This is a genomic window from Streptomyces sp. NPDC002104 (assembly GCF_053593795.1).
The window spans coordinates 1-57,671 of the sequence record NZ_JBSFDF010000047.1 but is presented as its reverse complement, the minus strand read 5'-3'; the positions used below and the strand labels follow the sequence as shown (position 1 = coordinate 57,671).

Genomic DNA, 57,671 nt, shown 5'->3' with positions numbered 1-57,671 from the left:
TACTCGGTGGACTGGTTGAGGGGGCTGAAGGTGGCGCCGGGCAGCTTCTTGAGGGGTTCGGCGGTGGCCGGGGTCATCCGCTGCGCCCCCTGGGTGCTCTGCACCAGGTAGTCGGCGAGGATGTCGTGGTTGGTCGCGCTGTCGAGGTACTGGGTGGCGGAGGCGCCGAGCACGGACAGGCCCGAGGCCAGCGCGAGGGCGATGGCGAGCGCCGAGGCGGTGGCGCCGGTACGCCGGGGGTCGCGCACCGTGTTGCGGGCGGCGAGGTCGCCGTGCACCGGGCTGAAGCGGACCACGACCGGACGGACCAGGGCGGTGAACGGCTGGGACAGGAGCGGGATGAGGACGATCGTGCCCGTCAGGGCGAGGGCCGCGCCGAGGCCGATGACCGCCCGGGCGTCCTCGCCGGTGGTGAGGCCTCCGTACAGGGCCGCGATCACTCCGGTGAGCGCCATCGCGGCGCCGATTCCGGTGCGCAGGGAGCCGATGCGGGCGGGCCCGGCGTGCTCGGCGGCGCCGAGGGCGGCGACGGGCGGGATGGCCATGGCGCGGCGCACCGGCATCCAGGCGGCGAGCACGGGCAGGACGGTGCCGATCGCGAGCGCGATGACCACCGTGGACGGGGCGAGGACCAGGGGGGCGTCCGTGCTGTCGGCGGAGGGGAAGAGGATCTGGAGCAGGGCGGCGACCCCGGTGCCGGCCAGGATGCCGGCCACGGAGGCGATCAGGCCGACGAGGACGGACTCGGTCAGCAGGATCCGGCGGACCTGCTTGCGGGTGGCGCCGATGGCCCGCATCAGGGCCAGCTCCCGGGTGCGCCGGGCGACCAGCATGGTGAAGGTGTTGGAGATGAGGAAGGTGGCCACGAACAGGGCGACCGCCGCGAACCCCAGCATGATCTGGCTCATGGTGTCGCTGTCGCCGGAGGCCATGTTCGCCTGGAGCCGGGCGAGTTGTGCGCCGGTCACCGCGGTGGAGTCCTTGGGGATCACCGCTTCGACCTTGCTGAGGAGCTGCGTCAGGTCGGTGCCGGGTACGGCGGTGATCTCGATGGCGGAGTAGTGGCCGGGCTGGAGGTACAGCTGCTGGGCGGTGGCGTTGTCGAACAGGACGAGACTGCCGCCGGGAGGGAGCTTCGAGGCGTCGGTGCGGAAGATGCCGCTGAGCTGGTAGGGCTCGGCGCCCGTGCTCGTGCCGACGCGCACGGTGTCACCGATGCGGTAGCCGCTCTTGGCCGCGGAGCCCTCGTCGAGGGCGACGGCCTTGGCGCCGACGGGGCCGGATCCCTCCTTGAAGGAGTAGGCCGGGTCCGATCCGTCCTTGCCCGGGGCGAAGTTGCGGCCCTTGCGGAAGGCGCTGTCGCCGAGCAGCCGGCCCTCGCGGTCGGTGACGGCGGCGAAGCCGTCGACCCGGCCCGCGGCGGCGGCGACGCCGGGCACCTCGGCCAGGGCGGTCGCGGTGCGGGCGTCGAGGGTGGCGGGCGGGGCTCCGGACGCGCCGCCGTTGGGCGAGACTTCGAGGGAGATGCGGTCGTAGCCGGCGCTCGCCCGGTCGGTGTTGGCCTGCTTCTGGCTGTCGCCGTAGACGAGGCTGCCGGTGACGAAGGTGACGCCGAGCATGACCGCGAACACGGTCATCAGCAGGCGGGCCTTGTGCGCGAGAACGTTGCGCAGGGCGGTACGGAACATGGGGATGCGGATCCTGGGAGGCGGGCCCGGGGGGAGCGGGCGGACGGCTGGTGCGGTGCGGGAGCGCGGCGGGTCGGCTCGCGGCGGGGTCAGCTCGTACTGCGGAAACGGGCGTCGAAGGCCTTCATCCGGTCCAGGACCCGGTCCGCGGTGGGCTGTTGCATCTCGTCGACCAGGCGTCCGTCGGCGAGGAAGACCACGCGGTCGGCGTAGCCGGCGGCGACCGGGTCGTGGGTGACCATGACCACGGTCTGGCCCAGCTCGCGCACGGAGCTGCGCAGGAAGCCCAGGACTTCGGCCCCGGCACGGGAGTCGAGGTTTCCGGTGGGCTCGTCGCCGAAGATGATCGCGGGGCGGGAGACCAGGGCCCGGGCCACCGCCACGCGCTGCTGCTGCCCGCCGGAGAGCTGCCCGGGACGGTGGCCGAGGCGGTCGGAGAGTCCGGTCATCGACACCACGTGGTCCAGCCACTGCTGGTCGGGCTTGCGGCCGGCGATGGTCAGCGGCAGCGTGATGTTCTCCAGCGCGGTCAGCGTCGGCAGCAGGTTGAACGCCTGGAAGATGAAGCCGATCCGGTCGCGGCGCAGCCGGGTGAGCTGCTCGTCGTTCAGGGAGCCCAGTTCGGTGGTGCCGATGCGCACGGAGCCGGAGGAGAAGGAGTCGAGGCCGGCGGCGCAGTGCATCAGGGTGGACTTGCCGCAGCCCGAGGGGCCCATGATCGCGGTGAACTCGCCCTCGCGGAAGGAGATGTCGATCCCGTCCAGGGCGACGACCCGGGTGTCACCGCTGCCGTAGACCTTGGAGAGGCCGGTGGCGGCGGCCGCGATGCCGGTCGGCGCGTGGTGCGGGTGCGGGGCAAGGGGGGCGGCGGTCACGGGGACTCCTCTTCGGGTGCGGGTACGGCACTCCGAAGGGTGTCGGGGGGAGGTATCGGGGGCCCGGGCCACCGGGTATCGGGGGCCGCTCCGGTGTGTATCGGTCCTGTAGCCGAGGGGCCGCCGTGCGGTCAGGCCGGCAGGCGCAGGGTGGCCACGGCGCCGCCGTCCGGGGCGTTGGCGAAGCGGAGTTCGGCGCCGAGGACGCGGGCCTGGCCCACCGCGATGGTCAGGCCCAGGCCGTGGCCCGCACCGCGCTCCGCCGCACCCGTCTGGAAGCGGCGCGGGCCGTCGCGCAGCAGGTGCGGGGGGAATCCGGGGCCGTGGTCGCGTACGACGACGGTGCGGTCCTCGACGGTGACCCGTACCGGGCCCTTCCCGTGCCGGTGGGCGTTGACGACGAGGTTGCCGACGATCCGTTCGAGGCGGCGCGGGTCGGTCTCCACGCTGCCGCCCTGCCCGGTGACGTCGATCTCGGTGGCCAGTCCGGTGCGCGTCACGGTGTCGGCGACGACCGCACCGAGCGGGACCCGGGCGCGGACCGCCCGTTCGGCGCCCGCGTCGAGCCGGGAGATCTCCAGCAGGTCCTCGACGAGGCCGCGCAGATCGCGGACCCGTGCCCGGAGCAGGTCCTCGGTCTCTCCCGGCGGAAGCAGGTCGGCGGTGACGAGCAGGCCTCCGACGGGCGTGCGCAGTTCGTGGGCCACGTCGGCGGTGAACCGGCGCTCGTCGCGCAGGCGCCGGCTGAGGGTGTCGGCCATGAGGTCGACGGTGGCGGCGATGTCGGACACCTCGTCGTGGCCCCGCGTGGGACCGGTACGGGCGTCCAGGTCGCCGGCGGAGATCCGGACCGCGGTCTCGGAGACCCGGCTCAGCCGGCGGGCGAGCACCCCGGCCCCGAAGGCCGCCAGGGGGGTGATGACCGTGAGGGCGATCAGTGAGGCCACCGCCATGGTCAGGTCGAGCCGGTACAGCTCGTGGAACTCGGTGTGGATGGTGACCTGGACCGCCAGCACGGGGCTGCCGGGACCGCCGACCCGCTGGGCGCCCCAGACGGTGGGGTCCATGGTTCCGGGGACGTTCCCGCCGTAGGACACCTTCGCCCTGCCGTCGGCCGGCTTCTGCAGGGCGTAGGGCAGATCGACCGGATCGAGCTGGGCGTCGCTCGTGAGGGTTCCTGTACGCCGGTACACGTCCATGGCCGAGGTCACGCTGTTGAAGGCTTGCCGTTCGGCCCGGTGCCGGATGTCGCCCGCGGTCCACGAGTGGACCAGGAGGCCCACGACCACCGCCACCAGGACGGCCGTGGCGGCGGCCAACGCGGCGATCTTCCAGCGCAGGGTCACCCGGGGCCGGGGCTGCTGATCGAAGGAGGTCACCGCGCTCAGCGCCTGAGCTTGTAGCCGAAACCGCGGACCGTTTCGATCCGGTCCCGGCCGAGCTTGCCGCGCAGCCGCTGCACGCACAGGTCCACGACCCGGCTGTCGCCGTCCCAGCCGTAGTCCCAGACGTTGCGCAGCAGGGTGTGCCGCTCCAGCACGATCCCCGGGTGCGCGGCGAACTCCAGCAGCAGCTTCAGCTCGGTCGGGGTCAGCGCCACCGGGGTTCCGCCGACGGCCACGTCGAGGCCGCCGGTGTGGATGGTCAGGTCCCCGAAGGCCAGCAGTTCGCCCTCGGCCGGTCCCGCCGGGTCGGCCGCGGGCTGTCCGGCCGCCGCCGGGGCGGGGGCGTAGGTGGCGCGCCGCAGCAGCGAGCGGATGCGGGCCACGAGCACGTTGGTGTCCACGGGCTTGACCACGTAGTCGTCCGCCCCGGCCTCCAGGCCTGCGACGATGTCCAGTCCGTCGCCGCGCGCCGACATCATCAGGACGGGGACCAGGCTGGTCTCCCGGACCTTGCGGCACAGGCCGATCCCGTCGAGGCCGGGCAGCATCACGTCGAGGATGAGCAGGTCGAAGTCCTCGTCGCGGAAGGATTCGAGGCCGGTGAGTCCGTCGGCGGCGGCCCGCACGGTGTACCCGTAGCGCTCCAGGGAGACGGTGAACGAGCGCCGCATCAGCTCGTCGTCCTCCACCAGCAGCACGCGGACGGGCCGCGGGGCGGCGTGAGCCGGGGTGGGGGAGGACACGGGGACGACTCCGTTTCGGCGGGCGGGACGGGTACCGGTAAGGAACGATAGGGCCGCGGAAGCCGTGGTTCCCTTCATCGCGGCCCCGCGCACCGATCGGATGGGGAATCAAGCGCTCTCCGATACCCGCCCGATACGAAGGGCCGGGCCCCGGGGCCGCTGTCTACGGCTGGGCCAGGATCTGCCTGGCCGCCGCGCGCCCGGTCGCGACGCAGGCGGCGACGCCCACGCCCTCGTACGCCGCTCCGCACAGGGCGAGGCCGGGGAGCTTCCCGGCGGCCTCGCGGATGCGGGCGACGCGCTCGCGGTGCCCGACGCCGTACTGGGGCAGGCCCCGGTCCCAGCGGGTGACGCGGGTGGCCAGCGGTTCACCCATCGGGCCCACCGCGTGGTGGAGCTCGGCGATGGCCGAGCGGACCAGGTGGCGGTCGGGGCGGCCGAGGAGCTCGTCCTCGCCGATGCGGCCGATGGAGGCGCGCAGCACGAAGGTCTCGGGGGCCGCGTCGTGCAGCCAGGACCACTTGTTGGAGAGGAAGGAGGCGGCCTTCAGGGTGTGGCCGTCGACCGGCGGCACGAGGAAGCCGTTGCCCTGGGGGAGGAAGTGGGCCTGGGCGCGGGAGAAGGCCATGGTGATGACGGCGGTCGAGGCGTGCGGGATCGAGGAGAGTTCGGCCTCGGCGAGCGGGGAGTGCGGGCGCAGCAGTTCAGCCGCCGCGAAGGCGGGCAGGGCCAGGACGACCGCGTCGGCCTCCATCGTCAGCGCGCCGTCGCCGGTCATGGCCTGGACGCGCCAGCGCTCGCCCGCGATCCGCTGGAGGGAGCGGGCCGTCGTCCCGGTGAGGATGCGTGCCCCGCAGGCTTCCGCGACGGCCGCGGGGAAGCGCCCGGTGCCGCCGACGACGCCCTGGACGGCCACGGCTCCCGAGCGGGGGGCGCCCGCCGCGCGCATCCGGCGCAGGGCCGGGAGGAGCGGGGTGCCCTGTTCCGCGAGGGCCGCGATGCGGGGCATGGCCGCACGCAGCGAGAGCCGGTCGGCGAGGCCGGCGTAGACCCCGCCCAGCATGGGTTCGATCAGCCGGTCCACGGCCTCCTGGCCGAAGCGGCCGGCCAGGTACTCGGTGACCGAGCAGTCCCCGGTGAGCGCGGTCGCCGGGAGGGTCTCCTCGGCGGCGACGCGTGCCACGCCCTCGGGGGAGAGCAGTCCGGTGCCGATGAGCGCGGAGGGGTCGGTGGGGACGCCCATCACGTGTCCGGCGGGCAGCGGGCGCAGGGCGCCGTTGGTCCAGATGGTGGTGGGGGCCTTCGCGGGATCGCAGAGGGCCTCGCCGAGGCCGACGGCGGCGGCAAGTTCCACGGCCTCCGGGCGCAGGGCCATGAGGGACTCGGCGCCCTCGTCGACGGTGATGCCGGCGATGGTGCCGGTCCGGAGCTTTCCGCCGACCTTGGCGTGGCTCTCCAGGACGGTCACGTCGGCCTGGCCGCGCAACTGCCACGCGGCGGCCAGACCGCTGATCCCGCCACCGATGACGATCACTGAACGCATTGTGTTCTCCCGTGGCCGAGGCCGTGGTCGATATGTTCCCACATGAAACTTATGTGAGCGGAGGGGTTCAGCGCCTCGTGCTTTCGGCCAGAGCCCTGATGTCCTCCGGATACGGGAAGCTGCCGGGCTCGTACGCGCAGTACGGGTCGGCCTCCAGTACGTCGCGCGTGAAGCCGTACGCCCGGGAGCGCGACCCCCCGCACACCGTCTTGAACTCGCACGCCCCGCACTTTCCGCGCAGCAGCGAGGGGTCGCGGAGCTTGGTGAAGAGCGCCGAGCCCCGGTAGATCGCGGTCAGCGGGTGGTTCTTCACGTTCCCCGCCGACAGCGGCAGGAAGCCGCTGGGGTGCACCTCGCCGGTGTGCGAGATGAAGACGAAGCCGCGGCCCGAGGAGACGTCCATGGGCGGCCGGCGCACCGCCCGGTGCTCCCCGTCGAAGACGCCCAGCGCGCGGGCGCGGGCCGAGAGGTGCTCGTACAGCGGGCCCAGGACGGGCTTCTCGCCGCGCGCGTCCAGGACGGTGCGCTGCAGGACGACCCGCCGGAAGTGGTGGCCCTCCGTGGTCTTGGTGGCCATCACCGCCCCGCAGTCGTACAGGAAGTGCAGGACGTCCTCGATCTCGGCGGCGGTCAGCGCGTCCAACTGCTCCCCGCGCCCGGTCGGGACCAGGACGAATCCCGACCAGAGCATCGCGCCCTCGCGTTTGACCAGCGCCGCGATGTCGGCCAGGTCCTCCAGGCTGTCGCGGGTGACCGTGGTGTTGATCTGCACCTTGAGCCCGAGCTCCCGGGCGGCCCGCCAGCCCTCCAGCGTCCAGTCGTAGACCCCGGGCACCCCGCGGAAGGCGTCGTGCCGCCCGGCCGTCGAACCGTCCAGGGACAGCGAGAGCGCGACGGCCCCCGCCTCCCGCACCGCCACGAGGTTCTCCCGGGTCAGCGTCGGCGTACCCGACGGGGACACCGCGACGCGCAGGCCCAGCGAGGTCCCGTACGCGACGAGGTCGGTGAGGTCGGCGCGCTGGAAGGGGTCCCCGCCGGTGATCACGAAGAGCGGGCTTGGCCGGCCGAAGGCGGCGATCTGGTCCATCACCCGGCGGGCGTCGGCCCCGTCGAGCTCCTCGCGGTGGCGCAGGGTCTGCGCCTCGGCCCGGCAGTGCAGACAGGCCAGCGGGCAGGCGCGGGTGGCCTCCCAGATGACGATGAAGGGCCGGTCGCCGACCGCGTGGCGGGGGCTGCGGACGACGGCGTGGGCGGGGCGGCGGTTCGCCTCGGGGGGAGTCACGAGACCCGCTCCCAGCCGCGCTTGCTCGGGCGGTTGGCGAGCTGCTTCGGGTCCCGCTTGCGGTAGACCACGTACGGCCGGAACAGGTACTTCACCGGCACGGAGAACATGTGCACCAGGCGCGAGTACGGGATCAGAGCGAACAGGACGAAGCCGAAGATGATGTGGATCTTGAAGGCGAGCGGGGCCGCCGCCATCAGGTGGTAGTCCGGGGTGAAGGTGAACAGGCTGCGGAACCAGAGCGAGATGCCGTCGCGGTAGTTGTACCCGTCCATCATCCCGGCCGAGTTGAGCATCGTGGCCGTCAGACCGAGGACCATCGCGCCGAGCAGGAACGAGTACATCAGGTGGTCGCTGCGCAGCGTCGCACGGCGCACGGCCGGGACCTTGAAGCGCCGGTGGACGAGGATGCCGATGCCCGCGGCGGCCGCGACGCCCGCGAGCGTGCCGGTGCCCAGCGCGATCAGGTGGTAGGCGTGGTCGCTCACGCCCACGGCGTCGGTCCAGCTCTTCGGGATGAGCAGACCCACGACGTGGCCCAGGACCACGAAGAGCATGCCGAAGTGGAAGAGCGGCGAGCCGATGCGCAGCAGCCGCGACTCGTGCAGCTGCGAGGAGTGCGTGGTCCAGCCGAACTTGTCGAACCGGCCCCGCCACACCGTGCCCGCGATCAGCAGGGCGATCGAGACGTACGGGAAAACGCCCCACAGGAGGAGGTCCATCAGGCGGGCATCCTTTCGGCCGTCGTGGGCCAGGGAAGGTCGGTCGGAGCCGAGAGCGGCAGGTCGCAGGGCATGTCGAGGCCCGGCCCGAAGGGTTCGAGTGCCGAGCCCGCGCCCACCAGCTCCTGCGGCGGCCCGTTCCTCGCGAGGGCCTTCGCCTCGGCCTTGGTTTCGGGGGAGGGGCCCGGCAGCGTCGCGCAGACGGCCTCAAGGACCCCGGCGTACGGGGACCCCGACTCGGTGAGGGCCAGGCGCAGCAGCTCCAGCCCGGCCCGGTGCTCCTGCAGCAGTTCGGTGCCGGCCTCCTCCTCGCGGGCGGCGAACTCGAGGGCCACCGGCAGGAAGTCGGGCAGCTCCTCGCCCGCGAACTCCAGCCCGAAGTCCCGGTAGATCCGCTTCAGCCGGACCAGGGACAGCCCGCGCCGGCGGGTGTCCCCGTCGACCCACCAGGTGAGGTAGAGGCAGCGCCGGTTGCGGGTGTCGAAGGTCGAGGTGTACTGGGAGCACAGCTCGATCGGGGTCTGCCCCTCGGCCTCGTCGAGGAACGCCCCGAGGAGTCGGGCCGGTTCGGCGGGCGCCCCGGCGAGGGCCGCACGGAGCCGCGGGAGTTCGTCGTGGAAGTGGTCGCCGGGGTACTGCAGTGCGCAGCCCGCGATCAGCCGCACCAGTGCATCGCCGCTCATCGGTTTCCGGATCACGGCCGCCTCCTGGTGTCCCCGAGATTGAGCATCACCCGGGGCTCGGGCAGCGCGCCGACGGGGCAGCCCTGCTCCGTGTCGTTCAGCGGGTGGGAGTCGGCGAGGGCGTCGGCGTCCGCGCGGGCGGCGCTGGGGATCACGAAGCGGTCCTCGATCTTGGCGATGGCGAGGAGGCGGAACATGTCCTCCATCTCCTGCCCGGACAGCCCGACGGCCCGCGCGATCGACTCGTCGCGCTCCTCGCCCAGGTTGACGCGGCGCATGTAGGCGCGCATCGCGGCCATCCGGCGCAGCACCGCCTCCACGGGCACGGTGTCGCCTGCGGTGAGCACCGCGGCGAGGTACTCGACGGGGATGCGCATCGCGTCGATGGCGCCGAACAGGTTCCCGGCGTCCTCGCCGTCGCTGCCGGTGGCGGCGACCGCCTCGACGACCGGGGAGAGCGGCGGGACGTACCAGACCATCGGCATCGTCCGGTACTCCGGGTGGAGCGGCAGGGCGACCTGGTAGGTGGCGATCAGGTCGTAGACCGGGGAGTTGCGGGCCGCGTCGAGCCACTCGTCGGTGATGCCGGCCGCGCGGGCGGCGGCGATCACGGCCGGGTCCGCGGGGTCGAGGAAGCACTCCACCTGGGAGGGGTAAAGATCGTGCTCGTCCTCGACGGCGGCGGCCTCGGCCACCTTGTCGGCGTCGTAGAGCATCACGCCGAGGTAGCGCATCCGGCCCACGCAGGTCTCCGAGCACACCGTCGGCATGCCGACCTCGATGCGCGGGAAGCAGAAGGTGCACTTCTCGGCCTTGCCGGTCTGGTGGTTGAAGTACACCTTCTTGTACGGGCATCCGGTCACGCACATCCGCCAGCCGCGGCACTGGTCCTGGTCGACCAGGACGATGCCGTCCTCCTCGCGCTTGTACATCGCGCCCGAGGGGCAGGAGGAGACGCACGCGGGGTTGAGGCAGTGCTCGCAGACGCGCGGCAGGTAGAACATGAAGCTCTGCTCGAACTCGAAGCGGATCTTCTCGCCGACCTCGTCGCGGATCTTCTCGATCATCGGGTCCTGCGGGGCGTGCGTGGGAGCGCCGCCGAGGTTGTCGTCCCAGTTCGGACCCCACTCGATCTTGTCGATGGGCTCGCCGGTGACCTGGGAGACGGGCCGGGCGGTGGGCATGTCGTCGCCCGCCGGAGCCTCGGTGAGGTTCTTGTACTCGTAGGTCCACGGCTGGTAGTAGTCGCCGATCTCCGGCAGGTCCGGGTTCGCGAAGATCTTGCCCAGCTTGGCGAGGCGGCCGCCCGCCCTGAGGCGGAGCTTGCCGGAGCGGGTGCGCTCCCAGCCGCCCTTCCACTTCTCCTGGTCCTCCCAGCGGCGCGGGTAACCCTGGCCGGGGAGGGTTTCGACGTTGTTGAACCAGACGTACTCGGTGCCCTGCCGGTTGGTCCACGCCTGCTTGCAGGTGACCGAGCAGGTGTGGCAGCCGATGCACTTGTCCAGGTTCATGACCATCGCGACCTGTGCCATGACGCGCATCTGTTAGAACTCCACCTTCTGGTCGCGGCGGCGGATGACCGTCACCTCGTCGCGCTGGTTGCCGGTCGGGCCGAGGTAGTTGAAGGCCCAGGTCAGCTGGGCGTAACCGCCGATGAGGTGGGTGGGCTTGAGCATCACCCGGGTCAGCGAGTTGTGGATGCCGCCGCGGCGGCCGGTCTTCTCCGTCTTGGGGACGCCGACCGTGCGCTCCTGCGCGTGGTTCATGTAGACCGTGCCGGGCGGCATCTTGTGGGAGACGATCGCGCGGGCGGTGATCACGCCGTTGCGGTTGACCGCCTCGATCCAGTCGTTGTCGGCGACCCCGATCGCGTCGGCGTCCTGCGGGGACATCCACACCGTCTGGCCGCCGCGGCCCAGGGTCATCATGTAGAGGTTGTCCTGGTACTGGCTGTGGATCGCCCACTTGTTGTGCGGGGTCAGGTACCGGACGGCCACCGACTTCGCCTTCTCGTCCACGGTGCCGAGCTCGGGCTCCCCGTACAGGGTGTGCATGTTCAGCGGCGGCTTGTAGACGGGGAGGGACTCCCCGACCTCGTGCAGCCAGTCGTGGTCGATGAAGAAGTGCTGGCGGCCGGTGAGGGTGTGCCAGGGCTTGAGGTGCTCGGTGTTGATCGTGAAGGCCGTGTACCGGCGCCCGCCGGACTCCGAGCCCGACCACTCGGGCGAGGTGATCACCGGGACCGGGCGGGCCTGGGTGTCGGCGAAGGTGATCCGCTTGCCCTCGGCCTCGGCGGCCAGGTGGGCCATGTGCGTGCCGACCTTCTTCTCCAGGGTCTCGAACCCCTGCGTGGCCAGCCGGCCGTTGCTGGTGCCGGACAGCGAGAGGATCGCCTCGCAGGCCTGCTGGGCGGTCTCCAGGCGCGGACGGCCGTCGGCGACCCCGCCGCGGACCGTGCCGTTCTTCGCACCGAGGTAGGTGATCTCCTCGGCCACGTCGAAGGTGACCGCCTTGGTGGTCACGCCCAGCGTGTCGACGAGCGGGCCGAGCGCGGCGAACTTCTCTCCGACCGCCCCGTAGTCCCGCTCCACGACCGCCAGGTTGTACATGGTCCGGCCCGGTACGGGCTCGCACTCGCCCTTCGACCAGTCCAGCGCGACCCCGCCGGGCTGCGCCATCTCACCGCCCGGGGTGTCGTGCTGCAGGGCGGTGGCGACCAGGTCCTTGCGCACGCCCAGGTGGGTCCCGGCGAGCTCGCCGAACCGCTCGGCCAGCCCCTTGAAGGCGTCGTAATCGGACCTGGCCTGCCACGGCGGGTCCACGGCCGGGGTGAAGGCGTGCAGGAAGGGGTGCATGTCCGTGGAGGACAGGTCGTGCTTCTCGTACCAGGTGGCCGCCGGGAACACCACGTCGGACAGCAGCGTCGTGGACGTCATCCGGAAGTCCATGGACATGAGCAGGTCGAGCTTGCCCTCCACGTCCTCCTCCCGGTACGTCACGTCCTTCGGCGTGCAGCGCGGCCCGTCCTCGGGCAGGTTGGAGTGGGTGCCCAGGAGGTGCTTGAGGAAGTACTCGTTGCCCTTGGAGCTGGAGCCCAGCAGGTTGGCCCGCCATACGTTGAGCACGCGCGGCCAGTTGTGCGGGGCGTCCGGGTCCTCGCCGGCGAAACCGAGCGCGCCGCTCTTGAGCTGCTCGACGGCGGAGGCCACCGGGTCCTCGGCCTCGCCCAGCTCCAGCGGGTTGCGGTCGAAGGTCGGGTACGAGGGCATCCAGCCCATCCGAGTGCTCGCCGCCAGGCAGTCCGAGCCCGTCATGCCCTCGAAGGCGCCCTTGGCCAGCGGGGAGGCGAGTGCCTCCGCCGGCAGGGTGTCGTAGCGCCACTGGTCGGTGTGCAGGTAGAACCAGGCCGCGCCGATCATCTGGCGCGGCGGGCGCGACCAGTCGGAGGCCGCGGCCAGCGTCGCCCAGCCGGTGACCGGGCGGCACTTCTCCTGGCCGACGTAATGGCCCCAGCCGCCGCCGTTGCGGCCCTGGCAGCCGGTGAGGGTGAGCAGCGCCAGGAAGGAGCGGTAGATGGTCTCGGAGTGGAACCAGTGGTTGGTGCCCGCGCCCATCAGGATCATGCAGCGTCCGCGGGACTGCTCGGCGGTCTGCGCGAACTCCCGGGCCACGCGCGCCGCCTGGGCCGCCGGGACCGAGGTCAGCGACTCCTGCCAGCCGGGGGTGCCCGGGGCGCTCGCGTCCTCGTAGCCGGTGGGCCACACGCCGGGCAGGCCCTCGCGGCCGACCCCGTACTGGGCGAGCATCAGGTCGAAGACGGTCGTGACCAGCTTGCCGCCCAGCCGCTTCGCGGGCACGCCGCGGCGGATCGTGCCGCCCCGCTCGTCGTCCTCGAAGCGGGGGAGGACGATCTCCACGCTCTCGTCGGCGGTGCCGTGGAAGGTCAGCCGGGGAACGGTGTCACCGAGGTCGAGGTTCCACTCGGGCTTCTCGTCGCTGCCCCAGCGGTGGCCGAGCGACCCGTTCGGAACGACGGGCTCGCCGGTCGCGTCGTCGACCAGCACGGTCTTCCACTGCGCGTTCTCCGTCTCCTGGCCGAGATCGGCGGCGGTGACGAATTTCCCCGGAACCAGGCCCTGTCCGGTCTCGGTGAGGGACACCAGGAAAGGCAGGTCCGTGTACTGGCGGACGTAATCCGTGAAGAAGGGGGTCTGCTTTTCGACGAAGAATTCCTTGAGGATGACATGGCCCATCGCGAGGGCCAGCGCACCGTCCGTACCGGGGTGCGGATGCATCCATTCGTCGGCGAATTTGGTGTTGTCCGCGTAGTCCGGGGACACCGTGACGACCTTCTGGCCGCGATAACGGGCCTCGGCCATCCAGTGGGCGTCCGGGGTGCGCGTGACGGGGACGTTCGAGCCCCACATCATCAGGTACGCGGCGTCCCACCAGTCACCCGACTCCGGGACGTCCGTCTGGTCCCCGAACACCTGCGGGGAGGCGACCGGGAGATCGGCGTACCAGTCGTAGAAGGACAGCATCGGCGCGCCGATGAGCGAGTGGAAACGGGCGCCGGCCGCGTGCGAGGCCATCGACATCGCCGGGATCGGCGAGAAGCCGGCGACCCGGTCCGGGCCGTGCTCCTTGATCGTGTGCACGTGCGCGGCGGCGACGATCTCCGTCGCCTCCTCCCACGTCGCCCGCACCAGCCCGCCCTTGCCGCGCGCCTGCTGGTACCTACGCCGGCGGACCGGGTCGGACTGGATGTCGGCCCAGGCCTCGACCGGGTCGCCCAGGCGCGCCTTGGCCTCGCGGTACATCTCCAGCAGGGCGCCGCGCACGTACGGGTGGCGCACCCGGGTGGGGGAGTAGGAGTACCAGGAGAACGAGGCGCCGCGCGGGCAGCCGCGGGGCTCGTACTCGGGGCTGTCGGGGCCCACGGAGGGGTAGTCGGTGGACTGGGTCTCCCAGGTGATGATCCCGTCCTTGACGTAGACCTTCCACCGGCAGGAGCCGGTGCAGTTCACGCCGTGGGTGGAGTACACGACCTTGTCGTGGCTCCACCGGTCGCGGTAGAAGGCCTCCGCGGCGCGGCCGCCGGTGTGGTGGACGGTCCGCAGGTCGTCCGAGACCTCCGCGGTCCTGAAGAAGCTGCCCGCCTTGATCAGCGATTCGGCGGCGTCCTGATACCGGTCCTGGTGCCGGTCGCGTCCGTCGCGTACGTGGCGCTCGTTCAAGGCGACCCTCCAGGCCGGAAATAAAAGGCGGTGCGGGGATCCGGACAAGAGGACCCAGACACGACGCTACGCCCGGCGCGGAGGCGAATCCGATGACAAAGGTCCCGTACGGGCGTGACCTAATTCCGGTCTTTCACAGGCCGAGTGGATGCCACGCTGGACGGGTCCAACTCCTTTGCGCGGCCGGAAAATTACGCGTCCGCATACCAATTACCGGAAGGCTGGGGAGCGTGCCGCCGAAGAAGGCCTCCTGGATCCCGGACCAGCACGGGGCGTGGGCGATGCTCACGGTGCCCTTCCTCGCGGGCACGTTCCTCTCGCCGCGGCCCGGATGGCAGCACGCCCTGCTCCTGGCGGCCTGGCTCCTCGGCTACGCCGCGGTCTTCCACGCCCAGCAGTGGCTGCGCCTGCGCCGGGTCGCCGCGCGGCGCCCGGCGGTGGCCCGGCGGCACGTCCGCCCGGCGCTCGTGCTCGGCGCGGCGACCGCCCTGGCGGGGATCCCGCTCGCGGTGCTCCACCCCTGGCTGCTGCTCGCGGGCGCGGCGGCGGCGCCCTTCGTGGCGGTGAACTCCTGGTACGCGCGGAACAACCGCGAGCGGGCCCTGGCCAACGGGCTGGCCGCGGTGGTCCCGGCGTGCGGAATGCTGCTGGTGGCCGCACGGCTGGGCGGGGGCGGGCTGCCGTGGCCGCCGGCCGCCGCCTGCCTGCTGTACTTCGCGGGCACGGTCCCGTACGTGAAGACGATGATCAGGGAGCGGAACTCCCGTACGTACTACCGCGGTTCGGTGACCTACCACGCGGCGGCCACCATGCTGGCGGCCTGCCTGTCCCCGTGGCTGGCGCTGCCCTTCGCGGGCTACCTGGCCCGCGCGGCCGTGCTTCCCGGGCGCGGGCTGAAGGTGGCGCTGGTCGGCGCCGTCGAGATCGTGGGATCGGCGGCGCTGCTGGGCTCGCTGCTGCTGGTGTTCTGAGAGGACTCCGGGCGGCGGGGCTTCAGAGGGGGAGGGAGCGGAACTCGTCCAGGATCGCGAAGCCCGTGCGGTCGTACAGGCTCATCGCCACCTCGTTGCCGCCGAAGACGTTGAACATCATCGCCTCGTCGCCGCCCTGCCGGGTGGCCCACTCGCCGACGGCCATCGCGGCCCGGCCGTAGCCCTTGCCGCGGTGCTCCTCGTACACCTCCAGCGAGAAGCCGAAGGTGACGCCCGGCAGGAAGCCGTGGTTCACCCAGCCCGTGCCGATCACCTGCCCGCCGGCCTCCATCGCGTAGAAGGCGTGCCCGGGGGTCTCGTAGCCCTGCGGGAGGTGGCGGGCGAAGTCCTCGTCGGACTTGGCCTTGGCCTGCTCCGGGGTCAGGGCCCCGGCCCGGACGATGTCCGCGATGTACGCGGCCTCCTCGCCGGCGTACCAGTGCGGGTACTCCCGCGCGGTGAGGGGGCGGACCGTGAGGCCCGGCGGCAGCGCGGGGCGCTCGGCGGCGGCCCGCAGCCGGGTCTGGCCCCGCACGGGATAGCCGGCGAAGAGCGCACCCGAGCCGCCGGCGCCGCCGGCGAGGCGGACCTCCACCCGTCCGGCGCCCCGGCCGGCGCACCAGCGCTCGGCCCACTCGCGGGCCGCCTCCGCGGCCGGTCCCGGCTCCGCCGTCAGATCGTGGATCCGGCCCACGGCGGCCCCGTTGTCCTCGGACACCCCGACGGCGATCCAGCCGGCGCCGTCCGTGGCCACCGTCCAGCCGTCGACGCCCTTCAGCGCCCGCTCCAGCAGGGCCCGGGAGAGGGGCTCCGAGCACCCCGCCGCCCGGTACCCGGCGAGCACCCGCTCCTCGAAGCCGGCCCGCCACCGGCCCTGCTCGGGCACCACCCGTATCGCGTTCATCCGGCCACCCTAGGCAGGGCCGCCGGCGTACTCCAGGGGATTTAGATGGCTTCCTTGCGCGTCAGGAAGTTGAAGGAGATCCACCCCGGAAGCACCGGCAGCCAGAACGTCATCAGCCGGAACATCAGCACCGCGGTGCCCGCCACCTGGCCGTCCAGTCCCGCCGCGATCAGGCCCAGCGTCAGCGTGGCCTCCACCGCTCCGATGCCGCCCGGCGTGGGCGCCGCCGAGCCCAGGGCGTTGCCGGCCAGGAAGACCACCGCGATGCTCGCGTAGCTGATGTCCTCGCCGCCCCCGAAGGCGCGGATCGAGGCGTCCAGGCACATCACGAAGCAGCCGGTCAGCAGCAGCATCCCGCCGATGCCGGTCAGCAGCTTCTGCGGTCGCTGGAGCACGTCCAGCATGCGCGGGACCACGCCCGCGAACAGGGCCCGCACCCGGGTCGCCACGAACTTCCGCAGGAACGGCACGGCCGTGACCACCAGCACCAGCACGGCCACCGTCAGCAGACCGGCGATCACCGTCCTCGACGGGGTCATCTCGGGGGTCTTCTCGGTCCCCGTCAGATAGCCGAAGGACAGCAGCAGCAGGATGTGGCTCGCCAGCCCGAAGAGCTGCGAGGCGCCCACGCTGGCCACCGCGAGCCCCGGCCGGATGCCCGCCCGCTGGAGGAAACGGGTGTTCAGCGCGACACCGCCGACCGCGGCCGGAGCCACCAGCTTCACGAAGGACCCGGCGACCTGGGCCAGCACGGTCCGCAGGAACGGCACCCGCTCGGGCACGAAGCCCAGCAGGCTCATCGCCGCCGCGAAATAGCTGAGCGCGGAGAAGGCGAGCGCCACCCCGACCCAGCCCCACTGCGCCTTGCCGATGACGTCCCCGAAATCGACGTGCGTGATCTGGGTCAGCAGGAAGTACGCGCCGATCGCACCCGCGATGAACGACACCAGGGTGCGCGGCCGGATCCGCTCCAGCCGGGCCGGTTCCACCGGCGCCTGCGGGCGGATCAGCAGCACCTGCTGGCGGATCTGGCTCAGCAGATCCTCCTCGCGGGCCCCGTCGAGCGCGTCGTCCAGTGCCTTCTTCTCGGCCTTCCTCTCGACCTTGTCGACGGCGGAGCGCGCCGAGGACGAGGCGGAGTCCGCCCCGCGCGCGGCCTTCGCCGCCCGCGAGGACTCCAGTACGGCCTCCCGCTCCCGGTCCGCCCGCTCCCGCGCCAGCTTGCGCAGCGTCGCCCGCGTCGAGCGGCTCAGCGCGATTGGCTGGAGCAGCGGCAGACAGTCCGCCACCGCGTCCGGGCCGAGCACCGACACCGCCGAGGCGACCGAGCGCTCGGCGCCGACCCGCAGGCCGAGGGTGGTGAGGAGCTGGGCGATGTCCATGCGCAGCACGAGGTCGCCGGCGGCGATCTCGCCGCCGCGCAGGTCGGTCAGGGTGACGGTGACCGCGGCGGGGGCGTCGCCCCCGCTCCCACCGTGGCCGTGGCCGTCGCTGCTGCCGTCGCGTTCGGCGTTGCCGTTGCCGTTGCCGGAACGATCCACCACGAGGGCGTCCCCGGTGAGCCGCCGGTGTGCGATCCGCCGGGACTGCAGGGCCCGTACCTGCTGCCACGCGTTGCGGCTCAGCTCGTCGGTGATCTCCTCGTCGGCCAGCGAGTCCAGGCTCCGGCCGCCCAGGTGCTCGTAGACGAGCATCACGGCGTCCGGACCCAGCTCGGAGGTGGCGATGAGCTTGGGCGCGTTGGCTCCGGCGGCGATGGCCGCGTACGCGAGGAGCGCCTCCTGCTCCAGCGCCTGGCGCAGCGACTGCAGACTGCGCCGGGTGGTGATCCCGCGCAGCGTGAGGCGGCGCCAGACCCGGTAGTAGAAGCCCTGGGCCTGCTGTTCCCGGTCCACGACGGTGACGTCCAGCGGCGGGCCGTCCTCCAGCGTGACGTGGTAGCGCCGCCCGCGGTCGCTGACCTCGGTGCTGTCGCCGCCCTCCGGGGATTCCGCGCGCATCGCGCTGACCGGCTGGAAGCCGACCCGGCGCAGGCCCGCGAGGAGGTTCTGCCCGGTGGGGCGGACGTTCGGCGAGCCGACCGCGTACAGGGTTCCGTACGCGACGCTCCAGCCGATCAGCACGGTCAGGATGATCGAGAAGGGGGTGGTGTAGCCGCCGACCAGCATCGCGAAGGCGTCCAGCAGCAGGACCACCCACAGCGCGACGCGCCAGCGCGGGCGCCGGGTCATCCCGACGGCCGTCATGTACGCGATCACGGGCGCGAGGTAGCCGTGCACCGGATCGGTGAGGGCCCCGCCGGCGCCGGTGGGGCGGGTGAGGGCCTCCTGGATGGTCTCGGGGGCGCCCTGGGAGACCCAGAGGTCGGTGGCGAGGGTGACCCCGTGCGCGAGGACGGCGGCGAGCACGCCGTCGGCGATGCGCAGCCCGTCGCGTTTGATCAGCCGCTCGATGGCGAAGGCGACGGGGACGAGGAGCACGGCGATGCTCGACACCAGACCGGCGACCTTGATCAGCACGTCGGGCGCCTGCCCGGTGCCGTTGCTGATGTCGGCCTCCAGACCCGCGGTGGTGCCGTGGGCGAAGGCGGCGATGGCGAGGACGACGGCGATGCCGAGGACCCCGACGAGCAGGCGTACGAGGTCCGAGGGGCGGTGCACCCGGGCGGCGAGCAGCGGCTCGTCGACCTCGACCTGGTCGGCGGCCGTGGGGGTGTGGCCGTGAGGGGCCTCCACGTCGTCGGAGGCCGGGGCCGGGGCTTCGGGGGCCGGCTCGGGCGGCGGAGACGGGGCCGGCGGCAGGTCCGCGCGCAGGGCGTCCCTGTGGAGGGCGTCCCCGTGCAGGGCGTCCCCGTGCAGGGCGTCCGCCTGCGCGGCGTCCGCGTGCGGGGCGTCCTCGCGGCCCGGTGGCGGGCCTTCGTCTGGGCGCGCGCCGTCGTTCGTCGCCGCGCCGTCCGGAGGACTCACACCCTGCTCCTTTCCCGTCACTTCCGTCTCTTCTTGATCACGTATCACGCGTCACCGCCCGGAAGATGGTGGCACGGACCGACGGCCGTGGGGGGCAGCAGGGTGCGAGCCGGTCCGGAACACGGCCTTCCGCGCGCTTGGCGCTCCCTCCTCGGTCCGGTGCGGCACCATGGGCCGAATGAGCGAAGAGCTGCCGGCGTACGCGGAGCGGGTGTTGGAGGCGGCCGAGCGGATTCCGCCCGGCCGGGTGATGACCTACGGCGACGTCGCGGAGTGGCTCGGCGAGGGCGGACCCCGCCAAGTGGGCCGCGTCATGGCCTTGTACGGGGGAGCGGTGCCCTGGTGGCGCGTGGTGCGTGCGGACGGCCGTCCGCTGCCCGGCAGCGAGCGCAGGGCGCTGGAGAACTACCGGGCCGAGGCCACCCCGCTGCGGCTCACCGGCGACGGCGAACCGCGACTCGACATGCGGCGGGCGCGCTGGGACGGGGACGGCGGGGACACAGCGCGGGACGAAGGTCACATCTGACAGCTTCGGCCATGCGCGGCCCGCGGGGGCGGTCGAAGAGACGTGCGAAGCCCCGTACGGGGGACGCGTGGGACCGGATGGCAGTGAGCACGGCGCCGCGGTCCGCCGTGCGGACGGGCATCCCGGGGAAACTGCGCCGGCCGCGCGCAGTGCCGTAGCGTTGCCTCTTCGACTCCGCACCGGGCCCCCGCCCGGGACGGCACCGCCGTCACCGCCGGAGCAGCAGGAGCAGCAGCAACCGCTGCGGCAATCACCGCCGCAACGGCAGACCCACCAGGACCGGCACCCCACGTGAACACCTCTTCCTCCGACGGCCACCGCTCCGAGCGGCGGCGTACGCGGACCCCGGACGCGTACCGCCTGGTGCGTACCGGTGCGGAGCGGGTGGATCCCCCTGTGCTGGACGCAGCGCAGCGGGCGGTGGTTGAGCACACCGGCGGCCCGCTGCTGGTCCTGGCCGGACCGGGCACCGGAAAGACGACCACGCTGGTCGAGGCGGTCGCGGCGCGCGTGGAGTCCGGGGCCGACCCCGCGCGCATCCTGATCCTCACCTTCAGCCGCAAGGCCGCCGTGGAACTGCGCGACCGCACCGCCCTGCGGCTCGGCGGGGCGCGCGCCCCGCAGGCCACCACCTTCCACTCCTTCTGCTACGGACTGGTCCGGGCCCACCAGGACGCCGAACTCTTCGCGGACCCGCTGCGCCTGCTCTCCGGCCCGGAGCAGGACGTCATGGTCCGCACCCTCCTCGAAGGCCAGCGCCGGCTCCGCTCGATCCGCTGGCCGGACGACCTGCGGGCCGCCCTCACCACGCGCGGCTTCGCGGACGAGGTCCGCGCGGTGCTCGCCCGCGCCCGGGAACTGGGCCTCGGCCCCACGGCCCTGTCCGACTTCGCGACCCGCCTCGGCCGGCCGGACTGGAAGGCGGCGGCCGCCTTCCTCGCCGAATACCTGGACGTACTGGACCTCCAGGGCACCCTGGACTACGCGGAACTCCTCCACCGCGCCGTCCTCCTGGCGGAACGCACCCCGTCGCTCGCGTCCCTGTACGACGTGATCTACGTGGACGAGTACCAGGACACGGACGCCTCGCAGCTGCGCCTGCTGCGCGCACTGGCGGGCCCCGCCGGCCGGCTGACCGCCTTCGGCGACCCCGACCAGTCGATCTACGCCTTCCGCGGCGCCGACATCAACAACATCCTCGACTTCGAGAGCTCCTTCCCCGGAGCCGAGGTCCGCGCCCTGACGACCTCCCGCCGCTCGGCGTCCGTGCTCCTCACGGCCACCCGCCACCTGACCACCCGCATGCCGGTGCCGCGCCTGCCCTCGGCGGCGGTACGGGCCCACCGCGCGCTCGCCTCGACGCGTGAGGGCGGCCGGGTCGAGGTGTTCACCTACCCCACGGCCGGCGCGGAACTGGACAACATCGCCGACGTCCTGCGCCGGGCCCACCTGGAGGAGGGCGTGCCGTGGCAGGACATGGCCGTCCTGGTCCGCGCGGGCGGCCGCACCCTGCCGCAGATGCGCCGCGCCCTGATCGCGGCGGGAGTCCCGGCCGAAACCGACGGCACGGACTCCCCCCTCCGCCACGAGCCCGCGATATCCCCCCTCCTCACGGCCCTGCGCACCCTCGCAGAATCCGCCCTGCCCCCGAACCCCCGGGCCACGGACGAGGCCTTGGGCGCCGCCGATGTCCCGGCCGCGGGCGCCGACGCGAGCGAGCCCACCGACACCACCGAGCCGGACGGCCGGTCCACCGACCCCTCCGGCGCCCCGGCGGCCGTGCCCGGCCCCGCCGGTGCCCCGGCCGGGGCCGAGCCGTCAGCCGGAGCCGAGGCCGCGTCCGGCGCCGCGGGCGGCCCCGGCGGGACGGACGCCGCCTCTGGCGCCGAAGGCGGCACCGAGCCGTCCAGCCCGTCCGCACCCGGCTCCGCCGGGGTGTCCGCCGGAGCCGGTACCGGCCTGTCCGGCGCCGCGGGCGCCGGTGTGGGCGAGCCTGCTCGCACCACCGGGGCGGGTGGGCGGGGTGCTTCCCGCGCCGCCGGAGACGGCACCGGGCTGCCCGGCTCCGCCGAGGCCGCGGCAGGCCTCCCCGGCGCCGAGGGCGCCGATGCGAGCGTGCCCACCGACCCGGACGGCCGACCCACCGACCCCTCCGGCGCCCCGGCGGCCGTGCCCGGCTCCGCCGGTGCCCCGGCCGGGGCCGAGCCGGCAGCCGGAGCCGAGGCCGCGTCCGGCGCCGCGGGTGGGACTGCCCGGGACGACTCCGGCGGCGGCGGCGTCGACCAGCCCGGTTCCGGCGAGCCCGCCGCAGGCGATCAGGGCGTCGGGGAGGGGTGGATCGGGGTCGAGGCCGCGCTCGTGCTGCTGGCCTCGCCGCTCGGCGGGATGGACGCCGCCGACCTGCGCCGCCTCGGCCGCGCGCTGCGCGACGAGGAGCGGGCCGCGGGGGTCAGGACCCCCGCGCCCTCCGACGTACTCCTCGCCCGAGCCCTCGCGGAGCCCGAGCGGCTCGTCGCCCACGACCCCGCCTACGCCCGCGGAGCGCAACGCCTCGGCCTGCTGCTGCGCAAGGCCCGCGAGCTCCTCGCCGGCGGCGGCACCGCCGAGGAGGTCCTGTGGACCCTCTGGGACGGCACCCCCTGGCCGCAGCGCCTCGAACGCGGCGCCCGCCGCGGCGGCCCCGCCGGCCGCAACGCCGACCGCGACCTCGACGCCGTCTGCGCGCTCTTCGACACCGCCGCCCGCGCGGAGGAACGTACCGGCGGCCGCGGCGCCCTCAACTTCCTCGAACAGCTCGAAGCCGAGGACATCGCCGGAGACACCCTCACCCCCCGCGCCACCCGCCGCGAAGCCGTCCGCCTCATGACCGCGCACCGCTCCAAGGGCCTGGAGTGGGGACTCGTCGTCGTCGCGGGCGTCCAGGAAGGGCTCTGGCCCGACCTGCGCCGCCGCGGCTCCCTCCTCGAAGCCGACCGCATCGGCCGCGACGGCCTCGCCGAGCCCCTCACCCCCGGCGCGCTCCTCGCCGAGGAACGCCGCCTCTTCTACGTCGCCGCCACCCGCGCCCGCGACCGCCTCGTCGTCACCGCCGTCAAGGCCCCCGCCGAGGACGGCGACCAGCCCTCCCGCCTCCTCACCGAGCTCGGCGTCCCCGTCAAGGACGTCACCGGCCGCCCCCGCCGCCCCCTCGCCGTCCCCGCGCTCGTCGCGGAACTCCGCGCCACCACCGTCGACCCCGACGCCTCGCCCGCCCTGCGCGACGCCGCCGCCCGCCGCCTCGCCCGGCTCGCCGTCCTCACCGACGACGAGGACCGCCCCCTCGTCCCCGCCGCGCACCCGCAGCGCTGGTGGGGGCTGTACGAGCCCACCCGCAGCAGCGTCCCGCTCCGCGACCGGGACCATCCCGTCGCCCTGTCCGGCTCCGCCCTGGACCAGCTCGCCAACACCTGTTCCCTCCAGTGGTTCCTGGGCCGCGAGGTCAAGGCCGACGCCCCCTCCACCGCCGCCCAGGGCTTCGGCAACGTCGTCCACGTCCTCGCCGACGAGGTCGCCTCCGGCCGCACCCCGGCCGACCTGGCCGTGCTCATGGAACGCCTCGACTCCGTCTGGGACTCGCTCGCGTTCGACGCCCCCTGGAAGTCCCGCCAGGAGAAGGACAACGCCCGCGCCGCCCTGGAACGCTTCCTGCGCTGGCACACCACCGACCGCGGGGGCCGGGCGGCCGTGGCCACCGAGCACGACTTCGACGTCACCCTCGAAGCGGGGGAGTACGCCGTGCGGGTACGCGGCTCCATGGACCGCGTCGAGGCCGACGCGCAGGGCCGTGCGTACGTCGTCGACTTCAAGACCGGCAAGTCCGCGCCGACCGCCAAGGAGGTCGAACGCCACCCGCAGCTCGCCGTGTACCAGCTCGCCGTGCGCGAGGGCGCCGTCGACGAGGTCTTCGACGGCCGGCGCCCCGCACCCGGCGGCGCCGAACTCGTCCAGCTGCGCCAGGGCGCGGCCCAGCGCGAGGGCGGCGACGCGGTGCCCAGGATCCAGGCGCAGCAGGCCCTGGAGGGCGGCGCCCCCGGCGCATGGGTCGGCGACCTCCTCGCCACCGCCGCCGGCCGCGTCCTCGACGAACGCTTCGCCCCCGCCGTGGGCAAGCACTGCGACCACTGCTCCTTCCGCGCCTCGTGCAGCGCCCGCCCGGAGGGCCGCCAGACGGTGGAGTAGGCGCCGGCGGCCGAGCGGAGCCCGGGGCCCGCGCGGCGGGGACTGTCGGTGCGGGCGGCTAGCCTTTTCAGGTGTTCGCGCGTCCGTCCGTCCCCCAGGGGCCACAGGTCCTCACCGATCCCGAGCAGCTCAAGGAGCTCCTGGGGATCCCCTTCACGCCCGAACAGATGGCCTGCGTCACCGCCCCGCCCGCCCCGCAGGTCATCGTGGCCGGAGCCGGCTCCGGCAAGACCACCGTCATGGCCGCCCGCGTGGTCTGGCTGGTCGGCACCGGCGCGGTCGCGCCCGAGCAGGTGCTCGGCCTGACCTTCACCAACAAGGCCGCCGGCGAGCTGTCCGAGCGGGTACGGACCGCCCTCGCGCGCGCCGGGATCGGCGATCCGGACCCCTCCCCGGCCGAGGCCGGCTCCGCGGGCGGCGAGCCGCGCATCTCCACGTACCACGCCTTCGCCGGACAGCTCCTCAAGGACCACGGCCTGCGCATCGGCCTGGAGCCCAGCGCCCGGCTGCTCGCCGACGCCACCCGCTTCCAGCTGGCCGCCCGGGTGCTCCGCGAGGCCCCCGGCCCCTATCCCTCCCTCACCAAGTCCGTTCCCGACCTGGTCAGTGACCTGCTCGCGCTCGACGGGGAGCTCTCCGAGCACCTCGTACCGCCGGAGCGGCTGCGCGCGTACGACACGGAACTCCTCTCCGCCCTCGCGGACGTCAAGCTCAGCAACGAGGACCTGCGCAAGGTGCCCGAGGCGGTCCGCGGCCGCCTGGAACTCCTCGAACTGGTCTCCCGCTACCGCGCCGCCAAACACTCCCGCGACCTCCTCGACTTCGGCGACCAGATAGCCCTCTCCGCGCAGCTCGCCACCACCCGGCCCGAGGTCGGCGCCCTGCTGCGCGAGGAGTTCCGCGTCGTCCTGCTCGACGAGTACCAGGACACCTCGGTCGCGCAGCGACTGCTCCTGTCCGGGCTGTTCGGCGCGGGCACCGGACACGCGGTGACCGCCGTCGGCGACCCCTGCCAGGCCATCTACGGCTGGCGCGGCGCCTCCGTGGCCAACCTCGACGACTTCCCCGAGCACTTCCCCCACGCCGACGGCCGCCCCGCCACCCGCTACTCCCTCAGCGAGAACCGGCGCAGCGGCGGCCGCCTCCTGGACCTGGCCAACGAGCTCGCCGCCCCGCTGCGCTCCCTGCACGAGGGCGTCGAGGCCCTGCGCCCCGCACCGGGCGCGGAGCGCGACGGCTCCGTCCGCTGCGCCCTGCTGGAGACCCACGCGCAGGAGCTCGACTGGATCGGCGACAGCATCGCCCACCTCGTCCGTACGGGCACGGAGCCGCGCGACATCGCCGTACTGTGCCGCTCCGGCGGCGACTTCGCACGGATCCAGGCGGCCCTCGTGGCGCGGGACGTCCCGGTCGAGGTCGTCGGCCTGTCCGGCCTGCTCCACCTCCCGGAGGTCGCGGACCTCGTCGCCGTCTGCGAGGTCCTGCAGGACCCGGGCGCCAACGCCGCGCTCGTCCGGCTGCTCATCGGGCCGCGCTGGCGCATCGGCGCCCGTGACCTGGCCCTGCTGGGCCGCCGCGCCCGCACTCTCATCTCCCGCTCGCCCTCCTCCTCGTCCGACGACGACCGCCTCGCGGCAGCCGTGGAGGGCGTGGACCCGGCGGAGATCGTCTCGCTGGCCGACGCCCTCGAATCCTTCCTGGACGGCGCGGGCCAGTCCGCCCCCGACCAGCTGCCCTTCTCCGCCGCGGCCCGGGTCCGCTTCGCGCACCTCGCGCAGGAGCTGCGCGACCTGCGCCGTTCCCTCTCGGACCCGCTGATGGACGTCCTGCACCGGGTCCTGGCGGCGACCGGCCTCGACGTGGAGCTGGCCTCCTCCCCGCACGCGCTGGCCGCCCGCCGCCGGGAGACCCTGTCGAGCTTCATGGACGTGGCGGCCGGCTTCGCCTCCCTCGACGGCGAGGCCTCCCTCCTGGCCTTCCTCGCCTTCCTGCGCACGGCGGCCCAGTACGAGAAGGGCCTGGACCACGCCCTCCCCGGCGGCGAGAACACGGTCAAGGTCCTGACGGCCCACAAGTCCAAGGGCCTGGAGTGGGACGTGGTCGTGGTCCCCGACCTCTCCGCCGGCTCCTTCCCGAAGGAGAAGGCCCCGGAGGCCTGGACCTCGTACGCGAAGGTCCTCCCGTACGCCCTGCGCGGGGACGCGCCGACCCTCCCGCCCACCCCGGAATGGACCTCGCCGGGCCTGCGCGCCTTCAAATCGGCCCTCAAGTCCCACAAGGCCGTCGAGGAGCTCCGCCTCGGCTACGTCACCTTCACCCGCCCGCGCTCGCTCCTCCTGGCCTCGGGCCACTGGTGGGGCCCGACGCAGAAGAAGCGGCGCGGCCCGTCCTCCTTCCTCTCCGCCCTGTACGACCACTGCGCCGCGGGCCACGGGGAGATCGACGCCTGGGCCGACGCCCCCGCCCCGGACGCGGAAAACCCGTCCCTGTCCACGGACTCCGCCCCGGACCTCTCCTGGCCCCTCCCGCTGGACCCCGCCTCCCTCACCCTCCGCCGCGAGGCGGCCACCCTGGTCGAGTCCTACCTCCACCCACCCCACGAGGCACCCCGAGCCCCCTCGGAGCACGGGGCCGTCCAGGGCGCCCCGGCCCACGGGAAGACCCCGGGCACCCGGGACGACGCCTACCTCTGGCCCCCGCACTGCGAGGACCCCGCCTACGACGAGGAGCCCCCGCCCCCGTGGCCGGACCCGGCCGACGAGCCGCAGGCCGCCCCGATCCCGTGGCCGGACCCGGCCGGCGGACCCGGCGACCTGTGGCCCGAGGACGAGCCCCGCCCGAGCCCCGCACCCGGCGCCGACGACCTGTGGCCCGAGGACGAGTACGGGTCCGGCCCCGAGTACGGGTCCGGCCCCGAGTACGGGTCCGGGCACGAGTACGGGTCCGGGGCCGGCGACCGGCCCGCCGCCGGGACCCGCCCGCGCCCGCCCGCGCCCGGCGGCGCCCACGACCCCTGGCCCGCGGCCGGCCCCGGCCCCGGCACCGGATCCCTCACCCCCGAGGACGCACGGGCCATCGCCTCCTGGGACCGCGACCTCGACGCCCTGGAGGGCGAGCTCCGCCGTGCCCGCGAGGCGGTCCGCGACGTGGAGCTCCCGTCCGCGCTCTCCGCCAGCCAGCTGCTCCGCCTCGCCTCCGACGAGCAGGGCTTCGTACGCGACCTCGCCCGCCCCATGCCCAAGCCCCCGCAGCCGGCCGCACGCCAGGGCACCCGGTTCCACGCGTGGGTCGAGTCCCGCTTCGACGAGCTCCCGCTGCCCCACCTCGACGTCCTCGACCCGCTCACCGACCTCCCCGGGGCGGCCGCCGGGGACGCCTCCGACCAGGACATCGCCGACGAGGCCGACCTCGACTCCCTCAAGGCGGCCTTCGAGCGGAGCCCGTACGCCGACCGGACCCCGTACCGCATGGAGGTCCCGGTCCAGCTCACCCTCGCCGGCCGGGTGATCCGCGGCCGGATCGACGCCGTCTACCGCGACGGGGACGAGGGCGGCTACGAGATCGTCGACTGGAAGACCGGCCGCACCACCGAGGCCGACCCGCTCCAGCTGGCCGTGTACCGCCTGGCCTGGGCGGAAGCCACGAACACCCCCCTGGCCCAGGTCACGGCCGTGTTCCTGCACGTCCGCAGCGGCCGCGTCATCCGCCCCCGCAACCTCCCCGACCGCGCTCGCCTTGAGCAGATCCTCCAAGGCAAAACGGACACGGAAAGCGACCGTCGAACGGACGGCTAGGCTCGTGGGCATGAGCGACACCCCGGCGGACAGCGTCGTCCGCACGTACATCGACACACACCGCGCCGCCTTCCTCGACGACCTCGCCGACTGGCTCCGCATCCCCTCCGTCTCGGCCCAGCCCGAGCACGCGGACGACGTACGGCGCAGCGCCGACTGGCTGGCCGCGAAGCTCAAGGAGACCGGTTTCCCGGTCACCGAGGTCTGGCAGACCGCCGGCGCCCCCGCCGTCTTCGCCGAATGGCCGAGCGAGGACCCCGCAGCCCCCACCGTCCTCGTCTACGGGCACCACGACGTGCAGCCCGCCGCGCTCGCCGACGGCTGGCACACCGACCCGTTCGAGCCGGTGATCAAGGACGGCCGGATGTACGGGCGCGGCGCCGCCGACGACAAGGGCCAGGTCTTCTTCCACACCCTCGGCGTCCGGGCCCACCTCGCCGCGACCGGCGCGTCCGCCCCCGCCGTGCACCTCAAGCTGATCGTCGAGGGCGAGGAGGAGTCCGGTTCCCCGCACTTCCGCGCCCTCGTGGAGCGCGAGGCGGCCCGCCTCGCCGCCGATGTCGTGATCGTCTCCGACACCGGCATGTGGTCCGAGACCACCCCCACCGTCTGCACCGGCATGCGCGGCGTCGCCGACTGCGAGATCGACCTGTTCGGCCCCGACCAGGACATCCACTCGGGTGCCTTCGGCGGCGCCGTGCCCAATCCGGCCACCGTCGCCGCCCGCCTCGTCGCGGCCCTGCACGACGCGGACGAGCGGGTCACGATCCCCGGCTTCTACGACAACATCGCCGAGCTCACGGACGCGGAGCGCGAGCTGATCGCCGAGCTCCCCTTCGACGAGGCCGAGTGGCTCCGTACGGCCAAGTCGTACGCGGCCGCGGGCGAGGCGGGCTACTCCACGCTGGAGCGCGTCTGGGCCCGACCGACCGCCGAGGTCAACGGCATCGGCGGCGGCTACCAGGGCCCCGGCGGCAAGACCATCGTGCCCGCCTCCGCGCACCTGAAGCTGTCGTTCCGCCTCGTCTCCGGGCAGGACCCGTACGCGGTCGAGACGGCCGTCACAGCCTGGGTCGACGAGCGCATCCCGGCCGGAATCCGGCATTCCATCACCTTCGGCGCCCCGACCCGTCCGTGCCTGACGCCGCTGGACCACCCGGCGCTGCAGTCCGTCGTACGGGCCATGAGCCGGGCCTTCGGCGAGAAGGTCCGCTTCACCCGCGAGGGCGGCTCGGGCCCGGCGGCCGACCTCCAGGACGTGCTGAACGCCCCCGTCCTCTTCCTCGGGATCTCCGTGCCCTCCGACGGCTGGCACTCGCCGAACGAGAAGGTCGAGCTCGACCTGCTCACCAAGGGCGTGGAGACGGCCGCCCACCTCTGGGGCGACCTGGCCGCCCACTGGAAGCCGGCGTCCGCTTGACGACGCCCCGCCGGCACGCGCACGCGCACGTGCACCCGCGCACGCCGCCCCACATGCCACCGCACACCCGTCCGTCCTGCTGAGCCTGCCTGTGTCCCACCACCGGGGGAGTTGGAAGTACCTGTGAGCACCCATACCGAGTCCGAGCGTCCGATCTCGCCGCGTCCGATCTCCCTGGCCGCGCCCGCCGGCATCGACCGCGCCGCGCACCACCGCCTCGACGAGGCGTGGCTCGCCGCGGCCTGGAGCCACCCCAGCACCCGCGTCTTCGTCGTCTCGGGCGGCCAGGTCCTGATCGACGACACCCCCGACGGCGGCACCGAGATCGTGATGACCCCGGCCTTCGAGGCCCCGGTCACCGAGACCCACCGGTACTTCCTGGGGACCGACGAGGACGGCGTACGGTACTTCGCGCTGCAGAAGGACTCGCTGCCCGGCCGCATGGACCAGTCGGCCCGCCCGGCGGGGCTGCGCGAGGCCGGAATGCTGCTCTCCGCACGGGACGCCGGGCTGATGGTGCACGCGGTGGCCCTGGAGAACTGGCAGCGCATGCACCGCTTCTGCTCCCGCTGCGGCGAGCGCACGGTGGTCGCCGCGGCCGGGCACATCCGCCGCTGCCCGGGCTGCGGGGCCGAGCACTACCCGCGCACCGACCCGGCGGTGATCATGCTCGTCACGGACGACCAGGACCGCGCGCTGCTGGGCCGCCAGGTGCACTGGCCCGAGGGCCGCTTCTCCACCCTCGCGGGGTTCGTGGAACCGGGCGAGTCGATCGAGCAGTCGGTCATCCGCGAGGTCTGGGAGGAGGCGGGCGTCAAGGTCGGCGAGGTCGACTACGTCGCCAGCCAGCCCTGGCCGTTCCCGTACAGCCTGATGCTGGGCTTCACGGCGCGCGCCGTCACCTTCGACATCGAGGTCGACGGGGACGAGATCCAGGAGGCCCGCTGGTTCTCCCGCGACGACCTGCGCACGGCGATCGAGGCCGGTGAGGTCCTGCCCCCGGCGGGCATCTCCATCGCGGCCCGCCTGGTCGAGCTCTGGTACGGAAAGCCCCTCCCGAAGCCGGCCGCGACCGCCTGACCCGCGCCGCCTCAAGGCCACGGCCCCCGCTCCGGCGGGGGCCTTCCGTGCTCCGGTCCTCCGGTCCACGGACTTCCGGTCTACGGACTTCCGGTCTACGGAGCTGCGTGCTCCGGACGTCCGTCAGGTCATGTTCAGGTAGGGCAGCGGGCCGGCCGGCTGGGCGGCGCTCACCCGGCGGATCACGGCGATCGCGAGGATCGCGCACAGGATGTTGAGGGCCTCGTCGACCGGGTTGCGGTAGTCCGTCTGGTGGAGGACCAGGAGGTGGAAGGCGACCGAGAGCGGGCCGTCGAGGAGCCAGACGAGCCACCAGGCGTTGATCAGCCAGGCGCCGCGGGGCGGGCCGCCGGCCCGGTGGATGTCGAGGGTGATGCGACGCGGCAGCCACCACATGGCGAGCGGGATGATCCAGGCGCCGAGGGCGAAGGCCGGGGAGTACGTGTGACTGCCCGGGGCGAGGACCTCGGCGTTGCAGCGGACGCGGCGGAACCAGAAGAGGAACGCGATCCAGCACGCCACCTGGAGCACGGCCGGGAACGGCACCATGTCCTCGGCTAGCCAGGGCGAGTCCTTGCCGCCGGTCGCGATGACGTAGACGTCGGTGAGGCCCGAGGTGGCGATCAGCGACTGGGCGACGAGCGCCGGTCCGGCCGGGTTGCGGAAGAGGTGGCGGGGCCCCCGTATCGCGGCTTCCCCCACGGGCAGGTTGTACTGGCTCATGCCCGCTCTCCCTGGTCGCCCGGGTCGGAGAGCCGGTCGAGACGGGCCCGCTGGGCTTCGGTCAGCCGGAGGTCCTGCGCGGCGAGGTTCTCCTCCAGATGGGCGATCCGGGAGGTGCCGGGGATCGGGAGCACGACCGGCGAGCGGCCGAGCAGCCAGGCGAGCGCGACCTGCGTGGGGGTGGCTCCGGCCTCGGCCGCGACGGCGGCGATCTCGGCGGTCGCCCCGGACTGTCCCCAGGCGACGGTGGCCCAGGGAAGGAACGCGATGCCCGCCGCCTCGCACGCGGCGAGTACCGGCTCGTGCGTCCGGTCGAGCAGGTTGTAGCGGTTCTGCACGCTCGCGATCTCGGTGATCTCCCGGGCGGCGGCGAGTTCGCCGACGGTCACCTCGGAGAGCCCGATGTGGCCGATCTTGCCCTCGGCCCGCAGGTCCCGCAGCGTGCCGATCTGGTCGGCGAGGGGCGTCCGCGGATCGATGCGGTGCAACTGGAGCAGCCCGATGCGCTCGGCCCGCAGCCGGCGCAGCGCCTGCTCGACCTGCTCGCGCAGGGCCTCCGGCCGCGCGTCCTGCGTCCACTCGCCCGACGGGACGGCCCGGGCGATGCCGACCTTGGTGGTGATGTGAACCCCGTCACGGTAGGGGTGCAGGGCCTCGGCCAGCAGCTCCTCGTTGGCGCCCCAGCCGTACATGTACGCGGTGTCGATGAGCGTGACGCCCAGCTCGACGGCCCGCCGGGCCACGGCGAGCGAATTCTCACGGTCCGGGCCCGGGGCCGTGGGCAGACGCATGGCCCCGAAACCGAGCCTGCGCACGTCCAGATCCCCGCCGACGCGGAACACGGTCGTCCTCACGTGTTGTTTCCTCCCCCTTGATCGAACCGATCAAGGGCTCACGCTAACAGGCCAGTTGGCCGGTCCCCGGACGCAGAAGCCCCCGCCGGGGCGGGGGCTTTCCGTGCGTGGCGCTCAGCACATGGGGAGGCCGGACATCAGACCGCGAGGGCCTGCTTGACCTGGGCCAGGCTCGGGTTCGTCATGACCGACTCGCTGCCCGCGGCGGAGGTGACGAGGACGGTCGGAACCGTCTGGTTGCCGCCGTTCGCCTTCTCCACGAACGCGGCGGACGCGGGGTCGAGCTCGATGTTGATCTCGGTGTACGCGATGCCCTCCCGGTCCAGCTGCTTCTTCAGCCGGTTGCAGTAGCCGCACCAGGTCGTGCTGTACATCGTGACGGTGCCCGTGTCCTGCATGCTGCGCTCTCCTCTGTGAAGGCTCGGTGGTCCGAGTACTCGAACGCACGGGACCGCGCGCCCATTCCCCGCCCCGCGTTCCGGCGCCGGTACGACTGCCGGTACGCCCTCCGGTACGACGGCCGGTACGGCCTCCGGTACGACCGGCGGGGCGGGCCTGTGGACAAGTTCCCGGCCTCCCCGGGAGACCTGGCAAGCTGGCTGGGTGACATCAGCAACGCACACCTCATCCATCACGCCCGGCGCCGACTCGGCCGACTCGGCCGACGCGGTGCTCCTGGGCCTGGACCCGGAGCAGCGCGAGGTCGCGACGACCCTGCGCGGGCCGGTGTGCGTGCTCGCGGGCGCCGGTACGGGCAAGACCCGGGCCATCACCCACCGCATCGCCTACGGGGTCCGTTCCGGCCAGCTGATGCCCGCCAGTGTGCTGGCCGTCACGTTCACCAACCGTGCCGCCGGCGAGATGCGCGGCCGCCTGCGCGAGCTGGGCGCGGGCGGGGTGCAGGCGCGGACCTTCCACTCCGCCGCCCTGCGCCAGCTCCAGTACTTCTGGCCCAAGGCGGTCGGCGGGGACGTGCCCCGGCTGCTGGAGCGCAAGATCCAGTTCGTCGCGGAGGCGGGCGCGCGCTGCCGCATCCGCCTCGACCGGGGCGAGCTGCGCGACGTCACCGGCGAGATCGAGTGGGCGAAGGTCACGCAGACCGTGCCCGCCGACTATCCGGCGGCCGCCCGCAAAGCCGGCCGCGAGGCCCCCCGCGACCTGGCCGAGATCGCCCAGATCTACGGGACGTACGAACAGCTCAAGCGCGACCGCGGCATGATCGACTTCGAGGACGTGCTGCTCCTCACCGTCGGCATCCTGCAGGACCGCCACGACATCGCCGAGCAGATCCGCACCCAGTACCAGCACTTCGTCGTCGACGAGTACCAGGACGTCAGCCCCCTCCAGCAGCGGCTGCTGGACCTGTGGCTCGGCGAGCGCGACACCCTCTGCGTGGTCGGGGACGCCAGCCAGACCATCTACTCCTTCACCGGCGCCACCCCGGACCACCTGCTGAACTTCCGCACCAAGTACCCGCAGGCCACTGTGGTCAAGCTGGTCCGCGACTACCGCTCCACCCCCCAGGTGGTCCACCTCGCCAACGGGCTCCTCGCCCAGGCCAAGGGCCGCGCCGCCGAGCACCGCCTGGAGCTGGTCTCCCAGCGCGAGACCGGCCCCGACCCGGTCTACGCCGAGTACACGGACGAGCCCGCCGAGGCCGAGGGCATCGCCCACCGGGTCCGCGACCTCGTCGCGGCCGGGGTCCCGGCGGGCGAGATCGCCGTGCTCTACCGCATCAACGCCCAGTCCGAGGTCTACGAGCAGGCCCTCGCCGACGCCGGAGTCCCCTACCAGCTGCGCGGAGCCGAGCGCTTCTTCGAGCGCGCCGAGGTCCAGAAGGCGATCCTCGCCCTGCGCGGAGCCGCCCGCTCCGGCGGCAACGACCGGCTCCTCGACGACGTCGTCGAGCTCGGGTCCCAGGTCCGGGCCGTCCTCAGCTCCACCGGCTGGAGCAGCGCACCGCCCGCCGGTTCCGGAGCCGTCCGCGACCAGTGGGAATCGCTGGCCGCACTGGTCCGCCTCGCCGAGGACTTCGCCCGCGGCCGCCCGGCCGCGACCCTGGCCGACCTCACGGTCGAACTGGACGAGCGCAAGGCCGCCCAGCACGCCCCGACCGTCCAGGGCGTCACCCTCGCCTCGCTGCACGCGGCGAAGGGCCTGGAGTGGGACGCCGTGTTCCTCGTGGGCCTGACCGACGGCATGATCCCGATCACCTATGCGAAGACCGACGAGCAGGTCGAGGAGGAGCGCCGGCTGCTCTATGTCGGCGTCACCCGTGCCCGCCACCACCTGACGCTCTCCTGGGCCCTCTCCCGGACTCCCGGCGGCCGCGGGTCGCGGCGCCCCAGCCGCTTCCTGAACGGCCTGAGACCGGGCTCCCTGGCACCGGGAAGCCGGCCGGGCGGTCCGGCCGAGCCCGGGGCCCGCAAGCGGAGCCGCCGCGGACCTGCCGTGTGCCGGGTCTGCCGCAAGACCCTGACCGACGCCGGCGAGCTCAAACTGATGCGCTGCGACGACTGCCCTTCGGACATGGACGAAGGGCTCTACGAGCGGCTGCGCGACTGGCGCGCCGTCCAGGCGAAGGCCCAGGGCATGCCCGGCTACTGCGTCTTCACGGACAAGACGCTGATGGCCATCGCGGAGGCCGCGCCCTCGCAGGAGGGAGAGCTCTCGATGATCTCCGGCGTGGGTGCCCGGAAGCTCGAGCGGTACGGAGCCGATGTGCTGGCCATCTGCGCAGGTGAGGAGCCTGGGACGGAAGATCCTGACGACGCGTAGAAACTCGTCGGAAAAATAGTTTGCACATGCCCAGCGAAGCCCCATAGGTTCTTAGCAACGGAAACGGTGGCTTCTCCGAAGCCCCTGATCCGTGCTGTACTTATCCGAATACGCATGGGACCAGGCCTCCGGGCCGAAGTCCCCGAGACGCCGAGAGGAGGCGAGACCAGTGACCAGCTTCATCACCACCACCAAAATGACCGATCGCTCGGTCGCCGCTTCCTGCACCCTCGGCTCCTCCTCGCTCCTTGCCCTCACGGGTACCGGTCTGCCGGTCACCGGTCTGTCCGCGCTGTGCGCTGACAGTGCCGTCCGGCCCGCCGCGCCGAGCGCGCTGCTGGTCCGTGACCGCAATGAGCGACCGATCCAGGCACCGGTGGCAGTAATGGCAGCAGAAGCCCAGGCGCATGGCGCCTATGCCTTTGCGGCCGCAGCCGGTGCCGGAGCCCAGACGACGCAGACGAAGAAGCAGCACCACCTGATGTGGGCCTACCGCGGGCTCGAACCCTGGAGTGATCCAGCCTGATCTGACGATCAGGCCGGCGCCTTCAGGGCCGCGGAACCCCACCCGGGATCCGCGGCCCTTCTGTTTGTCCCCGAACAGGGGACGACGGACCGAAGGGGCGAGGTACCCCAGCCGCCCCCGGCCGACCGGCCGGAACGACTAGACGAACAAGACGAGGAAGAAACCACCGTGCAACTCGAAGCGCACGCCCCGTCCGTACCGAAGACCCAGACCCTCTCCCCGCCCGCAGTAGTCCCGGAGGACTCCACCTTGACTCCCCTCACCGCGCTGACCGCGCTCGACGACGCCATCGAGAACCTCGGCGTGCCCGTTGCCTGTCGTACCTACGACCCCGAGGTCTTCTTCGCCGAGTCCCCGGCCGACGTCGAGTACGCGAAGTCCCTCTGCGGCACCTGCCCGCTGGTCGAGGCCTGCCTCGCCGGTGCGCTGGAGCGCCGCGAGCCCTGGGGTGTCTGGGGAGGCGAGCTCTTCGTCCAGGGTGTCGTCGTCGCCCGGAAGCGTCCCCGTGGCCGTCCGCGCAAGAACCCGGTTGTCGCGGCATGACCGCCCACGGAACCATCGACCGCCCCCTCACGCACGACCCCCTGAAGCAGGCCCTCATGTCCCCCCACGCCACCACGAGCGAGCAGCCGCACGGCGCCGCCACCGCAGACTTCATCACCGCCGGCGCGAACACCTCGCGTCAGAACAGGACCCGCGAAATGCAACTCATCCCAGAAGCCATGGCTCGTGCCCATATGGACGACCGCATGCGTGAGGTCGACGCCGAGCGTCGCGCCGTACGCCTGGTCGCCGCGCGGCGCATGCAGCGACGAGCCGAGCGCGTCTCGCTGCGCGCCCGGCGCGCGCTGGCCATGGCCGTCATGCACTGACCGAGCCCGAAACGGCCCGGCAGGACCAGAAACAGCATCAGAAGAAGCACCAGAGCAAACCACCGGGGGACCGGCCCGAAGGGGCTGGTCCCCCGGTGCGTTGCGGAGCGCTCCCCGGCTCCCCCGGGGATATCGTCTGGAGGTGGACCAGCCGACTCCCCACCCGGCACCGCCGGGAACCGAGGCCCCGCCCGTCGTCTGCGCGCGCTGCGGCGCCCAGTCCCCGGCCGGCCCCCCGCCCACCTGGACGTGCTCCGTGGAGAACGGGACCAGACAGTACTTCTGCGTCGACTGCGCGCGTGCGAACCTCCGCGCCATCGAAGGCCGCCTCGACTCCGCCTGGTGGTGAGCGCCGGCCCGCGCCCGCCCGCCGCGGCCCGGCTCAGCCCTCGTCAGGCAGGAACCCCGGCAGCCAGGAGTCCAGCTCCTCGCGGAGCCTGACCGTGGCGCCGAGCTGGCACAGCACCCCGATGGTGCTGAGCGTCACCCGGTGGATCAGCAGGTAGGAGGGCGGCAGATTGATCTGCCGGCCCAACTGGTGCGCGGGGGAGCGGGGATCGGCGATCCGCGCGGCCTGGCCGCGCAGCCACGTCCGGGTGAAGGTGAACTCCTCGGCTTCGGCCGGTTCGAGCATCGGCCGCAGGTAGTCGAGCACCGCGTCGGCCTCCAGCTCGATGGACTCGCGCACGAACCCCTCCCCGCGCAGATGCCCGTAGACCCCCTCGGCATCGCCGTCCAGCGCCATCCGCAGCGACCGGCCGATGGGCTTGGGCCAGCCGCCCGGCAGCCGGTCGACCGTCCCGAAGTCCAGTACGCCCAGCCGCGTCCGGCCGTCCGCCCCGGTGATCAGCCGGAAGTTGCCCGGGTGCGGATCGGCGTGCAGCAGTCCGGTCCGCGCCGGGCCGGAGAAGAGGAACCGGGCCAGCAGCTGTCCGGCGCGGTCGCGCTCCTGCGGGGTGCCGTCGGCGATCACCTCCGACAGCGGGGTCCCCTCGATCCAGTCCGTCACCAGCACCTGGTCGCCCTGGTGCACCACGTCCGGCACGACGACGTCCTCGTCGCCGTCGAAGGCGTCCGCGTGCGTCCGCTGCGCCTCGGCCTCCAGCTCGTAGTCCAGCTCCTCCGCGACCCGGTCGCGCAGCTCCTTGATCAAGGGCTTGATGTCCATGCCCGGGATCAGCGGCCCGAGCAGTCCCGCGAACCGGCTCAGCTGCTTCAGGTCCGACAGCAGGGCCTCACCGGCCCCCGGGTACTGGACCTTGACCGCCACCTGGCGGCCGTCGTGCCAGACCGCCCGGTGCACCTGCCCGATCGAGGCCGCCGCCGCGGGCTTGTCCTCGAACTCCTCGAACAGCTCCCGCCAGTCCGCGCCGAGCCGCTCCGACAACACCTGGTGCACCGTGGCCGCGGGCAGCGGCGGGGCGGCCTCCTGGAGCTTGGTCAGCGCGGCCCGGTAGGGCCCGGCGACCTCTTCGGGCAGCGCGGACTCGAAGACCGAGAGCGCCTGCCCGAACTTCATGGCGCCGCCCTTCAGCTCTCCCAGCACGCGGAACAGCTGCTCGGCGGTGCGCTGCTGGAGCTCGCGCGCCACCATCTCGGCCGACTTGCCGCCGATCCGCTTGCCGAGCCCCCAAGTGGCCCGGCCCGCTATGCCGAGCGGCAGCGCGGCCAGCTTGACGGTACGGGTGACCGCCTTCCGGGGAAGATCAGACATACGCCCCTCCAATTCCCAGACAGCTGAGCCGCAAGCCACGGTCCGGGGGAGCCCCCCGAAGGCCTTCCCGGCCACAGGCATCCTGTCATGGCCCTTCGCGCCCACCCCGTCCGAGTGCCCCGCTCTCCAGCCCGGCACCCAGTGGGAATCCACCGGGTCGGCAGACGCCGCCGGCCCCCGTGGGCCAGCATGGACGGACGGCGGACCATGTACGGGGCGGGGGAGGACCGGGCGATGGCGGGGCGGCGTCCTTCGAGGCAGGAACTGATCCGGCGCCGGCGTTCCGTCGGCTTCATCGGCAGACAGAGCGAGGTGACCGCCTTCCGCGACGCCCTGCGCCAGCCCCCGGAGGAGGCGGCGCAGTTCCTCTTCCACGTCCGGGGCCCGGCGGGAGTCGGCAAATCGACCCTGGTGAGGCACCTGGAGACCATCGCCCGCGAGGGCGGGGCGCTCACCGCGTACGTGGACGAGTCGGTCGGGGACGTCGTCGAGACCATGGAGGTCATCAGCGCGCAGTTCGCCCAGCAGGGCCTGGCACTGAAGGGCTTCGACAAACTGCTCGCCACCTACCGTCAGCGCCGGCACGAGGCCGACGCCGGAGGCCTCGCCGGCCCTGTGGGGGCCGACCCGGCGGTGGGAGGCGCACCGCCCCCGCCCCCGTCCCCGTCCAGCGTGGTCGCCTCGCAGATCGGCCTCGCCGGGCTCGGCATGATCCCGGGAGTCGGCGCCTTCACGGGCGCGGTGGACCCGAACCAGGTCGCCGTCGGAGCGGACCGGGTCAAAGCCCTCCTCAGCACCCGGCTGCGCAACCACGGCGACGTTGAACTGGTCCTCTCCCCGCTGGACGCGCTGACTCCGGTGTTCCTCCGGGAACTTGCCGAGGCGGCCGGCAGACACCCGTGGATCGTGCTCCTCTTCGACACCTACGAGCGCACCGGCCCCCTGCTGGACACCTGGCTGCGCGACGTGCTCGGCAGCGAACGCTACGGGGAGTTCCCCGCGAACGTGCTGGTCGTCCTGGCCGGCCAGTCGAAGCTGGCCGCCCGCACCTGGGAGGACTGGCACGACCTGGTCACCGACTGGCCGCTGGAGATCTTCACCGAGACCGAGGCGCGCGAGCTCCTCACCGGCAAGGGGATCACGGACGAGCGGGTCGTCGAGGTGATCCTGCGCCTGTCGGGCCGGCTCCCGGTCCTGGTGTCCACCCTGGCCGAGACGCAGCCGGGAACGGTGGAGGAGGTGGAGGAGATCGGGGACCCCAGCGGCACCGCCGTCGAACGGTTCCTGAAGTGGGTGCCCGGCTCTGCCCACCGGGCCGCCGCCCTCGCCTGCGCGTTCCCGCAGGAACTGGACGAGGACGTGTACCGGGCGGCCGTCGAGGAGGAGGCGGCCGAACTCTTCGGCTGGCTCCGGTCGATGCCCTTCGTCACCGACCGCTCGGGCCACTGCCGCTATCACGAGGTGGTCCGCGGCGCCATGCTGCGCCTGCAGCGCAGACAGTCCCCGATCCGCTGGGAGCAGCTCCACACCCGCCTGGCCGACGCCTTCCGCGACCGCCGCGCGCACCTGGAGGAGGCGCCCGCCCCGGCCAAGGGCTGGTGGTCGGACGAGACCTGGCGCGGCTACCGCCTGGAGGAGGCCTACCACCGCCTCTGCGCCAACCCCCGCACGGCCCTCCCTTCCGTCCTGCGGGACTTCGTCGACGCCTACCGCCACGGCATCACCACCCTCCGCCGCTGGGTCACGGTCCTCACCGCCGCGGCCCGCGACACGGACTCCTCCGATGTGGTCCGGTGGTCCGGACTGTTCGAGGCGGCGCTGGAAGAGCCGGAGCCCGCTGTCGCCGTCTTGACGCTCCTCCTGACCCGTGCGCGACTCGACACGGCCGGTCAAGCGCTGGCCCTGCGGCTTCGCGGTCGGGAGCATCGCAACGCGGAGCGCTATCCGGACGCCCTGGCGGACTACACGAGGACCCTTGAGCTGGACCCGGAGAACGAACAGGCCTTTTTCGGCCGGGCCCGGACCCATCACCTTGAGAGCCGCACCGACGAGGCGATCGCCGACTACACCCGCGCCGTGGAGCTGCATCCCGAGAATGTTCGCAACCTCTCCTACCGCAGCCTGGCCTACACGGGAGCCGGGCGGTACGCACAGGCACTCGCGGATCTGGACCGGGCCAGGGAACTCGCCCCGGACGACATGTGGGTGTTCACCACACGCGGCAGGGTTCTCTGGGCGCTGAAGCGCTACGACGACGCGCTTGCGGTTCTCGACGAGGCCGTCGTTCGCATGCCGGAGGACGCCTTCGCCTGGCGGATCCGTGGCGCCGTCCTGCAAGACACCCGAAGGTACGAGGAGGCGCTCTCCGACTTTTCGCGGTCCATCGACCTGAACCCCGAGCAGGACTGGGCCTTCACCCGCCGTGGCAATGTCCTGCGGTCCCTCGGCAGGTCCGAGGACGCGGTGGCCGACTTCACGCGGGCCATCGCCCTCGCACCCGATTCTGCCTGGGCCTTCTCCTGCCGGGGCTACGCCCATCGGTCCCTCGTGCGGTACGGGGACGCGGCGGCCGACTTCACGCGGGCCATCGCACTCGCTCCGGATTCCCACTGGGCGCTCGCCGGCCGGGGTGAGACCCACGCGGCCGCGCGGCGGTACGAGGAGGCGCTGGACGATCTGTCCCGTGCCGTCGAGCTGAAGCCCGACTACCTCTGGGCGTGGCGCCGCCGCAGTGACGTGCATGTGGTCCTCGGGCGGTACGAGGAGGCGCTGGCCGACTTCGATCAGGCCGTCGGCCACGACTCCGCGGACCACCACACCTTGGCCGTGAGAGGTTTCCGCCTGCGCAAAGCGGGCCGCTGCGAGGAGGCTCTCGCCGACCTCGACCGAAGCCTGGAAAGCGCGCCGGACGAAGCCTGGGCGCTCACCTGCCGCGGACTGGTGCTCCGAGTGCTGGGCCGCTATGACAGAGCCGCCGAGGACCTCACCCGGGCGGCCGGTATCCAGCCGGACATGGTCTGGGCGCACTACGAGGCCGCTGTCGTGGCGCAGTTGCTCGGGCGGCCCGCCCGGGACGAGCACATCCGGCGGGTGCTGGAACTCGTCGGCTCCCTCGCGCCGGCCGACCTCTCCCCGTCGGACATCGGGAACCGGCTCCTCGTGCGGTGTCTGACGGCGAGCTGGGGCGAGGTGGCGCAGGACCTCACTCGGTTCCTTGCGGCCGATCCGACCCCGGGCGAGCTTCGGGAGCTGCTCCTCGCCCTCCGCAGCCTCGTCCCCGTCCTCCCGTCGGCCGAGCCCCGCATCGAGGGGTTCTGCCGGGTACTTGAGGAGCGGCTCGCGCCGCCGCCACCGTCGTAGCCACCTCACGCCCCCACCCCCTGCCCCGCCGGGACCCTCGACGCCGCGCACGGGCAGTCCGGATGCGGATGCACCGGGGTGGGCTGCCAGTGGAGGGTCGGGAGGGAGGCCTCCCAGCGGGTGGCGGCGGAGGCGGGGAGTTCGCCGTCGAGGAAGGACAGGGCGTGGGCCGCGGCCAGGCCGGCCACGGCGGTGGACAGGCCCAGGTCGCAGGCGGCGGCCGTGCGGCGGCGGTGGGCCGAGCGCCACTGGACCAGCATGCGCGGCCAGGCCGGATCCCGGTCGATCCGGTCGCGCTCCATGCAGCCGGCGCACGCCGTGGCTCCGGGGAGGACCAGCGGTCCCACCAGCCCGGTGCCCTCCAGTACCCCCGCGTAGAGGTGAGGGGTGCCGGTGGTGACCCAGTCGGCCGCCGTCTCGGGGTCGGGGGCCCAGGACTGCAGGCCGTCGCGGGGGGCGACCACCACCAGGGCGAGCCCCGGCTCCGGCCCCTCGCTCTCCCCGGCCCGGGGCCCGCGGCCGGGGGCAGCGTCCCGGACCGCCGTCCGCGCGGCCTCGGCGCGCAGCCGTCCCACGCTGCCGGGGCCCAGACCGCCCGGCGCCACGTCCGCCGGCTGGGTGCGGCCCCCGTCGAGCACCTCGACCCGGCCGATGCCCGCTCCCGCCAGGACCGAGGCGATCACCGCCCCCACCCTGCCGCTCCCGCGCACCTGAACCCGTATCACCCGCCGGGCGGCGACGCCCTGTAAGTCCCCGCCCGGCCGGGGGTGCACCAAGGACAGCGACCCCAGGTCCGGGCCGAGCCGCTCCAGGGTCTCCGGCCGGTCCCGCACCGCCTGGGCGCGGGGGCCGCCCGCCGTGGCGTCGTCGAGCAGCCCTGCCGCCGCCAGCCGGCGCACCACCTCGTCGACCCGGCCGTCCGGGAGCCCCATCGCCCTGCCCTCCGACCGGAGCAGGTCCATGCCCCGCGTCCCGTCGATCAGGTCGAGGAGCGAGCCCGTCGCCGTGTCCACCGGGCCGAGCACCACCGCGTGGGCGGGCGTCACCCCGAATTGCACCGTCTGCAGATCCCGCCATGCCCGTGCCAGCGCCGGCTTCACCTTCGGATACATCGCGGTCCTCCTTCGCTTCGCGGTTCATTCGCGCGCCGCATTCCCCTGGCGTGCGTCGCTTTCCGCAAGATTGCCCGCCCGGCGAAAAGCTTGCGGAAGTTTGTCCACAGGCGAGGGGTATTAGCTATATGAAATGAATGGATGGGGTTCCCTGGGCAGACCTCGAGCCGATCGGTTCCTGTTCGACTCGGGGAGGGGCGGGACTTCCGCCGGGGCGAGCGGGTACCGTCATGGCGTGTCAGCCGATCCACCGCAGCGCCCCGTGGAAGTCCGCCGGAGCGCACGCCGCCGCAGGACCGTGTCCGCCTACCGCGAGGGTGACCGCACGGTCGTCCTCATCCCTGCCCGGATGTCCGAGGCCGAGGAGCAGCGCTGGGTGGGCGTCATGCTCGACAAGCTGGCGGCGCAGGAGAGCAAGCGCACCATCGGCGACGCGGAACTCGCCGAGCGCGCCGAGCGTCTGTCCGAGCAGTACTTCAGCGGCCGTGCCCGCCCCCGCACGGTCCGCTGGGTCACCAACCAGAACACCCGCTGGGGCTCCTGCACCCCGGCCGAAGGCAGCATCCGGCTCTCGCACCGCATCCAGGGAATGCCGGAGTACGTCGTCGACTACGTGCTGCTGCACGAGCTGGCGCACCTCCTCGTGCCCGGCCACGGCCCCCGTTTCTGGGAACTGCTGGAGGCCTACCCGCGCACCGAGCGGGCGCGCGGGTACCTCGAAGGAGTCGTCGCCGCCGAGCGCCTTCCGAAAGTTCCGGCCGCCCGCGAGGAATGATCCGCATTTGGCCGTTATTTGTCCGGGATGTCACACCTCGTGATATGTACCGGGTCGGTACCGACTTGGCCCGATGTCCGAGGTTGGCGTTAGCCTGAGCGGCACGCATTCACAGTCGGGATGGGGGACGGTCTTACGTATGGCCAGGGAATTCCAACGCGGTCACAAGGCCAAAATCAGTGATCTGACGGCGGGCACGGACCTCTATGTGGGTGTCCAGATCGCCGGGCCCGGACTCGCCATCGACATCAGCTGCTTCGGCCTCGACGCCAACGAACAGCTCTCGGACGACCGCTACTTCGTCTTCTTCAACCAGCCGAAGTCGCCGGAGGAGTCCATCCAGCAGCTCGGCGCGCAGGCCGGCGACACCGAGTCCTTCCGGGTGACCCTGGACCGCATTCCGGCCGGCATCCACAAGCTCTCCTTCGCCGCCTCGATCGACGGCGCCGGGCAGATGTCGCAGGTCGGCCCCGGCTACATCCGCATCGTGGCGGGTGGCGAGGAAGTCGTCCGGTACTCCTTCTCGGGCTCGGAGTTCAGCACCGAGCGCGCGCTGATGATCGGCGACTTCTACCTCAAGGACGTGTGGCGCTTCGCCGCCGTCGGCCAGGGCTTCGACGGCGGGCTCGCCGCGCTGCTCCAGAACTTCGGCGGCGAGGTCGCCGAGGAGGAGCAGCCCGCGCCGCAGGCGCAGGCCCCGGCCGGCGCGCCCGGCTTCGCCCCGCCGCCGCAGGGTTCCGCCCCGGCGCCGTCCTTCGGCGCCCCCGCCCAGGCGCAGCCCCCGGCCCCGGCGCCCTCCTTCGGCGCGCCGCCCCAGGCCCCGGCGCCCGCCCAGGCCCCCGCCCCCGCGCCGTACCAGCAGCCCGTCCACGCGGCCCCCACCATGGCCGCACCGATGGGCGCCCCCCTGGCCCCGCCCGCCCCCGCGCCCTACGGGCAGGTCCCGCCGCCCGCCCCGGCCCCCGCGCCGTACGGACAGCAGCCGCAGCCCTCTTACGGCCAGGTCCCCGGCCAGCAGCAGCCCCCGTACGGCCAGCAGCCCCAGGGCTACGGCCAGCAGCCCGGTTTCGGCCAGCAGCCCGGCCAGCCGCCCCAGGGCTACGGCCAGCCCGCCCAGGCGGTGCCCGCCGCCGGCGCCGGACTCGCCGCCGCCCTCCAGCCGTACAAGGAAGCCCCCACCGGCGCCCGCTGGACCCCGCAGAACCAGCAGCTCATGCGCGTCGACCTCTCCATGGGCGGCCAGGCCGTCCTCGCCCGCCAGGGCAGCATGGTGCTCTACCAGGGCAAGGTCGACTTCAGCTACAAGGGCGCGGGCTTCGCCGGCCGCGTCGTCGGCAACGCCACCGGCCAGGAGATGCAGCTGATGCGCTGCACCGGCCGCGGCCAGGTCTTCCTCGCGGAGAACGGCGCCCACCTGCACGCCATCGAGCTGCAGGGCGACGGCATCTGCGTCTCCGCCGAGAACGTCCTCGCCTTCGACGAGTCGCTCCAGCACGAGATCCGCCGCATCGAGGGCCACGGCATCCCGGGCGGCGCACTGTTCACCATGCAGTTCCAGGGCACCGGCACGGTCATCGTCAAGACGCACGGCGTGCCCGTCGTCCTGCCCGTCACCCCGACCACCTTCGCGGACAGCAACGCCATCGTCGCGTGGTCCTCGGCCGCCCAGGTGATCATTTCCAGCCAGGTCCGGCTGCGCCGCAACGCCTACCCCGGCCACAGCGGGGAGACCGTGAACCTCCAGTTCCGCGGCGCCCCCGGCAACTTCATCGTCGTCCAGCCGTACGAGGTCTGAGGGAGCCCCACATGAATGCCATGAACGCTATGAACCAGCAGCTCGCGGGCTACGCCCCGACCCCCGTCACGGCCCGCATGGAGAACCACGGCCGCGCGATGCTCAAGGTCGCCATGCAGAGCGGCCAGGACCTCTTCGCGCGCACCGGATCGATGGTCGCCTACGAGGGCTTCGTGCAGTACGAGCCCAACCCGCCGGCCGTCCGCCAGATGGCCTCGCAGTGGCTCACCGGCGAGGGCGCCCCGCTCATGAAGTGCACGGGCGACGGCCTGCTCTACCTCGCCGACTACGGCGCGGACGTCGTCGTGATCAACCTCAACAACGACTCGCTCTCCGTCAACGGCACCAACCTCCTCGCCTTCGACGCCCACCTCCAGTGGGGCGTCGAGCGGGTCAAGGGCATGGCCAAGTTCGCCGGTCAGGGTCTGTTCAACGTGTCGGTCGCCGGCACCGGCTGGGTCGCGATCACCTCGCGCGGCACACCGATGGTGGTGGACTGCGGCCGCGGCGAGGACGAGACGTACGTGGACCCCGACGCGCTCGTCGCCTGGTCCCCGAACCTCAAGGTCAAGGGCAAGCGCAGCTTCAAGGCCTCGTCGATGATCGGCCGGGGCAGCGGGGAGGCCTACCAGATGGCCTTCTCCGGCCAGGGCATCGTCGTCGTACAGCCCAGCGAGGACAGCACCGACCGGCTCCGGGCCCGGGGCTGAGGGGGAGAAGACACACCATGCAGAGCTCACTTTTCGCCCACGCCGAGGCGCAGACCCAGGAGCGGTACGCCGTCCAGAACCCGCAGCTGCTGCGGGTCTCGCTGACCGGCTCCGACGACGTGCTCGCCCGCAAGGGCGCGATGGTCGCCTACCAGGGGATCATCGACTTCGACGGCGAGTACCAGAGCACCACCCAGCGCAACGCCCGCGCCCGCACCGGTGAGGGCCTCGACCTGATGCGCTGCTCCGGACAGGGCACGGTCTACCTGGCCAACCTGGCGCAGTACGTCCACGTCGTGGACGTGGACCAGGACGGCCTCACGGTCGACAGCAGCTATGTGCTGGCCCTGGACTCCACCCTGCACACCGAGGCCATCGCGGTGGACAGCCAGTACGGGATCTCCGGCTCCGGCAAGTACCAGCTCAACATCACCGGCCGCGGCAAGGTCGCGCTGATGACCTCCGGGCAGCCGCTGATGATGCAGGTCACGCCCGACAAGTACGTCAACGCCGACGCCGACGCCATCGTCGCCTGGTCCACCTCGCTGCGCGTGCAGATGCAGGCCCAGACGCACTCCACCGGCGTCTGGCGGCGGCGCGGCAACACGGGCGAGGGCTGGGAGCTGAGCTTCCTCGGCACCGGCTTCGCCCTGGTCCAGCCCAGCGAGGCGCTCCCGCCGCAGAACGCGCAGATCGGGCAGGGCGCGGCCGCGCAGTTCGGCATGGGCCAGCACGGCGCCCACGCGCAGAACCAGAACAACGCCTGGAACTAGCCGTCCGGCGCACACGAAGGGGGGCGGGCCTCATCGGGCCCGCCCCCCTTCGCCCGTCCGGCGCGGTCAGAGCCGCGCCAGGGTCGCCTCCAGCAGCCGCACCACCGAGGCGTCGGCCACCTCCGCCACCTGGGCGTACGGGAACCAGCGCAGGTCCAGCGACTCGTCGCTGATCGCTTCGAGGGCACCGGCGGGCGCGAGCACCGCGTACTGCACGTCGAGGTGCCAGTTGCACGGAGCCGGGATCGGGTGCCGGTCCAGGCGCACCGGGCCACCGGGCACCAGGGTCAGCCCGGCGGTGATGCCGGACTCCTCGCGGGCCTCGCGCAGGGCGGCCTCGGCGAGGGTGGCATCACCCGGCTCGCAGTGCCCGCCCATCTGGAGCCACATGCCCAGCTTCTTGTGCAGGGTCAGCAGGACGCGCTCCCGCTCCGGGTCGATCACCAGCGCGCTGCCGGTGACATGGCCCGCCTGGCAGGGCTTGTAGACCCCGTCCGGATGGGCCGCGAGGTGCTCCAGGTAGACGTCGCGCAGCTCGGGCTGGTCCTCGTAGCCCTTCAGGACGAGGACCGCATCTTCGCGCAGGCTCACTTGGTGTCGTCGCCGTCCTGGTCGCGCTTCTGGGCGGCCTCGCCCAGCATCTTGTCGATCTCGGAGAAGTCCAGCTGCTCGCGGTGCACGAACCCGTCCGGGTCGTCCAGGTCGGAAGCGGTCGGCAGCATGTCCGGGTGCTCCCACAGCCCGTCGCGCCCGTCCACGCCGCGCGCGTCCGTGAGCGAGGCCCACAGCCGCGAGGCGTCGCGCAGCCGGCGCGGCCGCAGCTCCAGCCCGATCAGCGTCGCGAAGGTCTGCTCCGCCGGGCCGCCCGAGGCGCGCCGCCGGCGCATGGTCTCGCGCATGGCGTCTGCCGAGGTCAGCCGGGGCTTGGCGGCCTCGTGCACGACCGCGTCCACCCAGCCCTCGACCAGCGCGAGCGCGGTTTCCAGACGGGCCAGCGCGGCCTTCTGCTCGGGGGTGTCCTGCGGCTGGAACATGCCGCCCTGGAGGGCTTCCTGAAGCTGCTCCGGGTTCGACGGGTCGAGCTGGCCGACCACGTCCTCCAGCTTCGAGGTGTCGACCTTGATGCCCCGCGCGTACCCCTCGACGGCGCCGAAGAGGTGCGAACGCAGCCACGGCACGTGCGCGAAGAGACGGGCGTGGGCGGCCTCGCGCAGGGCCAGGTACAGCCGTACCTCGTCGGAGGAGACGCCCAGGTCCTTGCCGAAGCTCTCGATGTTCAGCGGCAGCAGGGCCGCCTTGCCGGCCGGGCCCAGCGGCAGGCCGACGTCGGTCGAGCCCACGACCTCGCCCGCGAGGGTGCCCACGGCCTGGCCGATCTGCTGGCCGAACATGGCCCCGCCCATGGAGCGCATCATGCCGAGCAGCGGGCCCGCCATGGCCTGCATCTCCTCGGGCAGGACGCTGCCCATGGCCGCGCCGACGCGCTCGGCGACCGGGTCCACGAGCTCCTTCCACACCGGCAGGGTCGCCTCGACCCATTCGGCGCGGCTCCACGCCACGGCCGTCGCGGCGCCCGACGGCAGCGAGGTGACGTCGTCGAGCCAGTGGTCGGCGAGGCGCACGGCCTCCTCGACGGCCGACCTCTCGGCGATGCCCACACTGGCGTCCTTGACCCCGTCCGAGGTGCCCTGGGCCACGGTCTGGCGGGCGATGTCCTTGGCCATGTCCCAGTTGACCGGGCCGCCCTCGTAGCTCAGCATCTGGCCGAGCTGCTGGAAGGCGGCGCCGAGGTCGTTCGGGTTCATGGAGCCGAACATCGCCGCGAAGGGGTTGTCGGCATCGCCCGGGCCGCCGGAGCCGCCGGGCAGGCCCGTACCGAACCCGAACGGAATCGGGCCGCCCTCACCGCCCTCGTTGCCCTTCTTCTTGCCCTCGTCGCCGTTGTCCGGCTCCTCGGGCGGAAGGCCGAATCCGAATGGGGTGTCGCTCACGGGTTTCCTCGGCTCGTAGGGCCGCCGGCGGGAGCCGGCGGGCAATGGGTCGACAACACCACCCAGCGTAGACACCAGACCCGCTTCCGGGCTCGGTGCTCCGCCGACTCCTGGGCTGCGGCAGGATGGACATCGACTGGTGGGTGCGCGTCACGGCGCGTCCCTACTGAAGACAACCGCTGGAGACGCCTGGTGAGTTCCCCAGATCCGCACGCTTTGGACGAGCAGGGCCCGGAAAACCGCCCTGAGCACGGCGAAGACGCCCAGGGCGTTCGCCGGACGCGAAACCCGGGCGGCTCCGCGCGCCGAGGCCCCGTGATCGCGGTGACCGGGGCCGCCTCGGGGGTCGGCGCGGCCCTGGTGACCAGGCTGGCCGCGTCCGAGGAGGTCAAGCAGGTCGTCGCGATCGACGAGCGGCGCGGGGACTGCACCGACGCGCAGTGGCACCTCCTGGACGTACGGGACCCCGCCATCGCGGAGAAACTGCGCGGCGCGGACGTCGTGGTGCACCTGGCCCTCGACCTCGACCTGGAGACGGACCCGGCGGCCCGTACGGCGTACAACGTGCGGGGGACCCAGACCGTCCTCACCGCCGCCGCGGCCGCCGGAGTGCACCGGGTCGTGCTCTGCACGTCCGCGATGGTCTACGGCGCCCTGCCCGACAACGACATCCCGCTCTCCGAGGACGCCGAGCTGCGCGCCACCGCCGAGGCGACCGGAGTAGGCGACCTGCTGGAGATCGAGCGGCTGGGCCGCCGGGCGCCGCGCGCGCACCCCGGCCTGAACGTCACCGTGGTCCGCCCGGCGGTCCTGGTCGGCGGCACGGACACCGCGCTGACCCGCTACTTCGAGTCCCCGCGCCTGCTGGTGGTGGCGGGCTCCCGCCCGACCTGGCAGTTCTGCCACGTCGAGGACCTGGTCAGCGCGCTGGAGTACGCGGCCCTGGAGAAGGTGGAAGGTGAGCTGGCGGTCGGCTGCGAGGGCTGGCTCGAACAGGAGGAGGTCGAGGAGCTGAGCGGCATCCGCCGCATGGAGCTCCCGTCGGCCGTGGCCCTGGGCGCGGCGGCCAGACTGCACCGCATCGGCCTCACTCCGTCCCCGGCGGGGGACCTCGCCTACACGATGCACCCGTGGGTGGTCAGCGTCAGCGGGCTGCACGCGGCGGGGTGGCGGCCGCGCTGGACCAACGAGGAGGTGCTGGCCGAGCTCCTCCAGGAGGTCGCGGGCCGGCACACGGTCGTGGGGCGCCGGCTGGGCCGCAAGGACGCCACGGCCGCGGGGGCCGCGGGCGCGACGGTCGCCCTGCTGGGCGCCGCCGCCGCGATCCGCGCCGCGCGCCGCCGCCGGGGCATCTGACCCGTACGGGGCCAGGGCCCCGGGCGGTCCCCCTGGCCGGGCGGCCCCCCCCTGGCCGGGGGGTCCGCCCCGCCCCCGCTCCTCAACCGCCGGAGGGGCTGGATCTCCCCCGGCGGGGCGGCCGCGGCCGGAGCGTTTCTGTAGAAGGCTCCCAAGGCCTCGGCCGCCGCCCTGGTGAAACGGCTATTCCGCCGGGTCAGCGGCTAGGGCACGATGGAAGGTATGGCACCGCACTTCGACCACCCCGGCGAGCACGCCGCTCCGGACCCCATCCGGCTGCTCGAAATCCGTGAGACCCCGCTCTCGATCGACGAGGTCTTCCAGGCCGTCGGCGACGACGCGACGGGCGGCACCACGCTCTTCGTCGGCACGGTGCGCAACCACGACAGCGGGGCGGACGTCGACCAGCTCGGCTACTCCTGCCATCCCTCCGCCGAGGCGGAGATGCGCCGCGTCGCCGAGCGCGTCATCGAGAAGTACCCGGTCCGCGCGCTGGCCGCCGTCCACCGCATCGGCGACCTGGCCGTCGGCGACCTCGCGGTGATCGTCGCCGTGTCCTGCCCCCACCGCGGCGAGGCCTTCGAGGCCGCCCGCATGCTGATCGACGACCTCAAGCACGAGGTCCCGATCTGGAAGCACCAGACGTTCGCGGACGGCACGGAGGAGTGGGTCGGCGCCTGCTGAGGCAGGGCCGGGGCCCGCTCATTGCCCCGTTCGGACGCGCAACACGCCCTCGATTTGCGTAACCCCCTCCCGGGCAGCAGCGTTGAAGCCACCAACAACACGTACTTCGGGGTAGGGAGACACGCCCATGGCGTCTTTGGCGTGGTTGCTGATTCCGCTGTTCGCCGCGATCGGAGCGGCGATATGGGGCAGCTGGGCGGCACGCGACCGCACGGCCGGCGACATATCCGAGCTCGCGGGCTACGCGCGGTTCCGCGAGGCCATGGGCCAGAGCGAACCGGGCGCGGCCAAGGCGGGCGCGGACGCACAGCGCAAGAAGGACACCGTGGACTCCGTCTGACGCGGTGCCGGGCCCCGTACGGACCGGCCCCGGGGGCCGCTCGTCAGGGCCGTCACGTACTGTCGATCCATGCCACGCCGCACTGCGACGATGCTCGCCTCCACCCTCATGCTGTTCGCGCTGCTCTGCGCGGGAGTGTTCATGAAGGCCCCGTACTCCGAGATGAGCCCGGGCCCGACCGTGAACACGCTCGGGGACTCGCACGGCGAGCCCGTCCTGAACATCTCGGGGCACAAGACGTACCCGACCACCGGGCACCTGAACATGACGACGGTCCGCGTCACCGGTGCGGACTACGACATGAACCTGCTGGAGGCCGTGTACGGCTGGGCGGCGGGCGACAACATCGTCGTCCCGCACGAGAACCTGTACCCGGACGGCAAGACGGAGCAGCAGTCCACGCAGGAGAACGCCGAGGAGTTCAGCCAGTCGCAGGAGAGCGCCAAGGTGGCCGCCCTCAAGCAGCTCGGCATCCCGGTCGCCGCCCGCGTGATCGTCGCCTCCGTGGTCAAGGACAGCCCCTCCGAGGGCAAGCTGCACGCCGGGGACGTCATCAGGGCGGTGGACGGCACCCCCGTCAAGGCCCCCGAGGACGTGGCCAAGCTGGTCACCAAGCACAAGCCCGGCGAGCCGGTCGAGTTCACCATCGTGCCCGCCGCCGAGGCAGCCGAGGCCGAGAAGGCGCAGCGCGAGCCCACCGGCACGACGAAGGTCACGATCACCGCCGGCAAGGCGGAGGGCGACGGTCACGCCATCGTCGGCATCCGGGCCGGGACCGACCACACCTTCCCGTTCACCATCGACATCAAGCTCGCCGACGTCGGCGGCCCCAGCGCCGGCCTGATGTTCGCGCTCGGCATCGTCGACAAGCTCACCCCGGAGAACCTGACCGGCGGCAAGTTCGTCGCGGGCACCGGAACCATCGACGACGCGGGCAAGGTCGGCCCCATCGGCGGCATCCAGATGAAGACCATCGGCGCCCGCCAGGCCGGCGCCCAGTACTTCCTGACCCCCGCCGAGAACTGCGCCGCCGCCGCGGGCGCCGTGCCCGACGGGCTGACGCTCGTGAAGGTGTCCACCATCGACGACGCCGTGAAGGCGCTGGAGAAGATCGGCAAGGGGGACACGGCCGGGCTGACGCAGTGCAGCGCCAAGCCCTGACCGTCTCCCCTCCGGCGTCCCCGCCGGACTAGTCGAGGAAGGTCGCGGCCAGTGCCTCGGCGAGCCCCGGCACCAGCGTCGCGCCGGTCAGCACCTCGTTCGCCGAGTCCTTGTCCCGCAGCCGTACGGCCGACTCCCGCGAGCCGTCGCGCAGGACGCCCACGGTCAGCCGCACCTCCTGCCGGTCCGGGTGGGAGGCGACCCACTTGGCCAGCTGCCTGTCGCTGAGCCCCTCCGGCACGGAGGACTCCGCCGACGGCGGCAGCATGAGCCGCTCCACCGTCAGCGCGCAGCCGAGGATCGACGGGGGCCAGGCGATGGTGCCCAGGAACTTGTCCAGCGGGGTCCCGGCCGGCACCTCGTCCTGCTCGATCGGGGTGAGCTGGTTCTTGCCCGTGTCGTCCTGGTCGAGGCCGAGCTGGCGGGCGACGCCCGGGGCCTCCTTGCGCAGCCTGGACGTGTCGACCAGGGCGAAGAGCCGGGCGGGCTTGTCCCAGCCGAGGGTGGAGGCGTACTCGTCGATTTCGAGGACGGCACGGGTCAGCGGGCTTGCCGCCATAGGGGTGCCGGGGGACGGCGAAAGGTTGGACATGGGCAACATCCTGCCTCCTTTCCACCCGATACCGGGAACTGACTAAAGCCTCAGTAAGTTCCATGAGTGGGCCCTACGATCGGGGGCCCATGCTTTGAAAACTCATCGCATCACTTACACACAGCGACTTTCGAGGTGCGCACCTTGGCTTTCCAGATGCCGGACCGCGGCGGAGGCCCCTCCGGGCCACGGATGAGAGTCGGCCGCCCGTCCCGGCGCGCCCGGACTCTTCTGATGACCTTGGGCGTGCTTGCCGTCCTGGCCATGGCGTTCATCATGTTCGCCGGCTTCTGGACGGACTGGCTCTGGTTCCGCTCCGTCAACTACTCCACCGTCTTCACCACCACCCTGTGGACCAAGGTCGGCCTCTTCGCCGTCTTCGGCCTCCTCATGGCCGGTGCCGTCGGGCTCAACATCTGGCTGGCCCACCGGCTGCGGCCGCCGCTCAGCGCGATGTCGATGGAGCAGCAGAGCCTCGACCGCTACCGGATGAGCGTCGCGCCGTACCGCAAGTGGCTGCTGCTCGGCATCTCCGCACTGGTCGGCCTGATCGCGGGCGCCTCGGCGGCGGGCCAGTGGAAGACCTGGCTGATGTACGTGAATGGGGTGCCCTTCGGCACGAAGGACCCCCAGTTCAACCTGGACGTGTCGTTCTACACCTTCGACCTGCCCTGGTACCGCTTCCTGCTCGGCTTCGGCTTCGCCGCCGTCGTGCTCTCGGTGATCGCCGCCGCCGTCGTGCACTACCTCTACGGGGGACTGCGCGTCACCAGCCCGGGTGCGCGGGCCACCGCCGCGGCGACCGGCCACCTGTCGGTGCTGCTCGGCCTCTTCGTCACGCTCAAGGCCGTCGCGTACTGGCTCGACCGGTACGGCCTCGCCGTGAAGTCCAGCGACTTCAAGGCCGCGGACAACTGGACCGGGCTGCGCTACGTCGACGCCAACGCCTACCTGCCGGCGAAGACGATCCTCGTCGCCATCGCCGCGATCTGCGCGGTGCTGTTCTTCGCGACGCTGTGGCGCCGCACCTGGCAGCTCCCGGTGATCGGCTTCGGCCTGATGGTGCTCTCGGCGATCCTGATCGGCGGGCTGTACCCGGCGATCGTGCAGAAGTTCCAGGTCCAGCCGAACGAGCAGGCCAAGGAATCCCCGTACGTCCAGAAGAACATCAAGGCGACGCGCGACGCCTACGGGGTCGCCGACGCCTCCGTCAAGGACTACCCGGGCCTGCCGGACCCCAAGGCGGACAAGAAGGTGCTCCGCCAGGAGGCCAACACCACGGCGAGCATCCGCCTGCTCGACCCGAACATCGTCTCCCCGGCCTTCCAGCAGCTCCAGCAGAACAAGGGCTACTACGGTTTCCCGGCCACGCTGGCGGTCGACCGGTACAAGGGCCAGGACACGGTCATCGGGCTCCGTGAGATCAACCTCGCGGGCATCCCGAAGAACAACTGGATCAACGACCACTTCCGTTACACCCACGGATTCGGTGTGGTCGCGGCCAAGGGCACCGAGGTCACCTCGAACGGCGAGCCGCTGTTCACCGAGTCGGGCCTGCCCGCGGCGGGCGACCTCGGGGAGTACGAGCAGCGGATCTACTACGGCGAGCAGACGAAGCAGTACTCGATCGTCGGCGGACCGCAGAAGGAGCTCGACTACGCCAACGACTCGGGCGAGAAGGAGACCACCTACAAGGGCGACAGCGGGGTGAGCCTGAGCAACCCGGTGAACCGGGCCGCGTACGCCCTGGCCTTCAGCGAGCCGCAGATCCTCTACTCCGGTGCCATCGGCGAGGGTTCGAAGATCCTCTACAACCGCACGCCCAAGGAGCGGGTCGAGGCGGTCGCCCCGTGGCTGACGATCGACGGAGCCGTCTACCCGGCGGTGATCGACGGCCGGGTCCAGTGGATCGTGGACGCCTACACCACGACCAACGGCTACCCCTACGCGTCGCGCACCCAGCTCGGTGACAGCACGGCGGACTCGCTGACCAACTCCCAGCGCGCGGTGGTGGCGCAGGAGAACCAGGTCAACTACATCCGCAACTCGGTGAAGGCCACCGTCGACGCCTACGACGGCACGGTCAAGCTGTACCAGTGGGACACCAAGGACCCGGTCCTCAAGACGTGGATGAAGGCCTTCCCCGGCACGGTGAAGGACAAGAAGGACATCTCGCCGGCCCTGATGGAGCACCTGCGCTACCCGCAGGACCTCTTCAAGGTCCAGCGCGAGCTGCTGACCCGCTACCACGTCACCGACCCGCAGACCTTCCTCAGCGGCAGTGAGGTCTGGGCCGTCCCGGACGACCCGACCACCAAGGCGGGGACGGCGGTTCCGCCGTACTACCTCTCCATGAAGATGCCGGGCCAGAAGGATCCCAACCAGGCCTTCTCCCTCACCACGACGCTCACGCCGAACGGCAGGGACAACCTGAGCGCCTTCATGGCGGTCAACGCCGATCCCACGACCGCGGACTACGGCAAGATCCAGTTGCTGAAGCTGCCCACCCAGAATCCGGTGGACGGCCCGAAGCTCGTCCAGGCGAGATTCAACTCCAAGCCGGAGATCGCCCAGGAGATCAACATCCTGAGCCGGGGCGATTCCCAGGTGGAGTACGGCAACCTGCTCACGGTCCCGCTCGACAAGGGAATGCTCTACGTCGAGCCGGTGTACGTGCGCGGCGGCGGCCTCAAGTACCCGCTGCTGAAGAAGGTCCTGGTGACCTACGGGGACAAGACGGCCTTCGAGAACACGCTGGAGAAGGCGCTGAACGTGGTGTTCGGCGCCGAGTCGGCGACCCCGCCCCCGGGCGACGGGACCACCACTCCGCCGGGCGACGGGACCACGACCCCGCCGCCGGCCAACCAGGACCCGACGGTCAAGGCGGCCCTGGCCGATGCGCAGACGGCGGTCGACGAGGCCGACAAGGCGCTCAAGGCCGGCGACTGGGCGGCGTACGGAAAGGCCCAGGGCGACCTGCAGGCCGCGCTGAAGCGGGCGATCGAGGCCGAGGCGAAGGCGACACCGCCCGCGACCACGCCGACGCCCACCGGATAGCGGTAATGGTTCCACCCCGCGTCGTGCTACTGTTGGTTTACCGACGCGGGGTGGAGCAGCTCGGTAGCTCGCTGGGCTCATAACCCAGAGGTCGCAGGTTCAAATCCTGTCCCCGCTACTGAAGACGAAGGCCCGGATCCGATGGATCCGGGCCTTCGTCATGCCCAATCGAGTTTTTCGCCGACTCGGTCACTGGGGAGGGTGAGTTGGGGTGTGAGCGTGTTTGACTTGTCTCTCTGTGGGCATGTCGACAAAACGCTGTAGTGACCTCACTGACTGCGACATACCAGGTGTACGCGGGTAGCAGGTGATGCGACGATGGGATTTATGGGGGACAGGTCAACTCTGCTGGAGACAGGGCGGTTTGTGAGGGCGGACTCCGAATCGGAACCGGAGGCCGATGGGGCGGCTCAGGCCGTTGACGTGCGGACCGCGATGACCACGCGGGCCGTACGGACCACGGCCGCGGCGCCGACCACGCCGGACGTGTCGGGCGCGTCAGTCGCGTCAGTCGACGAGTTGTTCGACGACGCGGTCTTCGCGCTGACCGACGCGGCCAGCGACGCCGCGCTGGAGGCCCGGCACCGGATCGCCGCCGACAAGGGGGACCCGGGCGCGATGAGCGTCCTGGGGGCCCTCCTGCTGCGCCGCGGCGACCTCGCGGCAGCCGAGCCGTACCTGCGCGGGGCGACCGGCGCGGGCGACCGCGCGGCCGCCAACAACCTGGGCGTCCTGCTGCACCAGCGCGGCTACCCCGAGGAGGCCGCCGGCTGGTGGCGCGTGGCCGCCGTGGCCGGATCCGCTCCCGCCGCGCACGCCCTGGGCCGCCACTACCGCGAGCGGGGCGACGAGCCCGCCGCCGAGTACTGGATGCGCCAGGCGGCGGAATCCGGCCATGCCCTGGGGGCCTACGGCCTCGCCGACCTGCTGGAGCACCGCGGGGACAAGGGCGTCGAGCGCTGGTTCCGCGCCGCCGCGGAGCAGGGGCACCGCGAGGCCGCGTACCGGCTGGCCCGGCACCTGCGCAAGGGCGACCCCGCCGAGGCCGAGCAGTGGTACCGGCAGGCCGCCGCGCGCGGCCACCGGCGCGCCGGGCTGCACCTGGGCGCGCTGCTGGAGGCGCGCGGGGAGCTGAAGGAGGCCGGGCGCTGGTACCTCACCTCCGCCAAGCAGGGCGAGGCCCGGGCGGCCTGCGCCCTCGGCTTCCTGCTGCGCGACGCCGGCGACGAGGAGAACGCGGCCACCTGGTGGCTGAAAGCCGCCCAGGACGGCGACGGCAACGCCGCGAACGCGCTCGGCGCCCTGCACGCCGCGCGCGGCGAGACCCAGACGGCCGAGAAGTGGTACCGGGCCGCGATGGACGCGGGCGACCAGAACGGGGCGTACAACCTCGCGCTGCTCTGCGCCGCCCAGGAGCGGACCGGCCCGGCCGAGCAGTGGTACCGGCGCGCCGCGTACGCGGGACACCGCGAGGCGGCCAACGCGCTGGCCATCCTGCTGCTGCAGGGCGGCGACGCGGAGGGCGCCGAGCCGTGGTTCTCCAAGGCGGCGGAGGCGGGCAGCGTGGACGCCGCCTTCAACCTCGGCATCCTGTTCGCCAGCCGCGACGAGGACCGCACCGCCCTGAAGTGGTACGAGCGGGCCGCGTCGGCGGGACACACCGACGCGGCCCTCCAGGTCGGCATCGCGCTGGTCCGCGACGGCGAGGAGCGGGCGGCGGAGCGGCACCTGCGCTGCGCGGCCGGCGGCGGCAGCGCGGAGGCCGCCTTCCGGCTGGCCGCGCTGCTGGAGTCGCTGGCCCCGCCGCCGGAGCCGGTGGCGCTGGGCGAGTCGGTGGGCGCGGCCGCGCGCACCGAGAGCGAGGAGTGGTACGAGCGGGCCGCGGAGCTGGGGCACCGCCGCGCCCAGGTGCGGGTCGGGATGCTGGCCGCCGCGCGGGGCGAGCTGCGGGCCGCGGCCCGCTGGTACCGGGAGGCGGCGGAGGCCGGCTCGCGCAACGGAGCCTTCAACCTCGGGCTGCTGCTGGCGCGCGAGGGCAACGAGCCCGAGGCGGCCCTGTGGTGGACCCGCGCCGCGGTGGCCGGACACGGGCGGGCGGCGCTGCGCCTCGGCCTGCTCGCGGCCCGGCAGGGAGACCTGACGGAGGGCCAGAAGTGGTGCGTGCGCGCCATGGAACTGGGCCCCGCGGAGGTCTCCGAGCGGGCGGCCCGGCTGCGCGACGCGCTGGCCGAGGAACTCTCGGCCTGACCGGCTCGGCCCCGCCCGTTAACCGATTTGCATCTGCTCGCCGTGCTCGCGTAGAGTCAGGTTTACCGACGCGGGGTGGAGCAGCTCGGTAGCTCGCTGGGCTCATAACCCAGAGGTCGCAGGTTCAAATCCTGTCCCCGCTACTGAAGAACCGAAGGCCCGGATCCCCTTGATCCGGGGCTAACGTCGTTTGTGAAGGCGCAAGCGAAAGCGA

General features: G+C 72.8%; 42 protein-coding genes and 2 tRNA genes (1 of these 44 running past the window's edge). 24 read left to right on the top strand and 20 right to left on the bottom strand.

Features of this window, described 5'->3' with window-relative positions; translation table 11 throughout:
• The 10 genes from ACWCP2_RS30095 to ACWCP2_RS30050 all read right to left on the bottom strand — a co-directional run.
• On the bottom strand, window positions 1-1,688 hold the 5' portion of the coding sequence (locus ACWCP2_RS30095; RefSeq protein ID WP_450911708.1) for an ABC transporter permease. 844 nt of this gene lie to the left of the window's left edge; only the first 1,688 of its 2,532 coding nucleotides appear in the window; it begins with the start codon at window positions 1,686-1,688; the stop codon falls past the left edge of the window.
• An 89-nt stretch (window positions 1,689-1,777) separates the two neighbouring features.
• Window positions 1,778-2,563, bottom strand: coding sequence for an ABC transporter ATP-binding protein (locus ACWCP2_RS30090; protein ID WP_450911707.1), 786 nt, complete (start codon window positions 2,561-2,563; stop codon window positions 1,778-1,780).
• A 131-nt stretch (window positions 2,564-2,694) separates the two neighbouring features.
• The gene (locus ACWCP2_RS30085; RefSeq protein ID WP_450911706.1) at window positions 2,695-3,942 is read right to left on the bottom strand and encodes a sensor histidine kinase; all 1,248 of its coding nucleotides are present in this window, start codon (window positions 3,940-3,942) and stop codon (window positions 2,695-2,697) included.
• 5 nt (window positions 3,943-3,947) lie between these two features.
• Window positions 3,948-4,619 carry a two-component system response regulator CseB gene (gene cseB / locus ACWCP2_RS30080; RefSeq protein WP_450911715.1) on the bottom strand — a complete coding sequence of 224 codons (672 nt, stop codon included), beginning with the start codon at window positions 4,617-4,619 and terminating at the stop codon, window positions 3,948-3,950.
• Between the two features lie 235 nt (window positions 4,620-4,854).
• On the bottom strand, window positions 4,855-6,234 hold the full coding sequence (gene hemG, locus ACWCP2_RS30075) for a protoporphyrinogen oxidase (protein ID WP_450911705.1): 1,380 nt from the start codon (window positions 6,232-6,234) through the stop codon (window positions 4,855-4,857).
• 67 nt (window positions 6,235-6,301) lie between these two features.
• Window positions 6,302-7,516, bottom strand: coding sequence for a TIGR04053 family radical SAM/SPASM domain-containing protein (locus ACWCP2_RS30070; RefSeq protein WP_450911704.1), 1,215 nt, complete (start codon window positions 7,514-7,516; stop codon window positions 6,302-6,304).
• Entirely contained in the window at window positions 7,513-8,238 is a 726-nt protein-coding gene (gene narI, locus ACWCP2_RS30065; RefSeq protein ID WP_450911703.1) for a respiratory nitrate reductase subunit gamma, read from the bottom strand. Before narI ends, ACWCP2_RS30070 begins: the two co-directional genes overlap by 4 nt.
• On the bottom strand, window positions 8,238-8,921 hold the full coding sequence (gene narJ, locus ACWCP2_RS30060; protein ID WP_450911702.1) for a nitrate reductase molybdenum cofactor assembly chaperone: 684 nt from the start codon (window positions 8,919-8,921) through the stop codon (window positions 8,238-8,240). The genes narI and narJ overlap by 1 nt, the downstream gene beginning before the upstream one ends.
• An 11-nt stretch (window positions 8,922-8,932) precedes the next feature.
• On the bottom strand, window positions 8,933-10,462 hold the full coding sequence (gene narH / locus ACWCP2_RS30055; protein ID WP_450911701.1) for a nitrate reductase subunit beta: 1,530 nt from the start codon (window positions 10,460-10,462) through the stop codon (window positions 8,933-8,935).
• A gap of 3 nt (window positions 10,463-10,465) precedes the next feature.
• Complete coding sequence (locus tag ACWCP2_RS30050) at window positions 10,466-14,089, bottom strand: nitrate reductase subunit alpha (protein WP_450911714.1); 3,624 nt, start codon at window positions 14,087-14,089, stop codon at window positions 10,466-10,468.
• Between the two features lie 299 nt (window positions 14,090-14,388).
• Here ACWCP2_RS30050 and ACWCP2_RS30045 point away from each other — a divergent pair, with 299 nt between their 5' ends.
• On the top strand, window positions 14,389-15,129 hold the full coding sequence (locus tag ACWCP2_RS30045) for a YwiC-like family protein (RefSeq protein WP_450911700.1): 741 nt from the start codon (window positions 14,389-14,391) through the stop codon (window positions 15,127-15,129).
• A 22-nt stretch (window positions 15,130-15,151) separates the two neighbouring features.
• On the opposite strand, the gene ACWCP2_RS30040 is transcribed toward ACWCP2_RS30045, so the two are convergent.
• Window positions 15,152-16,033, bottom strand: a complete 882-nt coding sequence (locus ACWCP2_RS30040) for a GNAT family N-acetyltransferase (protein WP_450911699.1) — start codon at window positions 16,031-16,033, stop codon at window positions 15,152-15,154.
• A 41-nt stretch (window positions 16,034-16,074) separates the two neighbouring features.
• Entirely contained in the window at window positions 16,075-19,047 is a 2,973-nt protein-coding gene (locus ACWCP2_RS30035; RefSeq protein ID WP_450911698.1) for a flippase-like domain-containing protein, read from the bottom strand.
• A 130-nt stretch (window positions 19,048-19,177) separates the two neighbouring features.
• Between ACWCP2_RS30035 and ACWCP2_RS30030 the strand changes: the two genes are divergently transcribed.
• The 5 genes from ACWCP2_RS30030 (at window position 19,178) to nudC (ending at window position 30,037) form a co-directional block, all read left to right on the top strand.
• Window positions 19,178-19,525: an MGMT family protein gene (locus ACWCP2_RS30030; protein WP_450911697.1), complete on the top strand. Its 348-nt coding sequence runs from the start codon at window positions 19,178-19,180 to the stop codon at window positions 19,523-19,525.
• 291 nt (window positions 19,526-19,816) lie between these two features.
• Window positions 19,817-23,743, top strand: a complete 3,927-nt coding sequence (locus ACWCP2_RS30025) for a UvrD-helicase domain-containing protein (protein ID WP_450911696.1) — start codon at window positions 19,817-19,819, stop codon at window positions 23,741-23,743.
• Window positions 23,744-23,814: 71 nt separating this feature from the next.
• A complete protein-coding gene (locus ACWCP2_RS30020; RefSeq protein WP_450911695.1) occupies window positions 23,815-27,537 on the top strand; it encodes a UvrD-helicase domain-containing protein in 3,723 nt (1,240 codons plus the stop codon).
• A gap of 10 nt (window positions 27,538-27,547) precedes the next feature.
• A complete protein-coding gene (locus ACWCP2_RS30015) occupies window positions 27,548-28,957 on the top strand; it encodes a dipeptidase (RefSeq protein ID WP_450911694.1) in 1,410 nt (469 codons plus the stop codon).
• A 111-nt stretch (window positions 28,958-29,068) separates the two neighbouring features.
• Complete coding sequence (nudC, locus tag ACWCP2_RS30010) at window positions 29,069-30,037, top strand: NAD(+) diphosphatase (RefSeq protein ID WP_450911693.1); 969 nt, start codon at window positions 29,069-29,071, stop codon at window positions 30,035-30,037.
• A 123-nt stretch (window positions 30,038-30,160) separates the two neighbouring features.
• Here the strand turns inward: nudC and ACWCP2_RS30005 are convergent, their stop codons facing one another.
• From ACWCP2_RS30005 to ACWCP2_RS29995, 3 genes are all read right to left on the bottom strand, one after another.
• Window positions 30,161-30,760 (bottom strand): DUF4328 domain-containing protein, encoded by a 600-nt coding sequence (locus ACWCP2_RS30005; protein WP_450911692.1) that lies wholly within the window; start codon window positions 30,758-30,760, stop codon window positions 30,161-30,163.
• Window positions 30,757-31,614, bottom strand: a complete 858-nt coding sequence (locus ACWCP2_RS30000) for an aldo/keto reductase (protein WP_450911691.1) — start codon at window positions 31,612-31,614, stop codon at window positions 30,757-30,759. The genes ACWCP2_RS30005 and ACWCP2_RS30000 overlap by 4 nt, the downstream gene beginning before the upstream one ends.
• 137 nt (window positions 31,615-31,751) lie before the next feature.
• On the bottom strand, window positions 31,752-32,012 hold the full coding sequence (locus ACWCP2_RS29995; protein WP_450911690.1) for a mycoredoxin: 261 nt from the start codon (window positions 32,010-32,012) through the stop codon (window positions 31,752-31,754).
• 205 nt (window positions 32,013-32,217) lie between these two features.
• Between ACWCP2_RS29995 and ACWCP2_RS29990 the strand changes: the two genes are divergently transcribed.
• The 5 genes from ACWCP2_RS29990 (at window position 32,218) to ACWCP2_RS29970 (ending at window position 36,139) form a co-directional block, all read left to right on the top strand.
• Entirely contained in the window at window positions 32,218-34,392 is a 2,175-nt protein-coding gene (locus ACWCP2_RS29990) for an ATP-dependent DNA helicase UvrD2 (RefSeq protein WP_450911689.1), read from the top strand.
• A gap of 169 nt (window positions 34,393-34,561) precedes the next feature.
• Window positions 34,562-34,918 carry a hypothetical protein gene (locus ACWCP2_RS29985; protein WP_450911688.1) on the top strand — a complete coding sequence of 119 codons (357 nt, stop codon included), beginning with the start codon at window positions 34,562-34,564 and terminating at the stop codon, window positions 34,916-34,918.
• Window positions 34,919-35,086: 168 nt separating this feature from the next.
• Window positions 35,087-35,461, top strand: a complete 375-nt coding sequence (locus ACWCP2_RS29980) for a WhiB family transcriptional regulator (RefSeq protein WP_266881030.1) — start codon at window positions 35,087-35,089, stop codon at window positions 35,459-35,461.
• Window positions 35,458-35,790, top strand: coding sequence for a hypothetical protein (locus tag ACWCP2_RS29975; protein ID WP_450911687.1), 333 nt, complete (start codon window positions 35,458-35,460; stop codon window positions 35,788-35,790). Before ACWCP2_RS29980 ends, ACWCP2_RS29975 begins: the two co-directional genes overlap by 4 nt.
• Before the next feature lie 142 nt (window positions 35,791-35,932).
• Window positions 35,933-36,139 (top strand): ADP-ribosylation factor GTPase-activating family protein, encoded by a 207-nt coding sequence (locus ACWCP2_RS29970; RefSeq protein WP_266881032.1) that lies wholly within the window; start codon window positions 35,933-35,935, stop codon window positions 36,137-36,139.
• 33 nt (window positions 36,140-36,172) lie between these two features.
• Here ACWCP2_RS29970 and ACWCP2_RS29965 read toward each other — a convergent pair whose 3' ends face one another.
• Entirely contained in the window at window positions 36,173-37,504 is a 1,332-nt protein-coding gene (locus ACWCP2_RS29965) for an ABC1 kinase family protein (RefSeq protein WP_450911686.1), read from the bottom strand.
• 189 nt (window positions 37,505-37,693) lie between these two features.
• Between ACWCP2_RS29965 and ACWCP2_RS29960 the strand changes: the two genes are divergently transcribed.
• Entirely contained in the window at window positions 37,694-40,864 is a 3,171-nt protein-coding gene (locus tag ACWCP2_RS29960; RefSeq protein ID WP_450911685.1) for a tetratricopeptide repeat protein, read from the top strand.
• A gap of 5 nt (window positions 40,865-40,869) precedes the next feature.
• Here ACWCP2_RS29960 and ACWCP2_RS29955 read toward each other — a convergent pair whose 3' ends face one another.
• Window positions 40,870-41,976 (bottom strand): ThiF family adenylyltransferase, encoded by a 1,107-nt coding sequence (locus ACWCP2_RS29955; RefSeq protein ID WP_450911684.1) that lies wholly within the window; start codon window positions 41,974-41,976, stop codon window positions 40,870-40,872.
• A 133-nt stretch (window positions 41,977-42,109) separates the two neighbouring features.
• On the opposite strand from ACWCP2_RS29955, the gene ACWCP2_RS29950 reads away from it, so the two are divergent.
• The 4 genes from ACWCP2_RS29950 (at window position 42,110) to ACWCP2_RS29935 (ending at window position 46,029) form a co-directional block, all read left to right on the top strand.
• Entirely contained in the window at window positions 42,110-42,751 is a 642-nt protein-coding gene (locus tag ACWCP2_RS29950; RefSeq protein ID WP_450911683.1) for a M48 metallopeptidase family protein, read from the top strand.
• Between the two features lie 139 nt (window positions 42,752-42,890).
• Window positions 42,891-44,546 (top strand): TerD family protein, encoded by a 1,656-nt coding sequence (locus tag ACWCP2_RS29945; RefSeq protein ID WP_450911682.1) that lies wholly within the window; start codon window positions 42,891-42,893, stop codon window positions 44,544-44,546.
• Between the two features lie 29 nt (window positions 44,547-44,575).
• Window positions 44,576-45,256 carry an AIM24 family protein gene (locus ACWCP2_RS29940; RefSeq protein WP_327309266.1) on the top strand — a complete coding sequence of 227 codons (681 nt, stop codon included), beginning with the start codon at window positions 44,576-44,578 and terminating at the stop codon, window positions 45,254-45,256.
• 17 nt (window positions 45,257-45,273) lie between these two features.
• A complete protein-coding gene (locus tag ACWCP2_RS29935; RefSeq protein ID WP_450911681.1) occupies window positions 45,274-46,029 on the top strand; it encodes an AIM24 family protein in 756 nt (251 codons plus the stop codon).
• 66 nt (window positions 46,030-46,095) lie between these two features.
• Here the strand turns inward: ACWCP2_RS29935 and ACWCP2_RS29930 are convergent, their stop codons facing one another.
• Both ACWCP2_RS29930 and ACWCP2_RS29925 read right to left on the bottom strand, forming a co-directional pair.
• The gene (locus tag ACWCP2_RS29930) at window positions 46,096-46,620 is read right to left on the bottom strand and encodes an NUDIX hydrolase (RefSeq protein ID WP_450911680.1); all 525 of its coding nucleotides are present in this window, start codon (window positions 46,618-46,620) and stop codon (window positions 46,096-46,098) included.
• Window positions 46,617-48,020, bottom strand: a complete 1,404-nt coding sequence (locus ACWCP2_RS29925) for a zinc-dependent metalloprotease (protein ID WP_450911679.1) — start codon at window positions 48,018-48,020, stop codon at window positions 46,617-46,619. Before ACWCP2_RS29925 ends, ACWCP2_RS29930 begins: the two co-directional genes overlap by 4 nt.
• Before the next feature lie 192 nt (window positions 48,021-48,212).
• Here ACWCP2_RS29925 and ACWCP2_RS29920 point away from each other — a divergent pair, with 192 nt between their 5' ends.
• From ACWCP2_RS29920 to ACWCP2_RS29905, 4 genes are all read left to right on the top strand, one after another.
• On the top strand, window positions 48,213-49,376 hold the full coding sequence (locus ACWCP2_RS29920) for an SDR family oxidoreductase (protein WP_450911678.1): 1,164 nt from the start codon (window positions 48,213-48,215) through the stop codon (window positions 49,374-49,376).
• Between the two features lie 222 nt (window positions 49,377-49,598).
• Complete coding sequence (locus ACWCP2_RS29915) at window positions 49,599-50,060, top strand: molybdenum cofactor biosynthesis protein MoaE (RefSeq protein ID WP_450911677.1); 462 nt, start codon at window positions 49,599-49,601, stop codon at window positions 50,058-50,060.
• A gap of 127 nt (window positions 50,061-50,187) precedes the next feature.
• Window positions 50,188-50,400: a hypothetical protein gene (locus ACWCP2_RS29910; RefSeq protein WP_389435611.1), complete on the top strand. Its 213-nt coding sequence runs from the start codon at window positions 50,188-50,190 to the stop codon at window positions 50,398-50,400.
• Between the two features lie 69 nt (window positions 50,401-50,469).
• Window positions 50,470-51,561, top strand: coding sequence for a YlbL family protein (locus tag ACWCP2_RS29905; protein ID WP_450911676.1), 1,092 nt, complete (start codon window positions 50,470-50,472; stop codon window positions 51,559-51,561).
• A 28-nt stretch (window positions 51,562-51,589) separates the two neighbouring features.
• Here the strand turns inward: ACWCP2_RS29905 and ACWCP2_RS29900 are convergent, their stop codons facing one another.
• Entirely contained in the window at window positions 51,590-52,162 is a 573-nt protein-coding gene (locus ACWCP2_RS29900; RefSeq protein WP_450911675.1) for a PPA1309 family protein, read from the bottom strand.
• Between the two features lie 126 nt (window positions 52,163-52,288).
• On the opposite strand from ACWCP2_RS29900, the gene ACWCP2_RS29895 reads away from it, so the two are divergent.
• From ACWCP2_RS29895 to ACWCP2_RS29880, 4 genes are all read left to right on the top strand, one after another.
• Window positions 52,289-55,210 (top strand): UPF0182 family membrane protein, encoded by a 2,922-nt coding sequence (locus tag ACWCP2_RS29895; RefSeq protein WP_450911674.1) that lies wholly within the window; start codon window positions 52,289-52,291, stop codon window positions 55,208-55,210.
• A 44-nt stretch (window positions 55,211-55,254) separates the two neighbouring features.
• Window positions 55,255-55,328, top strand: a tRNA-Met gene (locus tag ACWCP2_RS29890).
• Window positions 55,329-55,528: 200 nt separating this feature from the next.
• Complete coding sequence (locus tag ACWCP2_RS29885; RefSeq protein ID WP_450911673.1) at window positions 55,529-57,457, top strand: tetratricopeptide repeat protein; 1,929 nt, start codon at window positions 55,529-55,531, stop codon at window positions 57,455-57,457.
• 69 nt (window positions 57,458-57,526) lie between these two features.
• Window positions 57,527-57,600 (top strand) — tRNA-Met (locus tag ACWCP2_RS29880).
• Window positions 57,601-57,671: the final 71 nt, after the last annotated feature.

Excerpts from the sequence above, each read along its gene's own strand:
- cseB (WP_450911715.1), bottom strand. The coding sequence starts at position 4,619 with ATGCGGCGCTCGTTCACCGTCTCCCTGGAGCGCTACGGGTACACCGTG.
- hemG (WP_450911705.1), bottom strand. The coding sequence starts at position 6,234 with ATGCGTTCAGTGATCGTCATCGGTGGCGGGATCAGCGGTCTGGCCGCC.
- narI (WP_450911703.1), bottom strand. The coding sequence starts at position 8,238 with ATGGACCTCCTCCTGTGGGGCGTTTTCCCGTACGTCTCGATCGCCCTG.
- narJ (WP_450911702.1), bottom strand. The coding sequence starts at position 8,921 with ATGAGCGGCGATGCACTGGTGCGGCTGATCGCGGGCTGCGCACTGCAG.
- narH (WP_450911701.1), bottom strand. The coding sequence starts at position 10,462 with ATGCGCGTCATGGCACAGGTCGCGATGGTCATGAACCTGGACAAGTGC.
- ACWCP2_RS30040 (WP_450911699.1), bottom strand. The coding sequence starts at position 16,033 with ATGAACGCGATACGGGTGGTGCCCGAGCAGGGCCGGTGGCGGGCCGGC.
- ACWCP2_RS30030 (WP_450911697.1), top strand. The coding sequence starts at position 19,178 with ATGAGCGAAGAGCTGCCGGCGTACGCGGAGCGGGTGTTGGAGGCGGCC.
- ACWCP2_RS30015 (WP_450911694.1), top strand. The coding sequence starts at position 27,548 with ATGAGCGACACCCCGGCGGACAGCGTCGTCCGCACGTACATCGACACA.
- ACWCP2_RS30005 (WP_450911692.1), bottom strand. The coding sequence starts at position 30,760 with ATGAGCCAGTACAACCTGCCCGTGGGGGAAGCCGCGATACGGGGGCCC.
- ACWCP2_RS29995 (WP_450911690.1), bottom strand. The coding sequence starts at position 32,012 with ATGCAGGACACGGGCACCGTCACGATGTACAGCACGACCTGGTGCGGC.
- ACWCP2_RS29975 (WP_450911687.1), top strand. The coding sequence starts at position 35,458 with ATGACCGCCCACGGAACCATCGACCGCCCCCTCACGCACGACCCCCTG.
- ACWCP2_RS29965 (WP_450911686.1), bottom strand. The coding sequence starts at position 37,504 with ATGTCTGATCTTCCCCGGAAGGCGGTCACCCGTACCGTCAAGCTGGCC.
- ACWCP2_RS29960 (WP_450911685.1), top strand. The coding sequence starts at position 37,694 with ATGGACGGACGGCGGACCATGTACGGGGCGGGGGAGGACCGGGCGATG.
- ACWCP2_RS29955 (WP_450911684.1), bottom strand. The coding sequence starts at position 41,976 with ATGTATCCGAAGGTGAAGCCGGCGCTGGCACGGGCATGGCGGGATCTG.
- ACWCP2_RS29950 (WP_450911683.1), top strand. The coding sequence starts at position 42,110 with ATGAATGGATGGGGTTCCCTGGGCAGACCTCGAGCCGATCGGTTCCTG.
- ACWCP2_RS29945 (WP_450911682.1), top strand. The coding sequence starts at position 42,891 with ATGGCCAGGGAATTCCAACGCGGTCACAAGGCCAAAATCAGTGATCTG.
- ACWCP2_RS29940 (WP_327309266.1), top strand. The coding sequence starts at position 44,576 with ATGAACCAGCAGCTCGCGGGCTACGCCCCGACCCCCGTCACGGCCCGC.
- ACWCP2_RS29935 (WP_450911681.1), top strand. The coding sequence starts at position 45,274 with ATGCAGAGCTCACTTTTCGCCCACGCCGAGGCGCAGACCCAGGAGCGG.
- ACWCP2_RS29915 (WP_450911677.1), top strand. The coding sequence starts at position 49,599 with ATGGCACCGCACTTCGACCACCCCGGCGAGCACGCCGCTCCGGACCCC.
- ACWCP2_RS29910 (WP_389435611.1), top strand. The coding sequence starts at position 50,188 with ATGGCGTCTTTGGCGTGGTTGCTGATTCCGCTGTTCGCCGCGATCGGA.
- ACWCP2_RS29905 (WP_450911676.1), top strand. The coding sequence starts at position 50,470 with ATGCCACGCCGCACTGCGACGATGCTCGCCTCCACCCTCATGCTGTTC.
- ACWCP2_RS29900 (WP_450911675.1), bottom strand. The coding sequence starts at position 52,162 with ATGTTGCCCATGTCCAACCTTTCGCCGTCCCCCGGCACCCCTATGGCG.
- ACWCP2_RS29885 (WP_450911673.1), top strand. The coding sequence starts at position 55,529 with ATGGGATTTATGGGGGACAGGTCAACTCTGCTGGAGACAGGGCGGTTT.